This window comes from Pseudoalteromonas sp. SR43-3 (assembly GCF_014163875.1).
Classification (GTDB): Bacteria; Pseudomonadota; Gammaproteobacteria; order Enterobacterales; family Alteromonadaceae; genus Pseudoalteromonas; species Pseudoalteromonas distincta.
Genome location: NZ_JACJEC010000025.1, coordinates 1 through 48,167 on the forward strand (window position 1 = coordinate 1; position 48,167 = coordinate 48,167).

Annotated in this window: 41 protein-coding genes and 8 tRNA genes; 28 read left to right on the top strand and 21 right to left on the bottom strand. The window is 40.0% G+C overall.

The window, feature by feature from the left end; translation table 11 throughout:
- Nucleotides 1-716 precede the first annotated feature (716 nt).
- Entirely contained in the window at nt 717-3,173 is a 2,457-nt protein-coding gene (fadE, locus tag H5088_RS18375; protein WP_182754082.1) for an acyl-CoA dehydrogenase FadE, read from the bottom strand.
- A 323-nt stretch (nt 3,174-3,496) separates the two neighbouring features.
- On the opposite strand from fadE, the gene H5088_RS18380 reads away from it, so the two are divergent.
- Nucleotides 3,497-4,261 carry a class II glutamine amidotransferase gene (locus tag H5088_RS18380; protein WP_182754084.1) on the top strand — a complete coding sequence of 255 codons (765 nt, stop codon included), beginning with the start codon at nt 3,497-3,499 and terminating at the stop codon, nt 4,259-4,261.
- A gap of 53 nt (nt 4,262-4,314) precedes the next feature.
- Here H5088_RS18380 and H5088_RS18385 read toward each other — a convergent pair whose 3' ends face one another.
- The 5 genes from H5088_RS18385 to cmoA form a co-directional block, all read right to left on the bottom strand.
- Nucleotides 4,315-5,049 carry a DUF3108 domain-containing protein gene (locus H5088_RS18385; protein ID WP_002959996.1) on the bottom strand — a complete coding sequence of 245 codons (735 nt, stop codon included), beginning with the start codon at nt 5,047-5,049 and terminating at the stop codon, nt 4,315-4,317.
- Between the two features lie 16 nt (nt 5,050-5,065).
- Nucleotides 5,066-5,713 (bottom strand): phosphoribosylglycinamide formyltransferase, encoded by a 648-nt coding sequence (purN, locus tag H5088_RS18390; RefSeq protein WP_002959994.1) that lies wholly within the window; start codon nt 5,711-5,713, stop codon nt 5,066-5,068.
- Nucleotides 5,713-6,765 (bottom strand): phosphoribosylformylglycinamidine cyclo-ligase, encoded by a 1,053-nt coding sequence (gene purM / locus H5088_RS18395; RefSeq protein WP_002959993.1) that lies wholly within the window; start codon nt 6,763-6,765, stop codon nt 5,713-5,715. Before purM ends, purN begins: the two co-directional genes overlap by 1 nt.
- A 190-nt stretch (nt 6,766-6,955) precedes the next feature.
- Nucleotides 6,956-7,924 carry a tRNA 5-methoxyuridine(34)/uridine 5-oxyacetic acid(34) synthase CmoB gene (gene cmoB, locus H5088_RS18400; protein ID WP_138488804.1) on the bottom strand — a complete coding sequence of 323 codons (969 nt, stop codon included), beginning with the start codon at nt 7,922-7,924 and terminating at the stop codon, nt 6,956-6,958.
- 12 nt (nt 7,925-7,936) lie between these two features.
- A complete protein-coding gene (gene cmoA, locus H5088_RS18405; RefSeq protein ID WP_007378000.1) occupies nt 7,937-8,662 on the bottom strand; it encodes a carboxy-S-adenosyl-L-methionine synthase CmoA in 726 nt (241 codons plus the stop codon).
- A gap of 116 nt (nt 8,663-8,778) precedes the next feature.
- Here cmoA and H5088_RS18410 point away from each other — a divergent pair, with 116 nt between their 5' ends.
- Complete coding sequence (locus tag H5088_RS18410; RefSeq protein ID WP_002959987.1) at nt 8,779-9,465, top strand: DUF3334 family protein; 687 nt, start codon at nt 8,779-8,781, stop codon at nt 9,463-9,465.
- Nucleotides 9,466-9,617: 152 nt separating this feature from the next.
- Here the strand turns inward: H5088_RS18410 and H5088_RS18415 are convergent, their stop codons facing one another.
- The 6 genes from H5088_RS18415 to H5088_RS18440 form a co-directional block, all read right to left on the bottom strand.
- A complete protein-coding gene (locus H5088_RS18415) occupies nt 9,618-10,295 on the bottom strand; it encodes a response regulator (RefSeq protein WP_165724199.1) in 678 nt (225 codons plus the stop codon).
- 4 nt (nt 10,296-10,299) lie between these two features.
- Nucleotides 10,300-11,658 carry an ATP-binding protein gene (locus H5088_RS18420; RefSeq protein WP_259398144.1) on the bottom strand — a complete coding sequence of 453 codons (1,359 nt, stop codon included), beginning with the start codon at nt 11,656-11,658 and terminating at the stop codon, nt 10,300-10,302.
- A 222-nt stretch (nt 11,659-11,880) separates the two neighbouring features.
- A complete protein-coding gene (locus H5088_RS18425) occupies nt 11,881-12,390 on the bottom strand; it encodes a hypothetical protein (protein WP_182754088.1) in 510 nt (169 codons plus the stop codon).
- A 12-nt stretch (nt 12,391-12,402) separates the two neighbouring features.
- On the bottom strand, nt 12,403-14,586 hold the full coding sequence (locus tag H5088_RS18430; RefSeq protein WP_182754090.1) for a YHYH protein: 2,184 nt from the start codon (nt 14,584-14,586) through the stop codon (nt 12,403-12,405).
- Nucleotides 14,587-14,784: 198 nt separating this feature from the next.
- The gene (locus H5088_RS18435; protein WP_007586965.1) at nt 14,785-15,285 is read right to left on the bottom strand and encodes a M48 family metallopeptidase; all 501 of its coding nucleotides are present in this window, start codon (nt 15,283-15,285) and stop codon (nt 14,785-14,787) included.
- 24 nt (nt 15,286-15,309) lie between these two features.
- A complete protein-coding gene (locus tag H5088_RS18440; RefSeq protein WP_182754092.1) occupies nt 15,310-16,158 on the bottom strand; it encodes a DUF72 domain-containing protein in 849 nt (282 codons plus the stop codon).
- A gap of 247 nt (nt 16,159-16,405) precedes the next feature.
- Here H5088_RS18440 and aspS point away from each other — a divergent pair, with 247 nt between their 5' ends.
- From aspS to H5088_RS18455, 3 genes are all read left to right on the top strand, one after another.
- On the top strand, nt 16,406-18,184 hold the full coding sequence (gene aspS / locus H5088_RS18445) for an aspartate--tRNA ligase (RefSeq protein WP_182675658.1): 1,779 nt from the start codon (nt 16,406-16,408) through the stop codon (nt 18,182-18,184).
- Nucleotides 18,185-18,303: 119 nt separating this feature from the next.
- The gene (locus H5088_RS18450; protein WP_182716719.1) at nt 18,304-18,534 is read left to right on the top strand and encodes a hypothetical protein; all 231 of its coding nucleotides are present in this window, start codon (nt 18,304-18,306) and stop codon (nt 18,532-18,534) included.
- Between the two features lie 14 nt (nt 18,535-18,548).
- Nucleotides 18,549-19,145 (top strand): pentapeptide repeat-containing protein, encoded by a 597-nt coding sequence (locus tag H5088_RS18455; protein ID WP_182754094.1) that lies wholly within the window; start codon nt 18,549-18,551, stop codon nt 19,143-19,145.
- A 71-nt stretch (nt 19,146-19,216) separates the two neighbouring features.
- Here the strand turns inward: H5088_RS18455 and H5088_RS18460 are convergent, their stop codons facing one another.
- A complete protein-coding gene (locus H5088_RS18460; RefSeq protein WP_002959968.1) occupies nt 19,217-19,540 on the bottom strand; it encodes a hypothetical protein in 324 nt (107 codons plus the stop codon).
- Between the two features lie 129 nt (nt 19,541-19,669).
- Here H5088_RS18460 and H5088_RS18465 point away from each other — a divergent pair, with 129 nt between their 5' ends.
- Nucleotides 19,670-20,437 carry an alpha/beta hydrolase gene (locus H5088_RS18465; RefSeq protein WP_182754096.1) on the top strand — a complete coding sequence of 256 codons (768 nt, stop codon included), beginning with the start codon at nt 19,670-19,672 and terminating at the stop codon, nt 20,435-20,437.
- A gap of 58 nt (nt 20,438-20,495) precedes the next feature.
- Here the strand turns inward: H5088_RS18465 and H5088_RS18470 are convergent, their stop codons facing one another.
- The gene (locus tag H5088_RS18470; RefSeq protein WP_182754098.1) at nt 20,496-21,698 is read right to left on the bottom strand and encodes a bifunctional alpha/beta hydrolase/OsmC family protein; all 1,203 of its coding nucleotides are present in this window, start codon (nt 21,696-21,698) and stop codon (nt 20,496-20,498) included.
- A gap of 267 nt (nt 21,699-21,965) precedes the next feature.
- On the opposite strand from H5088_RS18470, the gene H5088_RS18475 reads away from it, so the two are divergent.
- Both H5088_RS18475 and H5088_RS18480 read left to right on the top strand, forming a co-directional pair.
- Nucleotides 21,966-22,805: an isopenicillin N synthase family oxygenase gene (locus H5088_RS18475; RefSeq protein WP_008172584.1), complete on the top strand. Its 840-nt coding sequence runs from the start codon at nt 21,966-21,968 to the stop codon at nt 22,803-22,805.
- 200 nt (nt 22,806-23,005) lie between these two features.
- Nucleotides 23,006-24,400, top strand: coding sequence for a DEAD/DEAH box helicase (locus H5088_RS18480; protein WP_182754100.1), 1,395 nt, complete (start codon nt 23,006-23,008; stop codon nt 24,398-24,400).
- A gap of 124 nt (nt 24,401-24,524) precedes the next feature.
- Here H5088_RS18480 and H5088_RS18485 read toward each other — a convergent pair whose 3' ends face one another.
- Both H5088_RS18485 and H5088_RS18490 read right to left on the bottom strand, forming a co-directional pair.
- Nucleotides 24,525-25,280 (bottom strand): DUF3307 domain-containing protein, encoded by a 756-nt coding sequence (locus tag H5088_RS18485; RefSeq protein WP_182754102.1) that lies wholly within the window; start codon nt 25,278-25,280, stop codon nt 24,525-24,527.
- Nucleotides 25,280-25,903, bottom strand: coding sequence for a hypothetical protein (locus H5088_RS18490; RefSeq protein WP_007586990.1), 624 nt, complete (start codon nt 25,901-25,903; stop codon nt 25,280-25,282). The genes H5088_RS18485 and H5088_RS18490 overlap by 1 nt, the downstream gene beginning before the upstream one ends.
- A 150-nt stretch (nt 25,904-26,053) precedes the next feature.
- Between H5088_RS18490 and H5088_RS18495 the strand changes: the two genes are divergently transcribed.
- The 7 genes from H5088_RS18495 (at nt 26,054) to H5088_RS18525 (ending at nt 32,086) form a co-directional block, all read left to right on the top strand.
- On the top strand, nt 26,054-26,557 hold the full coding sequence (locus tag H5088_RS18495; RefSeq protein ID WP_182696255.1) for an NYN domain-containing protein: 504 nt from the start codon (nt 26,054-26,056) through the stop codon (nt 26,555-26,557).
- A 174-nt stretch (nt 26,558-26,731) separates the two neighbouring features.
- A complete protein-coding gene (gene nudC / locus H5088_RS18500; RefSeq protein WP_138490003.1) occupies nt 26,732-27,652 on the top strand; it encodes an NAD(+) diphosphatase in 921 nt (306 codons plus the stop codon).
- A 9-nt stretch (nt 27,653-27,661) separates the two neighbouring features.
- The gene (locus H5088_RS18505) at nt 27,662-28,843 is read left to right on the top strand and encodes a cystathionine beta-lyase (RefSeq protein WP_182754104.1); all 1,182 of its coding nucleotides are present in this window, start codon (nt 27,662-27,664) and stop codon (nt 28,841-28,843) included.
- A gap of 142 nt (nt 28,844-28,985) precedes the next feature.
- On the top strand, nt 28,986-29,813 hold the full coding sequence (locus H5088_RS18510) for an ABC transporter permease (RefSeq protein ID WP_182754106.1): 828 nt from the start codon (nt 28,986-28,988) through the stop codon (nt 29,811-29,813).
- A complete protein-coding gene (locus H5088_RS18515) occupies nt 29,810-30,718 on the top strand; it encodes an ABC transporter ATP-binding protein (protein ID WP_182754108.1) in 909 nt (302 codons plus the stop codon). Before H5088_RS18510 ends, H5088_RS18515 begins: the two co-directional genes overlap by 4 nt.
- Nucleotides 30,718-31,092, top strand: coding sequence for a PH domain-containing protein (locus H5088_RS18520; RefSeq protein ID WP_007377979.1), 375 nt, complete (start codon nt 30,718-30,720; stop codon nt 31,090-31,092). Before H5088_RS18515 ends, H5088_RS18520 begins: the two co-directional genes overlap by 1 nt.
- A gap of 199 nt (nt 31,093-31,291) precedes the next feature.
- A complete protein-coding gene (locus tag H5088_RS18525) occupies nt 31,292-32,086 on the top strand; it encodes a putative porin (RefSeq protein ID WP_002962833.1) in 795 nt (264 codons plus the stop codon).
- 77 nt (nt 32,087-32,163) lie between these two features.
- On the opposite strand, the gene H5088_RS18530 is transcribed toward H5088_RS18525, so the two are convergent.
- On the bottom strand, nt 32,164-34,011 hold the full coding sequence (locus H5088_RS18530; RefSeq protein ID WP_182754110.1) for a M2 family metallopeptidase: 1,848 nt from the start codon (nt 34,009-34,011) through the stop codon (nt 32,164-32,166).
- Nucleotides 34,012-34,178: 167 nt separating this feature from the next.
- On the opposite strand from H5088_RS18530, the gene H5088_RS18535 reads away from it, so the two are divergent.
- Nucleotides 34,179-36,455 (top strand): acyl-CoA dehydrogenase, encoded by a 2,277-nt coding sequence (locus H5088_RS18535; protein WP_182754113.1) that lies wholly within the window; start codon nt 34,179-34,181, stop codon nt 36,453-36,455.
- 342 nt (nt 36,456-36,797) lie between these two features.
- Here the strand turns inward: H5088_RS18535 and H5088_RS18540 are convergent, their stop codons facing one another.
- Both H5088_RS18540 and cysK read right to left on the bottom strand, forming a co-directional pair.
- The gene (locus H5088_RS18540; protein ID WP_002963139.1) at nt 36,798-37,232 is read right to left on the bottom strand and encodes a hypothetical protein; all 435 of its coding nucleotides are present in this window, start codon (nt 37,230-37,232) and stop codon (nt 36,798-36,800) included.
- A gap of 142 nt (nt 37,233-37,374) precedes the next feature.
- Entirely contained in the window at nt 37,375-38,343 is a 969-nt protein-coding gene (gene cysK / locus H5088_RS18545) for a cysteine synthase A (RefSeq protein ID WP_002963138.1), read from the bottom strand.
- A gap of 362 nt (nt 38,344-38,705) precedes the next feature.
- Here cysK and H5088_RS18550 point away from each other — a divergent pair, with 362 nt between their 5' ends.
- From H5088_RS18550 to H5088_RS18605, 12 genes are all read left to right on the top strand, one after another.
- Nucleotides 38,706-39,857 carry a dicarboxylate/amino acid:cation symporter gene (locus H5088_RS18550; RefSeq protein ID WP_182696260.1) on the top strand — a complete coding sequence of 384 codons (1,152 nt, stop codon included), beginning with the start codon at nt 38,706-38,708 and terminating at the stop codon, nt 39,855-39,857.
- A 108-nt stretch (nt 39,858-39,965) separates the two neighbouring features.
- Nucleotides 39,966-40,616, top strand: a complete 651-nt coding sequence (gene uvrY / locus H5088_RS18555) for a UvrY/SirA/GacA family response regulator transcription factor (RefSeq protein ID WP_002963136.1) — start codon at nt 39,966-39,968, stop codon at nt 40,614-40,616.
- A gap of 9 nt (nt 40,617-40,625) precedes the next feature.
- A complete protein-coding gene (gene uvrC, locus H5088_RS18560) occupies nt 40,626-42,449 on the top strand; it encodes an excinuclease ABC subunit UvrC (protein WP_039488521.1) in 1,824 nt (607 codons plus the stop codon).
- A gap of 42 nt (nt 42,450-42,491) precedes the next feature.
- Nucleotides 42,492-43,037 carry a CDP-diacylglycerol--glycerol-3-phosphate 3-phosphatidyltransferase gene (gene pgsA / locus H5088_RS18565; RefSeq protein ID WP_032827134.1) on the top strand — a complete coding sequence of 182 codons (546 nt, stop codon included), beginning with the start codon at nt 42,492-42,494 and terminating at the stop codon, nt 43,035-43,037.
- A gap of 212 nt (nt 43,038-43,249) precedes the next feature.
- A tRNA-Gly gene (locus H5088_RS18570) sits at nt 43,250-43,325 on the top strand.
- Nucleotides 43,326-43,356: 31 nt separating this feature from the next.
- Nucleotides 43,357-43,430 (top strand) — tRNA-Cys (locus H5088_RS18575).
- Between the two features lie 37 nt (nt 43,431-43,467).
- A tRNA-Leu gene (locus H5088_RS18580) sits at nt 43,468-43,554 on the top strand.
- Nucleotides 43,555-43,618: 64 nt separating this feature from the next.
- Nucleotides 43,619-43,694 (top strand) — tRNA-Gly (locus H5088_RS18585).
- A 39-nt stretch (nt 43,695-43,733) separates the two neighbouring features.
- Nucleotides 43,734-43,820, top strand: a tRNA-Leu gene (locus H5088_RS18590).
- A gap of 49 nt (nt 43,821-43,869) precedes the next feature.
- A tRNA-Gly gene (locus H5088_RS18595) sits at nt 43,870-43,945 on the top strand.
- A 19-nt stretch (nt 43,946-43,964) separates the two neighbouring features.
- Nucleotides 43,965-44,038 (top strand) — tRNA-Cys (locus H5088_RS18600).
- Between the two features lie 38 nt (nt 44,039-44,076).
- Nucleotides 44,077-44,163: transfer RNA gene (locus tag H5088_RS18605), tRNA-Leu, on the top strand.
- 427 nt (nt 44,164-44,590) lie between these two features.
- Here the strand turns inward: H5088_RS18605 and H5088_RS18610 are convergent.
- Both H5088_RS18610 and H5088_RS18615 read right to left on the bottom strand, forming a co-directional pair.
- Nucleotides 44,591-46,189 carry a BCCT family transporter gene (locus H5088_RS18610; RefSeq protein ID WP_182696262.1) on the bottom strand — a complete coding sequence of 533 codons (1,599 nt, stop codon included), beginning with the start codon at nt 46,187-46,189 and terminating at the stop codon, nt 44,591-44,593.
- A gap of 163 nt (nt 46,190-46,352) precedes the next feature.
- Nucleotides 46,353-47,768: a sodium:alanine symporter family protein gene (locus H5088_RS18615; protein WP_039488519.1), complete on the bottom strand. Its 1,416-nt coding sequence runs from the start codon at nt 47,766-47,768 to the stop codon at nt 46,353-46,355.
- Between the last annotated feature and the right edge of the window lie 399 nt (nt 47,769-48,167).

Genomic DNA, 48,167 nt, shown 5'->3' on the forward strand with positions numbered 1-48,167 from the left:
CACTTCTAGCTGTTGCTCTAACATATTGTTGTGGTTAAGCACGAGTTGGTAATCGCTGGTTTTTTCTTTCATAACCGTAATTGCACGCTCTTGCTCTGCAATTTTGTTATCAGCTACTTTTGAATGCTTATATTCCTTATTATCCGTATCAATACCTATATCAATCTGCCGATGCTCTGGTTAAGTGCTTGTGCATTGCGCTGTATCCCTTCTTTCGTAACTTTGAAACTTTTACCGTAGTTAACTTAACGCCAGGTTTAACCCCAATTCGCTTAATTAAGTAATCTATTTTGATGTAAGAAAAGCATGTCGATAATAAGGAATAATTCGTTATTCAGTTGTTTTCGGCAAATGATCCTGCATTGATCTATCTCCTGCATCTATGCAGTCGTATATCAGAGATTTTTAACACTGCTAGGCAGGCTCTAAGTATTATTGCTAATTGGTATAGTCATTAACTTTATAGTGTTGTACTTGTAGAGCTCTTGAGAGGGTTTAAGTTTTTACAGGAGTATAGAGGTGAATTAGGGGTATTTAATCAATACAGAGCTTTTAGGGTTGGTTAGATGTTAGAGCTGCCTGTTATACCAAGCTGTATAATTATTTAAACAATCTAACGAATTAAACTACTCCATCACGTTGTTAAAACTTTTTATTGTGCACAAAAAAGCCAGCACGTTATATGCTGGCTTTTGGTCTGTAAATGCTTAGCTTAGTTAAGCAGCAGCAGCTTCTTTTTTAACGCTATTACGTGCTGCTTTGCCTGCAAGTAAATCAGCTGGGTCAAAGTCATCAACGTTAATAACATCTAAACGAGATTGCTCAACAGCAGCTAGTTTATCAGCCTCTGCTTGGCTTAAAATGCCTGCTTCAAGCCCCATTTGCGCTACTTTATCAAGCTGAAAGAATGGCAGTTTAAGGCCTTTTTCTTTACATACTCTTTCAAATAATGGCTCAACATCAAGGACGTCTTTAAGCGTTTGCTCTTGACGACCCACAAGGTTAAGCGGCTCATTTGTTAGGTATACGTAGCTTGCTAAACGGTTACGCGTTTCGCTAGGTACTTGTAGTAGTTGTGCTAGTTTATGCTCAAGTTGGTCAGTTGGTTTACGAACAGGGCGACCAAACGGGAATAACAATACTTTTAACACGGCACGTAGTGGAGCCGAAGGCATGTTATTAATTAAATCAGCAAGTGCGCGTTGGCAATGATAAAGGTGATCTTGGCAACTCCATTTTACTAGAGCAAAATCTTCTTTTTTACGGCCTTCATCGTTGTAACGCTTAAGCGTTGCAGACACTAAGTATAAGTAACTAAGTAAGTCACCTAAACGTGCTGAAATACGTTCTTTACGTTTTAGTGAGCCACCAAATACTGCCATGCTAATGTCAGACATAAGTGCAAGTGATGCACTAAAGCGTGACGCTATACGGTAAAATTCAGCGGTTTCGTCGTTGTACGGCACACTTGTAAAACGAGCGCCGGTAAGAGCAAGCCATTTAGTACGTACAAGGTTCGACATAGTAAAACCAATGTGACCCATTAGCGCTTTATCAAATACGTTAAGCGCTTCTTCGCGGTCTTCAATTTCGCACGCACCTAGTTCGGTAAGTACAAATGGATGACAGCGAATTGCACCTTGACCATAAATAATCATATTACGGGTCAAGATGTTTGCACCTTCAACGGTAATGGCAATAGGTGCACCTTGGTAGCCACGACCTAAATAGTTATTTGGCCCAAGCATGATGCCCTTACCGCCAAGTACATCCATTGCATGAATAGTTGCATCACGCATTTGCTCTGTCAGGTGGTATTTAATAATGGCAGAAACTACCGATGGCTTTTCGCCTAAATCAACCGCACCCGTAGACATACTAACCGCAGCATCAGAGCTGTAAGCGTAACCAGCAAGTTTTGCTAGTGACTCTTCAACACCTTCCATTTTACCAATAGGTAAACGGAACTGACGACGAATGCGGCTATACGCACCCGTTGCAACGGCAATCATTTTAATGCCACCGGCAGAATTTGACGGCAATGTAATTGCACGACCAACCGATAAACACTCAACCAGCATGCGCCAGCCTTGACCAGCCATATCTGGACCACCAATAATATAATCAAGTGGTACGAAAATATCTTTACCGCGAGTAGGACCATTTTGAAATGGTACGTTAAGCGGGAAATGTCGACGACCAATTTCAACTCCAGGAGTGTCCGTTGGAATAAGTGCACAGGTAATGCCTGGCTCTTTATTGTCGCCAATTAGCCCATCTGGATCTTGTAACTTAAACGCAAGACCAAGTACGGTAGCCACTGGGGCAAGTGTAATGTAACGCTTATTCCACGTTAAACTAACACCCACAACTTCCTCACCATTCCATTGCCCTTTACATACCACACCGTAGTCTGGAATTGAGCTTGCATCAGAACCCGCTTCTGGCGAAGTTAATGCAAAACATGGAATTTCTTGACCGCTCGCTAGGCGCGGTAAGTAATGATCTTTTTGCTCTTTTGTACCATAGTGTTGTAATAATTCACCTGGGCCTAAAGAGTTTGGTACACCAACAATTGACGAAAGTAATGTTGATTTACTTGTTAGTTTTTGAAGTACACAAGACTGTGCAAATGCAGAAAACTCTAAACCGCCGTATTCTTTTTTGATGATCATGGCAAAGAATTTATTATCTTTTAGATATTGCCATACATCTTGAGGAAGGTCGGTTAGTTCGTGCGTTGCTTCCCAATCGTCCAACATGCTACATACTACTTCAACAGGGCCATCAACAAAGGCTTGCTCTTCAATAGTAAGTTTAGGAACTGGGTATTGGTGAAGTTTTTTCCAATCTGGGTTACCGCAAAATAAGTCAGCTTCCCACCACGTCGTACCGGCATCAATAGCTGATTTTTCAGTATCAGACATGCTTGGCGTTACTTTTTTAAACGTAGCAAAAATAGGCTTGATGATATATTGCTGACGAAGGCCAGTAACAGAAAGAGGAACCGCGATGATCAAAAAGATCAACCAGCTAATTAAACCAAAAGCACCCGCAAAGGTACCAATTAATAAAGTTATAGCCGAAACACCAAGTGCTGTGTTCCAACTTGCTCTGTGGTAAACCGCAGTGCAAAGCAACGCGATTAGAACCAGTGTAAATATGAGTGTCATTTTTATTCCTTAATAGAGGTCAGACCACCTCGCTTAGAGTAGCGCTAGTAACAGTAATTTTCAAGTACATAACGATGTTAAATTGTAGTAGAAAGTAACTTAAATACGATATTTAATTACCCGACAGAGGAACGCTCAATAACTATCGTATAGTCAAAGCATTAGCCGTAAGTAGTGTTAACGTAAAAATAAATAAATCTAATAGCAAAATGACACTTTTTAAGTAAGTATAGCCGTTATAGCGGGCTGCAATTTAGTGTACGCTTAATACAAAAATATTCGCTATTTATTTTAATGTATGGTTTTTAAGGGTTATTTTATTAATGTGTGAATTACTTGGCATGTCAGCCAATGTGCCTACCGATATTTGTTTTAGTTTTTCAGGCCTTTTAGAGCGTGGTGGTAATACAGGTCCTCATAAAGACGGGTGGGGCATTACGTTTTACGAAGGTAAAGGTTGTAGAACCTTTAAAGATCCGCAGCCGAGTTATCAATCTGAAATTGCAAAGCTCGTTAAAGCATACCCCATTAAAAGTGTCTCGGTTATTAGCCATATTCGTCAAGGTAATCGCGGGCGAGTATGCCTTGAAAATACTCATCCTTTTACGCGAGAGTTATGGGGGCGTGAAATTACTTACGCTCATAACGGGCAGCTATCTAATTATCATGATTTAAAACCGCAGTACTATCGCCCAGTGGGTAACACCGATAGCGAACTCGCTTTTTGTTGGTTGCTTGATAAAATTCGCGAAAAATACCCAAAGCGTCCAAGTAATATGGCGTCGGTTTTTAGATACGCGGCTAAGCTTGCGCATACCCTGCGTGAAAAAGGGGTGTTTAATATGTTATTGACCGATGGGGTGTTTGTTTTAGCGTATTGCACTAATAACTTACATTACATAACGCGCCGTGCGCCATTTGGTAAAGCAACGTTGATTGATGCCGACATGGTGGTTGATTTTCAACAAGAGACCACACCAAACGATGTAGTAACAGTTATAGCTACAAGGCCTTTGACGAATGATGAGCGCTGGCAAAAAATGGAGCCTGGGGAATTTGCATTGTTTAAAATGGGTGAGCTAATTTAGCCCACCTATTTTAAATACTAACTTAACTTAACTTAACTTTGGTTTAATTAAATTTAGTTAGCTTCTTGAGGTTGTTGTGCTGTAGCAGGCGCAACAGCTGTAGGCGCAGTAACAGTAAATGAATTCATTTGAACTTCAAACTGCTCCATACCTTTTTCGCCTTTCCACATACGTACCAGCATGTAATCCATTTCTGGCGCGAACCATGCAATTGCTTGGCGTTTATCGTTATCGTATAAACGCTTCACTTTAATGGCTTCTACATTACCGATAGGTAAGGAGATCATCTCTTTTTCAACAACTTCAAAGTTGTAGTCGCGGCGGTTACCTTTTTTATCTATAAGGGGGAATGAAAAGCTTGTTTCGCCTTTTTTCAATCCTTCGCGCACTTGCACTTGGTACGAAATAGCATCCTGAAATTCATCAGTCCATTCGCATTTAAGTGGGTATTCACTAGCGCTGCTAGTCACTACTTTGTTTGTTGTATCAAAATCAATTTTGTAATCTTTATCTGGGCCTGTCCCTGTACGAATCATGTTGTAATGATGCGGGGTAACCTTGCCATCTTTAAAGGTAAACTTTGATGTTTCTTCACGAGAGTCAGAGAAAATCATCCACTCAATATTGCTGTGGTATGTAAGTTCATAAGTATCGTCGCCCGTTTTTTTGAGCTCACGAACAGCCTCACCATGATTTTTACCTTTGCGTAAAATATCGTAATTAGCTTGATACTGGGTCAATTCGCCTGCAATTAGGCTAGTTGGAAGTAAAGCGCCCGCACATAACAACAGGGCACTTATTTTTTTATTGTGGGTAGTGCGCGCCGTGTGCAGGAAGTTGTTTTTTGTCAAGAACTGCATAATCTGCTTCCATAGTAAGTCTGTGTTCACTGAACCACTTGACCACCAAAGGATAAATTATATGCTCTTGCTCATGCACGCGTTTTGCTAATGTTTCTGCTGTATCATCCTTGAGTACAGGTATTTGCGCCTGAAGAATAACGGGACCGCCGTCTAATTCTTCAGTAACAAAGTGAACACTTACGCCATGAACATCGTCTTTTGCATCAATTGCTCTTTGGTGGGTATTCAGCCCCTGATACTTAGGCAACAAAGATGGATGAATGTTCAACATTTTTCCAACATATTTTTGCACTAAGCCAGGAGTAAGAATACGCATAAACCCAGCTAATACAACTAGATTTGGCATAAAAGAGTCGATAACGTTCATTAATTGCGCATCGTACGCTTCGCGCGAGTCAAAATCTTTATGACTGAGCACTTTTGTAGCAATACCTGCTTGTTTTGCACGCTCTAGGCCATAAGCGTCAGCTTTATTACTAATAACAGCCGCTATATGTCCGTTTATCTCGCCACGTTCGCAGGCATCTATGATGGCTTGTAAATTAGAGCCACTACCTGAGATTAAAACTACCAGACGAGTCGGTGCCATTACTTAGCACCACCTACAATTTCAACTTGCTCTTCGCCAGCTGCTGCATCTTGAATTTCACCAAGGTGCCATGCATTTTCGCCCAAGTCTTTTAGCATTGTTAAGCTTTGCTCAAGTTTGTCTGCAGGGACTACTAAAACCATACCTACACCACAGTTAAATGTACGGTACATTTCGTGTGTAGTAATGTTGCCGTTTTCTTGTAACCAGTTAAAAATAGGTGGCCACTGCCAGCTATCACCTTTAACTACAGCTTTTGCTGAAGCGGGTAATACGCGTGGAATGTTTTCCCAAAAACCGCCGCCAGTAATATGCGAAAGAGCATGTACGTCAACGTTTTTGAATAACTCAAGTAAAGGTTTTACGTAAATACGCGTAGGCTCAAGTAGAGTTTCGCCTAATGTTTTACCTTCAAAGTCAGCGCTGGTATCAGCTTTTGACACTTCAAGTACTTTACGAATTAAAGAGAAGCCATTTGAATGAGGACCGCTTGAAGCAAGTGCAATAAGCTGATCGCCTGCTGCTACTTTTGTGCCATCAATAATTTTTGATTTTTCTACAACGCCTGTACAAAAGCCTGCCATGTCGTAGTCTTCACCATCATACATACCTGGCATTTCAGCTGTTTCGCCACCAATTAGGGCACAACCTGAAATTTCACAACCTTTGCCAATACCTGTCACTACGTCAGCTGCTGTGTCTACATCTAGTTTACCAGTTGCATAGTAATCTAGAAAAAACAGGGGTTCAGCACCTTGAACAATTAAGTCGTTTACACACATTGCAACTAAATCAATACCAACCGTATCGTGTTTTTTTAAGTCGATTGCTAAACGTAGTTTAGTACCAACACCATCTGTGCCTGCAACTAATACTGGTTGCTTGTAGCCTTCAGGAATTTCGCAAAGTGCGCCAAAACCACCAATTCCGCCCATTACTTCAGGACGACGAGTTTTTTTAACTACGCCTTTAATACGCTCAACAAGTGCATTACCAGCGTCGATATCTACGCCCGCGTCTTTATAGCTTAGAGACTGTTTTTGTTCGCTCACAGGTTTTCCTCAAAATAGTTGTTTTGGGTTGCTTAGAAACGCGCGTATTTTACAACAATTGCAAGGTCGCGGCTAGCGTAAATGTAATTTTGAAATAATTAACAAGGACACTTGTCCGCTGTTTGTTGTTTAAATAAACAAAAAAACGCCCGTAGGCGTTTTTTTAGTATTAAAGGCGTTAAATTAACAGCTATGCTTTTGCGGTTAATATGGCTCGAAGTGGAGCGGGGTAGCCTTCAATTGTTTTACTTGTATCGTTTGGATCTAAAAAATCGATTAACGATTCGTTTTCCATCCAGTCGGTTTTACGTTGCTCTTCAAGCGTGGTAATAGCGCAATCTTTTATTTGCACATCTTTAAAGCCAACGCGCTCCATCCACAGCTTTAATGCTGCAGTACTTGGAATAAACCAAACGTTGCGCATTTTAGCGTAGCGGTCGGTTGGGACTAATACCGTGTTTTCGTCGCCTTCAATTACTAGGGTTTCAAGTACGAGTTCGCCGCCTGGGCGAAGCTGCGCTTTTAACTGCGCTAAAAAGTCGATAGGTGAGCGACGATGATAAAGTACACCCATAGAAAAAACAGTATCAAACGCTTTAAGCTCGGGTAATGCTTCTACGCCTAGTGGCAGTAAATGTACGTTTTCATCTGGGTTGTAGTGTTTAATTGCCTGAAACTGACATAAAAATAAATCAGATGGATCAATACCCACGACAAACTCTGCGCCTTCACCGCGCATACGCCATAAATGATACCCTGAGCCACAACCAATATCTAAAACAGTGCGGCCTTTTAATGGCTCAATATGAGGAAGCAGGCGGTCCCACTTCCAATCACTGCGCCACTCTGTATCTATTTCAATACCGTGCACACTAAATGGGCCTTTGCGCCATGGCATCATGCGTTTTAATAAATGCATGGCTTGCTTTTGCTCGCCATCACTCATCTCTCCTGGCGCGCCAATTTCTACCTTTGTAGAAATATCAACATGGGAAGTTGCCACCTCAGGCAAGTTTTTAAGTACTTTTTGCCATTTAGGCAAATCACCATGGCTAGCCTCGTTTTGCCAATGTTTTAATTGAGCAGGGAGGGTTTCTAGCCAGTGACTAAGTGGGCTTTGTGCGATAGATGCGTAAAATTGGTTAAACCATTGAGACATGGATGACTCTCTTTATTTAATTGCTACCATTGAGCAAAAATTAAAACATTGATACCACACTTGAGTTTGGCTAAAACCAATATCTTGTAAGCGAGTAAAGTGAGCGCTTAGCGTATCTGGGCGCATAACGTTTTCGATGGCGGTACGTTTTTGGCTTATTTCAAGCTCTGAGTAGCCATTGTGACGTTTAAAGTCGTGGTGCAAATCAATTAATAGGTTATCGCATTGCTCGTTTTCGGCTTTAATTTTTTCGCTTAGCAGCAATACACCACCAGGCTTTAAATTAGCGTATATTTTTTCAAGCACGGCTTGGCGTTGCGCATGTGGAATAAATTGCAGTGTAAAGTTCATTGCTACTACTGAGGCGTTTTGAATCTCAAGCTCGTTAATATCGCCCAAAGTAACAGTAACCGGCACATCCGATTTAAAACCTTGTAAGTGCACCTTACAACGCTCAACCATAGCTTGAGAGTTATCTACCGCTATTATATGGCAGTTATCGGTGCGAATATTACGGCGCATGCTAAGCGTGACTGCGCCCAGTGAGCAGCCTAAATCATAAAGATTTGAGTTACTTTGTGCGTATTCACCCGCAAGTTTACCCATAGTGCTTACAATGGTGGCATACCCAGGTACAGAGCGCTGGATCATATCTGGAAAAACTTCGACTACATTTTGGTCAAAGCTAAAATCTTTTACTTGTTGCTCAGAGGCATAAATACTGTCTTTTATGGTCATGAAGGCAGTCTCTTTGTAAATAATGGCGCTATTTTAACATTTTATACTGGATAGTCAGTGATAAATTCAGTAGCTTGACTAGAATTATGAATAATAAGTACAAAAGTGAAGATTAAATGAGCAAAAGTAAGGTCATCAGCACAGACGATATATTAGCAACCCTTTGTCATTCAGTGACAGGTGTACTCACATCAGCCAGCGGCAATGGTATTAGCTACTCAGCCATGGTGCAAAAAATAACACGTACATGTATGCGACCAGATATTGGTTGTTTTGTTTTATTTGACGGCGGTTTTACAGGGCTCGTAATTACCAACTTTACCTCGCAAGCGGCGATGGAAATTTATGGCGATTACATGCGCAATATGGGAATGCCAGAAGATGAAATAGCGCATAGCCATTTATCAGACGACGTATCAAACGTACTAGGCGAGTTGATGAATCAAATTGTTGGCGACTTTACGTCTAAAGTGCGTGAGCAATTACATACGTCTATTACGCAAAACCAGCCAAAAATGATGGCAATAAACAAGCAAGTGCAAATATCGGTAGATACCACGATGGATCGCCCGCAAGCCCGCCGCGTAACATTCACGACAAGTAAGCAAAATATTTTTTACTTGGAATTAGCGATGGATAAAACAGAGTTCATTAAATTACACGACTTTGATATTGCAGAAGCACTCGACCCAGACGACATAATTGAAAACGAAGCACGAAAAAAAGCGGACAAAGAAAAATCATCTAAAGCAGTAGAACAAGATGATGGTGATGATGATTTTATGGCAGGCCTAGGGCTTTAAGTCTATTTACGTAGGTTGGGTTGAGAGAAACGAAACCCAACGACTGCTCAGCTATTAATCTTTAGTTATGAGTGTTCAGGTTAGTGATTAAAATAAAAGCGCGATTTATATCGCGCTTTTGCGTCATGTTAGCTTTATTTGAATAAGTAAACCTACTCTTTAAATTTATAGCCCACACTATAAACCGCTGCTATTGGGTTTAGCCCTGCTTGAATGTCGTTAATCTTTTTTCGTATATTTTTAATATGTGTATCTATGTTGCGATCGGATATGTCGGTTGTGTCGCTGTATACGTTATTAATAATATCTTCGCGGGTAAAAACACGCCCTACGTGGCTTATAAATAATAAAAATATTTTAAACTCGACGGCGGTAAAGCCAATACTTTTGTCGTTTAGGCGTGCTTCGTAATCGTCTTTGTGTAATTGGAAATTATTATGATTGATGATGTTGGTTTTAGGCTGGCTGGTCCTTCTTAGTACGGCTTTTATGCGTGCTACAACTTCTTTGGGGCTGAAGGGTTTGCATATGTAGTCATCGGCGCCGATCTCTAAACCCTGCAAGCGGTCTATTTCCTCACTTTTTGCGGTAAGCATAATAATAGGCAGACTTGAAAAGGCTCTTATTTGCTTACATAGCTCTATGCCATCAACATCTGGCAGCATTAAATCAAGAAGTATTAAATCTACTGCGTTTTGTTTTACAAAACTAACTACACCTTTGCCACTATTAAAGTGCTCAGTTTCGTAATTTTGTTGCTTAGCGTAGGCAATAAGTACCTCGGCAATGTTTTCTTCGTCTTCAACGATAAGTATTTTTTGTGATGCCATTATTTTAACCTAAAAGTGTCAGCGTTATTTTTACCTCAAGCCCACCGAGTGGTGAGTTGTGCAACGATATTTGACCGCCATGTGCCTCTACTATTTGTTTGCAAAGTGCAAGTCCTAAGCCCGAGCCGCCGTGCTCTCGGCTTCGAGATTTTTCAACGCGATAAAAACGCTCAAACAATTTTTGTAAGTCGTTTGGTAAAACACTTGGGGCTGAGTCTTGTAAAATAAGCTCAATGTTATTGTGCGTTTTGTTGGCAAGTATTATTACTTGCCCACTTTTATGCGTGTATCTGCAGGTATTTTCTAACAGGTTTGAAAATAATTGTATAAGGCGTTCTTTATCACCATTTATTATACATTTACCGGCTTTGGCTAAGCTTTTGCTGTCTACATTTAATTGACGCTCTTTAAAGCGAGCGGTGTAGTTTTCAATTGATTGCTCAAAAATGCTTATTAAATCAGTGCGCGCATTGTTATAGGTTAAATTAACACTATCTGTTTGTGCTAGTTGGGCTAGGTCGTCAACAATGTGACTTAAGTTATCTACTTGGTTTATGAGTAAATTAATGCGCTTTGTGTCGGCTGTAAATACGCCATCTTGTACAGCTAACAAATGCGAGCGTAGTACGGTAAGTGGGGTTCTTAATTCGTGGGATGTGTCTGACACCCATTGAAATCGCATTTGTTGGTTTTGCTCAAGCGTGTGGGCTAAGGCATTAAAGTTGTTGGATAGGGTACCTAGCTCATCTTTACTAGAGGGAATTATTCTGCTGGCAAAATTTCCTTTTGTTAACTCATCTGTGCCAGTCACTATTTGCTTTATTGGTCTTATTAAATGGCGAGATAACACAATAGCCATAATAAATGCGAGCGCAATAACGAGTAACGTGATCATAAAATAGTTATGAAATTGCGCTGCTAAAAACGCTTTAGCTGGGCTACTTTGTACAAGTTTTGAAGGGACTAAACCTATCCAGCCTATAACGTTATTGTTTAATAAAATAGGCTCTATATGTGGGTTGTCGTTTAAATTAGCTCTACCGACAACAACCTTTTTATTTTGATCATACAAACTTATACGTTGCCCTGTTTTAAGGGAACCTGCAGGTAAGTGTACCCACAATAAAGAGGGCGTTGCATTGCTGCTATTTGGTTTGGGTGGGGGGCTTGTGTGGTTATTCGTTTTAGGCTCGCCTGGCTTTTTTTGTGGCTCTACAATAGAGCGCCATAATTGCGTGTTTTGCGTAATGGGTTGCCAACTGCCTAATTCGCTATAAAGCTCAATAAGTTGATGCTTAACCATTGCGACATGCTTTGTTTCTTCTTGTTCAACAAAGTCGTTAAAACCTGACGAAAAGGTCATGTATATAAACACAAACATAAGTCCAACAAGGGCGATATTAGTGATAAAAAAAGCTAAAAAGAATTTATGTATTAATTTCACTGATTGGCAAATAGTAAAAATCATGACGTTAACGTACCAAGCAGTATTGCATATTGATTATGTGCCTACAATTAGCGTATTTAGGGAGTTGCTTACTAAAATCCTTTTTAAGTAAGCTTTTTAGGTATGTTGATATTTGGACTAGAACTTTATTTTTGCGGTATCGCCAGCCCCCTGTAACTTATATTGTGGTTTTACAAAGCTTGCGTGAACTGCACCTAAACTTTTAGGGAACGATATGGCAAGCTCATCTACTGTTGTAAATGTGTGCTTCGCTTGAAAAACAATTTCTAGGTCGTGCGCTTCGTTGTTGTTGCTGGTGGTAAAAGTGACGCGTTCAAACACGATAACTTGCTGATTTACACGTAAGCTCGTTTTTTGTTTAAGTGCATTTTTTGCAAACTCTTCTTGTTGCTCTGCACTTAAGTTTGTAGGCATAAGCTTATCAATATCGCCCATAAGCCATGCTTGCTCGCTTTGCAGCGCTGAAATTAAGTGCTCAGCATTAGTTAATACTTTAACCTCAACTTGCCCGTCTCTTAAAATTACTTGGGCTGTTGTGTTTTTTAATACATGGGCGCTCACTTGAGCGCTCATACTTGTTAAAATACACGCGAGCATTAGCCATTTTAATTTTTTTAAAAAATACATAATTACTACCTTTTATTGAGGTTGCTCAATAATTGCTTTACAAATAAGGGTGTTGTCGGTTTCTAAGTCTTCGCCCCATATGAATTTTGCATTTTCATCCCAGTTAATATCGTCGTAACCGTCTTTTGGTCCTACATCGGCAAAGTTGTGCTCTACTGCATTAGCCCAGTTTGCGTTATTAAAGTTACTTTGCAGCCAGTTAGTTGGTGCTTCTTTTGACATAAACGTACAAACGCCTTCGCCCGCGACAGGGTTTGATTCGCTTTCGCATAATTTGTTGAGCGGCGCTTTGTGCAGTATTTCGCATTTAAAGCTTTTATCGCTTACGGCAACTACTTTATTTGTATCGGTGTCGGTAAGTTGCATAATAAAACCGCCATCACCCATTTGCTGATTTTTAGCGCCGATGTATTCAAGCCCAGTGTCGTTTTGCTTAAAGTCTTTAATTATTAAATTAAGCTCAATAGGGTAGTTTGCAGAAAACGTAATACTTTCGGCATTAAATGAACGCTCTGTAGTTATAGGCACAGAATCTTCAACAAGTAACTGCTCGCCTATGTAGGCTGTAAACCAGTTATCAGCCCATGCTTCTAGCTTTAAGTTATGCTTGCCTGTAATGGCAGGATTTGTATTTTGCTTAGTGACTGTTGGAGTAAGGTGATTTGGTTGCGGACCTCTACAAAATGTACCTGTTTGAACTTTGCCACCATTACTGATGGTTTTTTGTTTAAAGCTATAGCAGTCTTTTCCCTGTGATGCAGGGCTGTAGGTAGTAAAGTAGTTCTCGCCTTTGTATGAGTAGCTCATTGTACGGCTGCCGTTTTCAGAGATTGTGTGCGTTAGGTTTTCAACGCCTCCTTGTGGCGGGCGCAAGTCGGCTCTTATACCTTGAGTATCGCCACTAAGTGGTGACACTCTTGGTAATTTTGCGGTATCTACTTCACCAACTAAGCACTGAATAATATACGGCGGCGTAGCTGATGTTTGGTAGCGATAGCCAAATGTGTCGTCGGTTTGTCCGTTACATACATCAAGGTCACCTCTGGCAATTGCACTGCCGTCTGGGTTTTTACTGCCATACAGCGGGTAACCATCGTAAGCCCAACCAATAATGGCATCGCTTGTTTGGTTTTTCATTGTGTCAATCATACACGTTGGCGATACATGATAATGGTAGTCATCACCTCGCCCTGCGTGTCCGCCACATATATCTAACTGTCCGAGTGCTAACGTGTCGTGTTTTTCATCGTAGCTATTTACGTCCAGTTCACCTTGCGAAGAATAGTCGTATATTGGTACGCCGTTAACGGCAACACCTACGGCTGCATCAATTGTTGTTATTGTTTTTGCTTTTTTAGGATTTAGCTTTATAGGTGCTACGTAGTCTTTTGCTGGAACGGGTATTTGCTCGTTAGTACCTGTAATACCAGTCATTACTTCATGATCAGGATAAGTAGATGAGACAATATAAGCATATTGTTCATCGCACGTAACAGATACGCTTTTATCAAACCCTGCATTACTCACTGATTGTTTAATAGCATCGCAACGAGGTGATTTTACGTTAGCGGTTAAATATGATTTATCAGGCTTTGGTTGCTCATTTGGTTTTGGTCTTGTATTAGGTTTGTGCTCGGCGCTACTGGCGCTTCGCGAGTATTTAACCGTCATACTTGCAGTATCGAGCGTAATATCTTTTACAGCAGCGAGTAATGCTGAGCGATCTACTTTTGTATCGCTATTAAAGGTAACCGGTGCAGATAACGCGTATACAGTATAAGTATAGCTTTTTTCACCCGGACCTTTAGAGCAAGGCGGCGCGTATTGGTTTAAATCGTTTACGCTATTAGAGCCTACTTCACCGAGGGTTTCGCCCGCTTTAATTTGTGTTTTATCGGCGGCAATATTGTACATGGTCCAATACCAATGCATTCCCTCTGACGCTTTATGATCCATAATTAATGCATAATATTTGGTTGCCTTAGGTGCACCACTCCAGTTAAGTGGGGGGCTAATGCTTTGCCCATCGCACGTATAAGTAATAGGCAAATTACCGCCATCACTTACTTTTGAGCTGGTTAGAGTAAAATCATTGAGGTTTGATTGTTCAAGTGATTGGCTGTTTTGCTCGTTGCAGGCACTTAAGGTTAAGCAGCACAGTGCACTGAGTAAAATGGCATGGGTATTTTTCATCATTTAAAAACTCCAAAGATTAAATTAACTTTTAAGAGTGTAGTTCTCAAATGTAGGGCAATTATGTAGTTTTAAACTTTTTTTTATTAAGGGCTGGCGTTAAGTTGTGAGCTGCTTACGGAGATAAAAGACTGAGTATGGAAGGAAACATAAACTTAAGCATGAGCTTTATTTTCACTCAGTTAAATAACGCTAAAATCCTTATTTTAAATAAGGATTTTCTCCCATTGCGACTACCACACAAAAAATTCTTAAATCTAACTCTAGCTGGTGGTAACTCGGCTCCATATGGCAGCAAAGTTGATAAAAACCTTTGTTGTGGTCTTTTTCTTTAAAGTGGGCGAGCTCATGTACCACTAACGCTTTTAATAACGGCTCGGGAGCGCGGAGCAAGTCGCTGTTTATCGCTAAATCGTGTTTACGGGTTTTACCTTGCATTCGATACGTATGTGTACCGAGTGCATTGGTCACCATGTCGCCTTGTTTTTTAAACGCCGCACGACCAAATGGTGGCGCATTTTTTAAATATTGTTTTTTAAGCTCGGTTGCATAGCTATAAAGTAGTTTATCGCTGGTAATAGTGTGTGCTTGCGGATACTTTTTAAGTAAGTAGTCACATACCTTTTTGTTATTTATAAGGCTTAATACTTGCTCAACGATGTTAGCTGGGTAGCCGGTAAAGTAACGTGCGTATTCACTCATTATTGTTTCTCTGTCGTTTTACTTTTAAAAAAGTGCTTGCTGGTGGGCTTCTTTTTCGCCAGTAAATGGGTTTAATGCTTTGTGATCATAACCAAGGTCTTTGCAAAACTGCCTTGCTAATAATGGCGCTTCTCGGTTATCTGCCGTATGAAAAAACACATAAGGGATTTTTCCTTCATCAAGCCATTGTTTTACTTTACTTAGCCACGGTTTATAAAAGGGTTTATAGTCGTTTTGTAAATCGGCTATTACAAAGCGCGCCATGGGTTGCGTGCTTGTAGCTATTGCATGTACCGGTAAGTGGGGCTTTTTTTGCTGTGCATCTATTAGCGCTTCGGTTGTTGGTTTTACCGCAAATAGGGCGCGAGTATCCATCGATATACGATTTATGTTATTTGCCATTAATAATTGGTTAAGCGCAATTTCGGCTTCACCCTTTTGAAAAAACGCAGTATGACGTACCTCTACACCGTAATTAACCTCTTTTGGTAACAGGCTAATAAATTGGGCTAGCTTGGGTAAGTCACCAGGGCCAAATGCTTTAGGTAATTGCAGCATGATTTGCCCGGTTTTTTCTAAAATAGGGGAGAACAAGTTAAGCCAATCAGTGAGCTCGGTTTGAACATTAGTTAGGTGCAGCTCGTGGCTAAAGCGACGATTAAACTTAAACGTAAATTTAAAATCATCGGGTACGCTGTTTGCCCAGCGCAATACGGTACTTGGCGATGGGTCAGCGTAAAAGCTGGTATTACCTTCAACAGAGTTAAAGTGTTGGGCGTATTGGCTAAGCATATCGGCGTTTTTACATTGGCTTGAAAATAAATTGCCTTTCCATGCATTACTCGACCACTGCGGGCATCCAATATATAACATACAAACTAGCGCCTTATTATAAAGTGGCGATAGTGTAGCAAATAACAAAACGAGCTGCTGTAAATTCAGGGGCAAAAGCGGCACACGCCCTAGCATCTTAATGTTAGTTGAGTATAATGCAGGGCTTAATTTGATTATTTTTAGATTGCTAGCGGCTTTATTTGTATTGTGGTGACCTGTTTTTTAAATCACACGCCTTAAAACAAATAACTTTAACCGTTTAAGCCTTTTATCTGACAGGAAAACTATGCGCTCTATATATTGCGGACAGCTAAATAAAACTCACGTAGATCAAGAAGTAGAACTATGTGGCTGGATCAACAAACGACGTGACCTTGGTGGACTTATCTTTGTCGATTTACGCGATAGAGAAGGTTTAGTACAAGTTGTATTCGACTCTGACATTGAAGAGTTAATGAGTTCGGCTAACACACTTCGCCAAGAATTTTGTGTTCAGTTAAAAGGTACTGTACGTGCACGCCCTGATAGCCAAGTAAATAAAGATATGGCAACAGGTGAAATTGAAGTTTTAGGTACTGAGCTTACAATTATTAACCGCTCTGAACCGCTTCCACTTGATTTTAACCAAGTAAACTCAGAAGAGCGTCGTTTAAAATACCGTTACTTAGACCTACGTCGTCTAGAAATGAGTGACCGTATTAAATTACGTGCTAAAGCAAGCAGCTTTGTTCGTCGCTTTTTAGATGAAAACGGCTTTTTAGATATCGAAACACCTGTACTTACTAAAGCAACGCCAGAAGGCGCACGCGATTACTTAGTGCCAAGCCGCGTTCATAAAGGTAGTTTTTACGCTTTACCACAGTCTCCACAGTTATTTAAGCAATTGTTGATGATGTCGGGTTTTGACCGTTACTACCAAATTGTTAAATGTTTCCGTGATGAAGATTTACGTGCCGATCGTCAACCAGAATTTACCCAAATAGATATAGAAACCTCGTTCATGAGTTCTGATCAAGTACGTGGTATGACTGAAAAAATGATCCGCGAGATGTGGCAAACATTGTTAAACGTTGATTTAGGCGATTTTCCAATCATGCCTTACAGCGAGGCAATGAGCCTTTACGGTTCTGATAAGCCTGATTTACGTAACCCAATGAAGTTAGTTGATGTTGCAGATTTAGTTAAAGATGTAGAGTTTAATGTTTTCTCAGGTCCAGCTAACGACGAAAAAGGTCGTGTTGCTGTATTAACTGTACCGGGTGGCGCTAAGCTTTCTCGTAAACAGCTTGACGATTACACTAAGTTTATTGGTATTTACGGCGCTAAAGGCATGGCGTGGATGAAAGTAAATGACCACACTGCAGGCGCTGAGGGTGTTCAATCACCAGTGGCTAAGTTTTTAAGCGAAGACGTAATCACAAAATTACTTGAGCGTACTAATGCACAGTCTGGCGATATTATTTTATTCGGTGCCGATAAGCGCAATACAGTAAATGAAGCAATGGGCGCACTGCGCGTTAAGATTGGTGTTGACTTAGAAATCACTAACCTTAATAGTTGGGCACCACTTTGGGTTGTAGACTTCCCAATGTTTGAAGAAGATGACGAAGGCACATTACATGCTGTGCATCATCCATTCACTGCACCAAAAGATATTACTGCAAGTGAGCTTGAAGCAAATCCAGCTGCGGCTATTTCAGATGCCTACGACATGGTATTAAACGGCTACGAAGTGGGTGGCGGTTCGGTACGTATTCATAATGCAGATATGCAAGAAACTGCATTTAGAATTTTAGGTATTAACGAGCAAGAGCAACAAGACAAGTTTGGCTTTTTACTTGATGCACTTAAATACGGCACACCACCACATGCTGGTTTAGCATTTGGTCTTGACCGTTTAGCAATGCTTTTATGTGGTACCGATAACATTCGTGACGTTATTGCTTTCCCTAAAACAACACAAGCGTCGTGTTTATTAACTAACGCGCCTAGTAAGCCTAATATGGATTCGTTAGCTGAGCTTGCAATCAGTGTTGTTGAAAAAGCGATACCTAGCGAAGAGTAATTTTTGTTTAGCTTATTGAGCTAAATTTAAAAACCCTTAAGTTATATGCTTAAGGGTTTTTTTGTGGTTAAATTTACAGCAACATGTATTTTAATCGAATAGACGAAAAAGGAATTATTATGTCGATCAATGCCACCTTATTTGGTGAATTTTTAGTTTTTTTTATTGTGCTGAGTATTCCTATTTTTGCTGTAATTAGCTACAAAATAGGTAAGCGTAAAAGTACTATGCCTGGAGTTTTAGCTTTTGTGGGTGGTTGTTTAGCGCTATTTCCACTATTTGCTTTGATTTTTATTGCAGTGCTTGCGCTTAAAAAAGATTTACCTAAAAATAACGTCTACGCCCAATAAAAACTAGGTTAATAGTGTCAATTTCAAATAATAATCACTACTTCGACGAGCAATTTAATGCTTTGCAGCGCGAAGAGCAACTAACTGAAAATTCTGAGTTTGAAGAGTGCACATTTACCGATTGCGACTTTTCAGGCGGGCAGTTTAAAAATTGCCGATTTATACAGTGCAACTTTAAAAACTGTAATTTATCGTCACTAAAATGGAACTACAGCTCGCTTGAAGATGTAAGTTTTAGCCACTGTAAATTAAATAGTCTGCAATGGACTGACGTGGATTGGCCAGCGCTTAGTATTAACGCACCGGTGAGCTTTAATTATTGCGAGCTCAGTAATAGTTCTTTTTTTGAATTAACCCTCAAAGCCCTCAAACTAACACACTGCTTTGCCAAAAATGTTGATTTTAGACATGCTGATTTAAGCGGTAGTGAATTTACAGGAACAGATTTTCGCGATAGTGAGTTTTTTCAAACTAACCTAACAAAATGTGATTTTGTAGGTGCGACAGCATTTAATATAGATTTGAATAATAATATGTTAGCGAATGCTAAGTTTGATCGCTTCGAAGCACTTAATTTGCTTACCAGCCTTAATATAGAGCTTTGTGATTAATTTAGTTTAATATGATTACTAACTAGAAGCGACAGCTTAGCTGGGCTTCTAGATACTGCGTAACTGCGTAATTAACGGCTAGGGCCATTTTTATTACGTGCACTGGCAAGCTGTCTTGCGATTTCTAATAACGCTGGTGAAATATCTTCAGCGCCATCTTTAATTAGTTTTGTAACGTCTCCTGATGAAAACAAACCGTCACGTGGTGATTTAATACCTAACTCACGAACAAAATCCTTCGTTTTACCTGTGCTGCCTGTTTCAATAAACTTAAAAATAATACGTTCATTGTTGTTTTTAGCAGGGGTTTTTAGTGTTTCGATTTCGTCATGTATTGCCGTTAGTTTGTCTTCTAAAATTTCTATACGTTCTTGAATGCTATTGTATGATTTCATTTATTGGATCTTTTACTAAATATATTTAAACAATGGCGGCTATTATCGCATAGTTTGTCAATAGAGAATGCAAACCTATAAAGTAAAAGTTATTTTTAATTAAAAACAATAATTTATATAAGTTTAAATATGCAAAAAACACTTAAAAAGCTTTTTATGTTAAGCGCACTAGCTCTAAGTGCATCAGATATAAGCACATCAGCAATAAGCGCGACAAGCTATGCAAACGATGGCGTTATGACTGATGAAAGCCGCAATCGCACTATTCCTATCAATATTACATTGCCAAGTAACAATGCTAAGTGTACAGCGCAAGTAAAATGCCCTGTAGCGTTTATTAACGCAGGTTACGGGATTAGCCATAACGGGTATACGTTTGCCAGTAATGCGTTTAATCAGCGTGGATATTTAACAATAGCCGTTGCACATGAGCTAAAAAGTGACCCTTACTTAAACCGTGAGCAGCCTTACTTAACAACTCGCATGGAAAACTGGCATCGTGGCGTAGTAACGCTTAAGTTTTTAGTTAATGAGCTATCGAGTAAATACCCAGCGTACGACTTTACAAAACTCACCTTATTTGGGCACTCAAACGGCGGGGATATTTCCGCATTATATGGCTCTATTTATCCAAACGAAGTTAGCACTATTATTACGCTCGATCATCGCCGCATGTTGATCCCGCGCAATAAAAACATTCACGTACTTACTCTACGCGGTAGTGATTACCCAGCTGATGCGAATGTGCTGTTAAACGATTCAGAGCTGAATAAGTTTCCTGTTACGCAAATAATGATAGAAAAATCGCGTCATAACGATATGTACGATGGCGGGCCAAAATGGCTGGTGGATAGAATGAGTAAAGAAGTAGAGGGATTTTTAGATAGTAAAAATTAGGTTTATAAAAGTTAAATCACAGCGCAGTGTTACCTGCGCTATATTAATTTCACGGCAGTTATTCTACCAGTTCACTTACAATAACTGGGTTATTGTGTAGTGTTTTATGCACTGGGCATTTGTCGGCTATTTCGAGTAAACGCTGACGCTCAGGCTCTGTTAAGTCGCCACGTAAGGTGATTTTACGGGTAATGGCTTCAAGGTTACCGGTTTGCTCACAATCGTCGCAATCTTTGTTGTAATCGCGAGTGTGATCAAGTTCTACTTTAACATGCTCTAGCGCTAAGTTTTTACGTGTAGCGTACATGCGCAGTGTCATTGTCGTACAGGCACCAAGCCCCGCTAATAAGTGATGATACGGATCGGGGCCTAAGTTTTTACCGCCTACCTTTATTGGCTCATCGGCAAGCCAAGTATGATCTTTGGTGCTTACGTGCTGAGTAAATACATGATCTTTTTCTTCAACAAGTACATTGCCACCCGTTAGGCTTGCGGCGTATTTTGTTTTGTCATATTTAACGTAGCGATTAGCCCACGTTGCAATAATTTCTGCAGCGTAGTCGGCATCGTTTTTATTAGTAAGTAAGTGATCGGCGTTATCTAGGCTAATAAAACTTTTAGGATGCTTAGCTGATGCGTAAATTTTTTCGGCTTCGCTAATATTTACAGTTGCATCAATAGGGGAGTGCATTACTAATAATGCGCGCTTAAGCTTACTAATGTGGCTTTTATCGTACTTGGCTATATCGTCAATAAATTGCTTTTTAATGGTAAATTCACGACCAGCTAAGTTTACTTTAGCTTCACCTGCTGCGTTAATTTCATCAAGATGTGCTTCAAAGTTATGCGCTACGTGCTGCGCATCTGACGGTGCACCAATAGTTGTAATGGCCGATACTTCAGGAATGTGCTCAGCAGCAGCCAGTACCGCAGCGCCGCCTAAACTGTGGCCAATTAGTAATTGCGGCGCTGCAAAGTGCTCACGCAGATGATCAGCCGCTGAAACTAAATCTTGAATGTTCGATGAAAAGTTACTGTTAGCAAAGTCGCCATCGCTATTGCCTAAACCGGTAAAGTCAAAACGCAGTACAGCTATGCCTTGTTGCGTAAGTGCACGGCTTATACGTGTAGCTGCTGCTATGTCTTTTCCGCATGTGAAGCAGTGTGCAAATAGCGCGTAAAACTTAACGTCACCAGAGGGAAGTTCAAGTTGGCCGGCAAGTTCTAAATCGCCGCTTTTAAAAGATACTTTTTGTCGCATGGGGAGCCTTATTTACACAAATAAAATATATTCTAATAATAAACCAGAGATAGTTACTAAACCTTGCAAATTCAACGTTTTTTTATTAGTTGATCTTGATCAAACAAAGTGACAGTGACTATGCCTTGCGGACATATGTCCTTATGTTTTTGAGGTCATTTGTCTATCCTCGCATAGCGCTATAATGAAGGCTTTGCTACTTTATATAAGTAATTTAGCACTATTAAAAGCAACTCACTTCACACAACCTATTCACTGGAACGTACAATGCAATTACCTACTGTTGATTATAAAGCTCCCGATGCGGCTGCACAATTTGTTGAATCGTTAAGAAATACTGGATTTGGCGTTTTAAAAAACCACCCAATCCCACAGTCTTTAGTTGAGTCTATTTACAAAAATTGGCAAGACTTTTTTAACTCAGAGCAAAAGCACGACTTTTTATTCTCTAAAGAAACTCAAGACGGTTACTTTCCGCCTTCAGTATCAGAAGTAGCGAAAGGCTTTACAATAAAAGACATTAAAGAGTACTTTCATGTGTACCCTAAAGGTCGCGTTCCTGCCCAGCTTGAAGCTGATGTACGTGAATACTACCGTTTAGCAAGTGAATTTGCTGGCACATTATTAAGCTGGGTTCAGGCTGAAGCACCAGCTGATGTGCGTGCTAAGTTTTCAATTGATTTAAAAGACATGATTGCCGATTCTGAGCAAACATTGTTACGTATCCTACATTATCCACCAATGACGGGTGATGAAGAGCCTGGTGCTATTCGCGCAGCAGCCCATGGCGATATTAATTTATTGACTGTATTACCAGCTTCTAATGAGCCAGGTTTACAAGTTCAAAAAACAGATGGCGGTTGGTTAGACGTGCCATGTGATTTTGGCAGCTTAATTATTAATATCGGCGACATGCTACAAGAAGCGTCGGGCGGGTATTTCCCATCGACAATTCACCGTGTAATTAACCCAACGGGTAAAGCATCTACTAAATCGCGTATTTCATTACCGTTATTTTTACACCCGCATCCAGATGTTGTGCTTTCAGAGCGCTACACGGCAGATAGCTACTTGCAAGAACGTTTGCGTGAGTTAGGTGTTAAGTAACTCTAATACTTAGGGTAATTAAGTATAAACAAAAAACGGCTTATGGCCGTTTTTTGCATTTTTGAGCAACTTAATCACAGGTTTAACTTTAATAAACTATGCTCAATTGCCTGCAACGTAAATAATGGCATGCATTCTTAGCTACTACAGGTATAATGCGCGCAACTGGCTAATGTAGCCTTATTTAAAAGAGAGTTTATATGAGTTTTGAAGGTTTAGGTTTATCACAGTCTTTGGTTAATGCGGTTTTAGAAAAGGGCTATGAAACGCCAACGCCGATTCAGGCTCAAGCAATTCCTGCAATTATTGAACGCCGTGATGTTATGGCAGCAGCGCAAACAGGTACAGGTAAAACAGCAGGTTTTACATTACCACTTATTGAGCGCTTGTCGTCGGGCCCTAAAGCTAAAAGTAACCACGTACGTGCGCTTATTTTAACGCCTACACGTGAACTTGCTTTGCAAGTAAGTGAAAACGTTGAAGAGTACGCTAAGCATTCTGATGTGAGCTCATTCGTAGTTTACGGTGGCGTTAAAATTAACCCACAAATGCAGCGTCTTCGTAAAGGTGTTGATATTTTAGTAGCAACGCCGGGTCGTTTAATCGACTTACATAATCAAAATGCAGTTAAATTTGATAGCGTTGAAGTGCTTGTACTCGATGAAGCTGACCGCATGTTAGACATGGGCTTTATTCACGACATTAAACGCTTAATTGCTAAAATGCCTGCTAAACGTCAAAACTTGATGTTTTCGGCTACATTTTCAGATGAAATTCGAGCATTAGCTAAAGGGTTAATTAATGACCCAGTTGAAATTTCAGTTGCAGCAAAAAATACCACTGCAAAAAGTGTTACTCAGTGCGTTTACGCGGTAGATAAAACACGTAAAACAGCATTGCTAAGCCACTTAATTCGCACTAACGATTGGCAACAAGTATTAGTGTTTAGCCGTACAAAGCACGGTGCTAACCGCTTAGTTAAACAACTTGAACGCGATGACATTGTAGCCGCGGCTATCCATGGTAATAAATCACAAGGCGCACGTGTTAAAGCACTTGATGGTTTTAAAAGTGGTGAAGTACGCGTATTAGTAGCAACAGACATTGTTGCACGTGGTTTAGACATTGTTGAATTACCGCATGTTGTTAACTACGACTTACCAAACGTATATGAAGATTATGTTCATCGTATTGGCCGTACAGGCCGTGCTGGTGCGTCGGGTCATGCGATTTCGTTTGTAACGGTTGATGATGCTGTTGATTTATACGGTATTGAACGCTTTATTGGTGAGCTTATTCCACGTGCTGAAGAAGACGGTTTTGAGCCTATTAATCCAGTAGCTGAACGCGCATTAGATGCTCGCCCACTGCCGGCTAAAAAGCCTAAGAAAAAGCAGCCTTTTAATAAGCCTAAATCTGATAGCAGCAAGCCTAACAGCAAAAAGCCGAACAATGGTGGTAATGGTACCGGCCCACGCCGTGGTGGTTCTAAAAAGCCAGCTGCTAAAACAGATGACAGCGCGCAAAACCCATGGGCAAAGCGTGAATCTGTTGGCGGTAATGGCCAACGCCGTCGTCGCACAAATAATGATTAATCATTATTAGTGATTGCACTAGTGTTTAATTAATTTAGAATTTAGTTAAAGGCAGATACAAAAAACGCGCTCCCTTCTTTAATTAAATAGAAGCAGCGCGTTTTTTATTGTCTGTAATTTGTACTTACTGTATTGCCTGCCTGATTAAATAGTTAATACCTAAACCTACAAATACAGTAACACTTACGCTAAGTAATGTGCCGAGCATAACGTACTCGGTAAGTTTTTTATCTTTGCTTGCACTTAAATCGCCAAACCTAAATACCGACTTTGCCGCAAGTAAAAAGCCAAGCCCTGCAAATTGGTCAAGCAATATAAAGCTCAGCATAAGTACGCGCTCAAGCATACCTATGCTTTGCCCTGCAAGCGGTAAGCTACCAGTACTTGAAAAGTTACTTGTTAAACGCTCTAACATCATTCTTATAAATACGGCGCTGGGACTCAAAATAATTAAATAACCGCATACCACCCACAGTATTTTGGGATCAGTGAGCATATTTTTAATTGCAGCCATAAAGCTACTGTTATCTGTTAACCAAATACTGAGCGCAATAATAACGAGTATGTGCGCTATTTGATCTAGTAAAAAAGGCACCACGCCTTTATTAGAATACGATTTAGCTATATCAATAAAGTAATGGCTCAACATAATGCTCGCCGTGGCAATTAAAACACTGCTTAGTTGCTGCCACCCGAATATGTATTCCCACACGGTAATAATGAGTGCACTTGTTACACCATGCACTAGTACATGAAAATAAAGCTTACTGGCTTTATAGTGACGGGTATTTCTGTCGTTTACCCAACTCATAGGTTGCCAGTAAAAATCAGCGAGTAAGTGGCCAATAATAAGCGCGACCAGTAAAAGTGAAAACGCCATTATTCACCTCCTTTAATTATATTTTTTATAACGTGTTGTGTGTGTTTAATAAAGCGTTCTATAAGTTGGTAGTGCGCTAAATTTAGTAGTTTGGTTACGTTTTCGCGACTTGTTTTAAGCTCTTTAGCCAGTGCCGCGTGGCTGTTGTCTGGTGATGTTAAATAGACATACAGGGCATTTGCTTGTTTTTGTGTGATTTTAGTGAGCAATACGTCGGCAAAGGCTAAATTAAGATTTAAGCTTTCATCGAGCTGCTGCTCGTTAATATTAAAAACAAAGCGTTGATTGCCTATTTTATCAAGGCCTTGTCCCGAAAGAGTGAAAGCAGAACCGGTTGCTGTTTTTATATCGCTGCGTGGGTTATCTATTTGCCCAAGCGCCAAGCTTTGTCGTAGTTCATAACCTGACGATTTAAGGTGTAAATATACAAGTATGGCATTTTTAAAAAGGAGCTCAGGATTGTTAACTTGTAACTGAAAGGCATCGCCTCGGTATATATTCCAAAGGGTTTGCTCACCCGAAATATTTCGCAAACTTTGCTCTAGTTGGTAAAGCATGGCATCGTATTGCTGCTTAGGGATTGTTTGCGATTTAATAATATCGCCGCTGATCACACCAATCATAAAAATCTCAAAATGGTTACTTTTTAGCATGTAACCAATATTGGTTACATAAGGGTATGTAACTAATTTAGGTTACTTAAATATAAATTGCAAGGTACACTTATTTTATAACGTTACTTTTATTGCTATTAATCCTCACTAGGACACTAAATGACTTTACAAAACGAGCAGCAAAGCACGAAACCACGGGTCGGTATTTTTGTTGATGTGCAAAATATTTATTACACGTGCCGCGAAAGCTACGGAAAAAATTTTGACTACAATGCGTTTTGGCGAATGATGGAGGCGCAATACAATATTGAGTGTGCTTTTGCGTATGCAATTTATCGAGGAGATGAAAAGCAAAATCAGTTTCAAAATATTTTGCGTGCGATTGGTTTTGAGGTAAAGCTAAAGCCATTTATTCAACGCCGTGATGGCAGTGCAAAAGGTGACTGGGATGTAGGCATAACAATAGACATGTTAGAGCAGGGTAAAAGCCTTGATAAGGTTATTTTGCTCTCTGGCGATGGTGACTTTGCTTTGTTACTTGGGCATTTAAAAAATCAATATAATGTACCGTGCGATGTATACGGTGCTGACAGGTTAACTGCTGAGGTATTAAAACAAAGCGCAGAGCAATTTCATTTAATTGATAATACTTTGCTACTTTAACAGTAAAAAATAGTTAAAAAAGTGCAAGCTAAGTGCCTGCAACATGAGAGATTTTAATACAAAGCCGTAATAGATGAATTAAGCCTTATATAGGCTTTTTTTATTACTGTAATCAATTGGGTTTGCTAAATGATTATGGTAATTTTAAAGCATAACGAGTTACCAAGGACTTACATGCTTCATTACAGCAACATGCCACTAGACAGAGGCTCAAATTTTCGTAAAGACCCATCGTGGCTTAAAGCGCAAATGTCGGCGCAAAGTAAATGGGTTTTAGTTAAAAATAATCAAACCCTATTTATTAAAGATACCCCTAAAGTAAGCTATTTAACGTATCAACAAGTGGCACATTTAGATTTAACGAGTGCTATTTTTGTTGGTTTAAACAATGCTAAACATGGTGTGTTTGCATTGGATGTCTCTGATCTGGATGAAAGCGTACTTTCGCCTTTAATAGAGGGCGCTCAGTTTTTTGATATTCGCCAATATGGGCCTCAAGTAACCATTAAATATGCCTCAATAGCAGCCCTTGCGAGAGGGCTATGTTATTGGCATGCCACGCACCGTTTTTGTGGGCGCTGCGGTAGTAAAAACCGTTCAGTGGAAGCCGGGCATTCTCGTGTATGTGAAAACGAAAACTGTAAGCATCCTACATTCCCGCGCACCGATCCTGCGGTAATTATGGTCGTTACTAAAGTCTTTGCTGACGGAGTAGAACGCTGTTTATTAGGTCGCCAAGCTGCGTGGCCCACAGGTATGTATTCGTCGCTTGCTGGATTTGTAGACCCAGGGGAGACACTGGAACAAGCTGTTGCGCGTGAAGTTAAAGAAGAGGCAGGCATAGAAGTTGATAACGTACGTTATGTTGCATCTCAGCCATGGCCGTTCCCATCGTCAATTATGCTTGGCTTTTTTGCAGAGGCGACATCTGAGCAAATTAACGTAGATAAAGAAGAGCTAGACGATGCAAAATGGTTTAGTCGTGAAGACTTAGAGCAATTTGGTAATTGGCACGAAGAAGGCGAGCATTTAAAGCTGCCTAGAACCGATTCTATCTCTCGTTATTTAATTGAGCATTGGCGCACAAACCCTTAAGGATTAACAATGTCGAGTAAAAGTAATAAAAACACTCAGCTGGTATCATCAGGGCGAAAAAAAGCCTATACACATGGCGTAGTAAACCCTGTTGTACAGCGTGCATCTACCATTGTATTTGATACTGTAGCCGATTTAAAAGAAGCAGCTAAAACCCGTGGCGATAAAACGTTATTTTATGGGCGCCGAGGAACAACAACACACTTTGCGCTGCAAGAAGCGATTACAGAACTTGAAGGCGGCGAAGGGTGTGCATTGTACCCTTGTGGCGCTGCGTCGATCAGCCAAGTATTTTTATCGTTTTTAAAAACCGGTGATCATATTTTAATGGTTGATAACGTGTACGAACCAACTCGCGACTTTTGCGATAAAATTTTAGCGGGACTGGGCATTACAACAACCTATTACCCGCCAACCATTGGCGCAGGTATTAAAGATTACATTCAGCCAAATACTAAAGTGTTGTTTTTAGAATCCCCTGGTTCTATTACGATGGAAGTGCAAGATGTGCCCGCTATGGTAAAAGTAGCCAATGAGCACAACGTAATGACCATGCTTGATAATACCTACGGTAACGGCTTGCATTATCGCCCGTTAGAGCACGGTGTTGATATTAGTATTCAAGCTGCAACAAAGTATATTGTTGGCCATTCAGACGTGATGATGGGGGTGGCTGTTGCTAATAAAAAGTATTGGCCAACCTTGCGAGAAAACTCATACTTACTAGGGCAATGTACCAGTGCCGATGATGCGTATTTAGCGCTTAGAGGCCTGCGTACAATGGGTGTGCGTTTAAATCAACATGAAAAAGCAGCAATAGAAGTAGCTAAATGGCTTGAGCAACATGAGCTTGTTGATCATATTCGACACCCTGCATTTGAAAGCTGCCCAGGGCATGAGTTCTTTAAACGTGACTTTGATGGCAGTAATGGGTTGTTTTCATTTGTGATGAAAACCGGCAATCAAAAAGCGATTGATGCATTTTTAGATAGCCTTGAGCATATCAAAATGGGCTTTTCGTGGGGCGGTTTTGAAAGTTTGGTAACGGCTAATTTAACCATGAAAGGGTTGCGCTCAAATACAGGTTGGGATTTAGGGCCGGTTATTCGTTTGCACATAGGCCTTGAAGATGTTGAAGATTTAATTAGCGATTTAAGCCAAGCACTTGAGGTTTATAAGCAGTATTTATAATTTATATCGCAATTTATACTGTTACATTTAAATGTATTGTTACAAAGCTCACCACAGGTGAGCTTTTTTTGCTGGTAATTCAAGGTGTTTACACTTAGTGTGGATAAATACACAGAAAATAAAAAGTCATTAAGGATAGTCAATGGCAACACCATTACCGATAAACGTAGGGCGATTAACGCAAATAGCGGGATTTGAGCTTGTACGTATGTTTTTAACTAAACGTGGACTTATTGCATTAGCTGTCTTTGCATTGGTGTGGCTAATAATACTGCGCTACCCAATAGGGCAGGCAGTAGGCATTGTAAGTGCCCCCGATTTTGAGCAAATAGCCCGTGATATATCAGGTTCTATTGGTTTAAGTAAATTATTGGATTGGCCTGAGGCCGAATTTGCTATGTACTGGTTAATAGCCCTTTATAGCTTTCCCGTTTTTGGTTTATTTATTTGTAGCGACCAAACGGTAGGCGACAGAGAGCGCGGCACACTAAGGTTTTTATCACTGCGCTCCACTCGCTTTGAAATACTGTTTGGCCGTTTTTTAGGGCAGCTAGGAGTATTAGCCTGCTTAGTGGGTATAACGCTTGTGGCTACACTCGCTGTATTGGGTTTTAGAGAGCCAAGTTTACTGGCTGGTGGTTTTGCCCGTGCGCTTTCTATATTTTTAATATTAGTGATTACTCTGAGCCCATTTGTAGCACTAATGACGTTAATTAATACCTTTGCTCGCTCATCGCGTTTATCTATTGTATTGGCAATTTTATATTTTGCAGCAGGCGGTATTGTAGTTGGTATATTGCAATGGCAAATACCTGCATTAGGCTTGCTTGATTATTTATTTCCGGGTGTGCAAATAGAGCTATTAGCGGGGCAAAATTTACCATTATTGAGCGCTGTGGCTATTCCCCTTGTGCAAACTGCGGTATTACTAAGCGTTGCTCAACGTATTTTTGCAAGGAGCTCACTATGAGACCATTAATTACAGCTAGCGGTTTGAGTAAATCGTATGGAGCAAAACTTGCGCTTAATAATGTGGACTTTGAAATTAACAAAGGCGCGCCAGTGGCACTTGTTGGACCAAATGGTGCGGGTAAAACTACCTTATTTAGTTTGTTGTGCGGCTATATAGCGCCAAGTAAAGGCAGCCTTGAAATATTAGGGCACAAACCTGGTAGTGCTGCTTTATTTAATAAAGTAAGCGCATTACCGCAAGACGCACAACTTGACCCTCGTTTTAATATAGATAAGCAACTCGCCTTTTATGCAAAGCTACAAGGTATGGGTGCTAAGCATAGCCAAACTGAGGCGCTACGTGTACTTGATTTGGTTGGCTTAAAAGAAATTGCAAAGCAGCGTTCAGGGGACTTATCGCACGGTATGCGCAAGCGCGTTACGATAGCGCAAGCACTTATTGGCGCGCCACAAATTGTAATGCTTGATGAAGCAACCGCAGGCCTTGATCCGATTCATGCCAGAGAAGTACGTGAGCTGGTATCAGAATTAAGTGAACAGGCTACATTTATTTTAAGCTCTCACGATTTAACTGAGCTTGAGCGACTATGCTCACAGGTACTTCATTTAGATAAAGGCGTACTAAGCGAGCATCAAACAAAAACTAATAATACCGATAAACACTTTTATACATTAATGCTAAGCGAGGCTTATCAAAATGTTGAGCAACAGCTTCAAGCAATTGCAGGTGTGAGTCGTGTGTATATGAGCCAACATAAAGAATATGTAGTTGAGTATCAGCCAACGAGCGATCCACTTGATATTGCACTACTGAATTTTTGTCATCAACAACACTGGCAGTACCGGCAGTTAGTTAATGGTCATACATTAGAGAATCAAATATTTAAACAGGAGAAAGTATAATGGGTTTACTTAGCGGACTTATGGGTAATGCAAGCGAAGTTGACGATTCTGATTTAGAAAAAATCCTCGCCAATACATTAATTGACGGCGAGCAAGTAGAAAAAGCATATAAAGTAGTACGTGATATGTTTATTTTTACTAATAAGCGCTTAATCTTAATTGATAAGCAAGGTATGACCGGTTCTAAAATGGAAATGGTGAGTATTGCTTACTCTAAAATTACCAAGTTTAGTAAAGAAAGTGCAGGCCATTTTGACTTAGATGCCGAGCTAAAAATATGGGTTGGCTCAGATCCAACACCAATTAGTAAAGAGTTTAAGTCTGGCGATAATATTAACGATGTTTACCGAATTATTAGCCAACACGCGCTTTAATACAGTACATGTTTTAAGTAGTTGTTGACTAGATGTTGCAACTACTTTAATTTTACAGTTTACAACACTTCCTTACAATTAACTTAATAAATACAACTGGTTAGTTAAGTTTTCATTCAGTTTCCTAACGTTAGCATGTGCCTCGACTTTAGCAATACAGCTAGAGCATAAAAAGCAATGTACATAGGGAAGTCTTACAATGAAAAAATTAGCAGTTATTATTTCGAGCATTTTATTATCTAGCACTGCGGCTGCTGCAGACAGCTATAATTCAATTAGTAACCTAAGCTACAAAAATAGCGATAACAACGACACCGTTGCTGTAGATTCTATTTACTACTTATCTCCTAAAAAAACTTTAGGTCCGTACGATCAGTTTGAATACATCAATAAACAAACTAACGTATATGGTGGCTATGCTGATGACGACTTTGGCGATTTAACATCAGTTGGTGGTGAATACTTCATTAATGAATTTGTTGTTGGCGCATCTTACGAAAACCTAGACCCAGATTCAGGTTCTAACAGTGAGCTTTATAAACTGACGGGTGGTTACTTTTTCAACCCTGATTTACTTGCAAAAGTAACACTAGTTGAAAACAAAGACGGCGACGATTACGCATTATTTGATTTAGCTTACAACTACATGCTAAACAGCACAGATTACGTAGGTGTTACACTTACATCAGACGACGATTTTGATTACCGTGCAGTTGCTGCTAAATACTTTATTGATTTACAGCAAGGTAACTACCTAACTTTTGAAGGTAAATACGAAAGCATTGATGACGCAGAAAACCAATGGGTAGCAGAAACTAACTACTACTTTTCAAAAGCAACATCTGTATTTGCTAACTACAACAAGCAAGACACTTACAGCTTTGGTGCTCAGCACTTCATCAATAAAAATATTGGTGTAAAGGTGGGTTACGAAAACAACGCTGATGATTCTGACAACGATGCGTACTTTGCTAACATGCGTTTTCAGTTTTAATTAAGTCCCGTACTTAGTTAATACAAAAGTAATATCAAAAGCCCGCTAAATTTAGCGGGCTTTTTGTTCAGCGCTATTTACCAGCCGCAGTTGCGGCCTTCGTTTTGTTTATCTAAATATGTTTGTAATGGTGCAAAGTAATCGAGCATTGCTGTTGCATCCATTTGCGGCTTACCTGTTACAGTTTCAAGCGCTTCTTGCCAAGGGCGAGATGAACCCATTTCAAGCATAGCGTTTAGCCTATCCCCTGCTTCTTTTGAATTATAAATAGAGCAGCGATGAATGGCTTTATCGTTACCGGCAATTTCACATAAGCTGCGATGAAACTCAAATTGTAAAATATGCGCTAAAAAGTAACGTGTATAAGGCGTGTTACCCGGAACGTGGTACTTAGCACCCGGATCAAAGTCGTTTTCGCTACGTGCGATAGGCGCTTGCACTCCTTGGTATTTTTCACGTAATTCCCACCAAGCTTTATTGTAGTTCTCTGGGGTTACTTCACCTGAAAATACCTGCCAACGCCACTGATCAACCATTAAGCTAAACGGTACAAAGGCTACTTTATCAAGTGCCATTTTCATCAACAAACCGATATCTTTAGATTCGTCAGGTACTTGTTCAAGTAAGCCGATTTCTTTTAAGTAACCCGGTGTAACCGATAAGGCAATGGTGTCTCCAATGGCTTCATGAAAACCATCGTTTGCACTTTCTTGATAAAATAAAGGCTGTTTATTATAAGCGCGTTGATAAAAGTTATGACCTAATTCATGATGAATAACTGAAAACTCTTCGCCTGTGCGCTGAATACACATTTTAATGCGTAAATCGTCTTTGCTATCGATATTCCATGCTGATGCATGACACTGCACATCTCTGTCTTTTGGTTTTACAAACAGTGAACGCTCGTAAAATGTCTCTGGTAGTGCATCAAAACCCATTGAGGTAAAAAAGTTTTCAGCCCCTTTGACCATTTTAAGTTCGTCGTAATTATTTTGAGCTAATAACTCGGTTACGTCGTAACCCGGATCGGCGTTTTCTGGTGCAACTACATCGTAAATATTACCCCATGCTTGCGCCCACATATTACCAAGTAAGTGCGCTGGTATTGGCTGATCTTGAGGTACTTTGTCGGTGCCGTACTTTTCACCTAACTTTGCGCGAACATGGCAATGTAGCGAGTTATAAAGTGGTTTAACTTGGCCCCAAATACGGTCAAGCTCAGTGGTAAAGTCATCAGCAGGCATATCGTATTTACTGCGCCACATAGCGCCCGTATCGGCATAACCAAGCTCCTTTGCACCTTCGTTGGTAAGTGCCACTTGTTGCTCGTAAAGTGGGCGCATGGGTTTTGATATTTCACGCCAGCCTTGCCATAAATCAAGTAGTTCGTTGTAATCTCGGCTGGTGGCCATTTTTGAAGTCATGTCGCCAAGGCTTAAACAGGTGCCGCCTTCTTTACAGTATTTACCTTTACCATATAGCCCGCCAAGCTCTGCGACAATTTGTGAAAGCTTCGCTGTTTTATCAGCGTCTTGTGGGGCTGGAAGTGTAAGTGCTAGTTTTAGTTTATCAAGCTTACGGCGAGCATCGTAATCAAGCTCTAGTTCGTCGTATTTTGCAGCTTCATTTGCTAAACGCACGACTGTTTCGGTCATTTTACGGTTAACTTCAGCCGATAGAGCAGATGTATCGTGAGTAATAAAGTTTGCGTAAATCCACTCTGCACGGCTCGATTCTAAATAAAGTGCACTCAGTTCTTTTTCTGTGTTTGTTATAAATGTATTTGCATCTTTAGCTGTTACAGCTTTTTTAGTGTGTGGTGAATCGGTAGTGTCGATAGATACTTGCGCATCGCAGGCCGTTAAAGCAAGAGTACTTGCTACCATTAAGGCGCTCATACTTAGTTTAAATCTAAAAGGGGTCATGCTATTCCTTTAATTTATTGTTATTAAAACGTTGATAATAGCAGTGATGTTTAAAACAATAAAATGAATGCGTTAAGGCTCACGACTCGTCGTGCAATGATTGTATTTAAATTAAGATGGGTCATAATTAAGTTACTATTTTCATTCGATGTGTAAGGAATGTGCGCATGTTAATATTTATAATATTGCTGGTCGTGGTGGTGGTTATTTTTGCGGTTAAAGATATTCGCCTAAACTTGATTAGTCGTCCTACGTTTAAAATGTTCAAAAAGGTGCTTCCGCCATTATCGCAAACAGAGCGAGAGGCAATGGAGGCAGGTGATGTTTGGTGGGATGGTGAGTTATTTAGTGGTAACCCAGACTGGCAAAAACTGCACCACTTTCCAAAACCAGAGCTTAGCGATAAAGAAAACGCATTTATGGCTAACCAAGTAGAAACCTTATTGGCGATGCTTGATGATTATCAAATTGTACAAAAAGACAAAGACTTACCAAAAGAAGTGTGGGATTACCTAAAAACAGAAGGTTTTTTTGCGCTGATCATTCCTGAAAAATTTGGCGGTCGTGAGTTCTCGGCAATTGCTAATTCGACGATAGTGTCAAAAATTTCGACTAAAAGCTTAACAGCCGCAGTCACTGTTATGGTGCCTAATAGCTTAGGTCCGGGCGAGTTACTTCTTCACTATGGCACTAAAGAGCAGCAAGATCGTTGGCTGCCAAGTTTAGCTAATGGTACAGATGTTCCTTGTTTTGCATTAACGGGGCCAGAGGCGGGCTCTGATGCTGGCAGCATTCCTGATTCAGGCGTTGTGTGTATGGGTGAGCACAATGGCGAGCAAGTAATGGGCCTGCGTTTAAATTGGTCAAAACGTTACATTACGCTTGCACCAGTGGCTACTGTACTCGGCTTAGCATTTAAAATGTATGATCCAGACGCTTTATTAGGTGATAAAAAAGAGCTAGGTATAACGTGTGCGCTTATACCAACCGATCATCCGGGTGTTGAAACGGGTGAGCGTCATTATCCCCTTAATATGGCCTTTATGAATGGTACCACTTACGGTAAAGATGTATTTATACCACTGGACTGGATCATTGGTGGTCAAGAGTGTGCAGGGCGTGGCTGGAGAATGCTTGTTGAGTGTTTAAGTGCAGGGCGTGGAATATCACTACCAGCATTAAGTGCAGCAACTGGGCATTTAGCTTCAAAAATGACATCGGCATATGCCATGGTACGCCAGCAGTTTGGTGTATCTATAGGGCAATTTGAAGGCGTGCAAGAGGCACTTGCGCGTATTGGTGGTTTAACTTACACACTTGAGTCGTGCAGATTAATGACCGCAGGTGCGATTGATTTAAAATTAAGCCCATCGGTTGTAACAGCGATTGCTAAATACCATATGACTGAAATGGGTCGTACGGTAATGAATGATGCAATGGATATTCATTCAGGTAAAGGAATTCAAGTAGGGCCTAATAACTATTTGGCGCATGGCTATATGGGGATTCCAGTATCAATTACAGTAGAAGGCGCGAATATTCTAACGCGTAATTTAATGATATTTGGTCAAGGTGCAACGCGCTGCCACCCATTTGTTTTAAAAGAAATGGAAGCCGCTGCAATGGAAGATGACGACGCAGCACTTGAACAATTTGATGGTTTATTAATGAACCATATATTATTTGCAGCAAGTAATGCAGGCATGGCATTTGTGCATGGCTTAACACGTAGCTACTTTGCTAAAGCGCCTGTAGGTGGTGAAACGGCTATTTATTATAAACAACTGAGTAGAATGAGCCGAGGCTTAGCTATTTGTACAGACGTTGCAATGTTAATGCTTGGCGGTGAGCTCAAACGTAAAGAAATGATATCAGCGCGTTTGGGTGATGTATTAAGTCATTTGTACTTAGCATCAACTGTTTTAAAACGTTATGAAGATGAAGGGCGCCAACAAGCTGATTTACCATTTGTAAAATATGCAATTGAGAACTCATTATTTGAAATTGGCCAAGCGTTTAATGGCTTCTTTAAAAACTTTTCAAATCCGGTTGTGAATTTTATCCTTAAACGTATCGTGTTCCCGCTTGGAAACCATTACCACAGACCAAGTGATGAAATAGCACAAAGTATTTGCGAGCGTATGACTCAACCTGGTGTATTTAGAAACCGCTTAACGCATTTATGTTATGTAGATGAAAATGCAGGTACAGGGGTCATGGAAAGCGCATTTTTAGCTATGCATGATATGCAAGCGCAGTTTAAAGACTTAAAACAATGGCAGCGCAAGGGCAGTGTGCCAACAACGCTTGATATTGAAGGCGCTATTAACTATGCACTTGAAAATAAGTTGTTAGAGCAAACGGATGCTGATGCAATGCATCACGCTAATAAGTTACGAAAGAAAGCCATTGCAGTTGATAATTTTCAACCAGGTGAGCTGTAGCGCACTACTTTAAATACTAGGGCGTGTTGACCTTTCGTGGTTGAATTTGCAGCAGGCTGTTTGGTTTTTAGGCAAGGCAGAGCCTATGTAGTGTGGTTATTCCCCATAAATAGGCGATAACGCAGCATAAATGCCAAACATGCGCTGCCCTTTGGGTTCTTTCTAGGGACGATTAACTCTTTGTTGCTCGGTTTTTACTTAGCCCACTAGGTTACAAACCTCGCGCCGCGATTAAATCGCCCCTAGATTGAACAAATTCCAATCCACAAAGATCAACACGCCCTGCTAAAGCGAAAAAGGCCTTACGAATGTAAGGCCTTTTTATGTTTAATTCATTTATTTTTAACGAGCGTAAGGGTCGGCAACAATTTTATCTATGTACCATTTTCCCTTTTTACGAAGCATTTTTACACTGCGCATTTCGTCAATTTTATCACCATTTAAATAGCCGGTAAAAATAAGGTTTATTTTAGCGTTATCGCCGTATTGTTCACGGACGCTCATATTGGTCATATCAACTTCAATGGTGACTTCATCGTATTGCATATTTACTAAGTTACGGGAAAACTGTTTAGCGGTGCCGTAGGATTTCATTATACGTGTAAGGTTGGGGGTTGCCATGGTGCTGGCTTTTTGAAGGTCTTGCTGGTTATAAAGCGCATCAAAATAAGCGGTTGCTGTATCGCCAGGAGTGTCGCCAAGTGTTTTGGTATCGTCACCACAGGCTGATAAAAATAAACAGATGACCAAACTTAATAAACTCGTGATTTTTTTCATATTAATTATTATTAATTAGTTTTTTTAAAGTGTGTGGTTTATCTATGCAGATGTAAAGGTATGGCAGGCAATAAATAGAAAATTGGATAATAAATAATAAAAAAGGATGCCTAAAGCATCCTTCTAAAAATCTTAAAATTACTTATTGTACTAGTTCTTGTTCACTAAACTCTTCATCAAACATTGGGCTTGATAAGTAGCGCTCAGTTGCACTAGGTAGGATAACAACAATATTTTTATCTGCGTTTTCAGGCTTTTCAGCAATTCGCTTAGCTGCAACAACCGCTGCACCTGACGAAATACCTACTAAAATACCTTCTTTTTTCATTAACTGATGCGCCATTGCAATTGCGTCTTCGTTAGATACAAGCTCTGCGCCATCAATTAAGTCCATATCTAAGTTGCCAGGAATGAAGCCAGCACCAATACCTTGGATTTTATGAGGACCTGGTTTAATTTCTTCACCGGCAAGCGTTTGGCTAATAACTGGAGAGTTAGTTGGCTCAACAGCAATAGACTTAACGTTTAGACCTTTTTCTGTTTTAAGGTAGCGGCTAACACCTGTAATAGTACCACCAGTACCAACACCGGCTACAAAAAAGTCTACTTTGCCATCAAGCGCATCATAAATTTCAGGGCCTGTTGTTTCAAAGTGAATTTTTGGGTTTGCAGGGTTTTCGAATTGTTGTAATAAAATATACTTATCAGGTGCTGTTGCTTGAATTTCTTTTGCTTTTTCAATTGCGCCATTCATACCTTTTGCACCGTCGGTAAGTACTAGATTTGCACCTAATGCTTTTAATAGCTTGCGACGTTCTAGGCTCATGGTGTTTGGCATAGTAAGCGTTAACTTGTAACCACGTGCTGCTGCAACAAATGCAAGTGCAATACCGGTGTTCCCAGATGTTGGTTCAATAAGTTCTTTACCTTCAACAAGCTGACCTGACTTTTCAGCTTCCCAAATCATCGATGCACCAATGCGGCATTTGATACTAAAGCTTGGATTACGAGATTCAACTTTAGCGTATACATTCCCACCTGTAACACGGTTAAGTTTTACCAGCGGTGTATTACCGATGCTTAGTGAGTTATCTTCAAAAATAGTAGACATAATGTTCCTTAGGATGCAATCTGATCAACGTGTTAATAGCCTTTGCTACTAACTATATAAACACACTTTACTGTGAGTTTAAAAAAACTAAAGTAAAGTTTGGCTATAACATATATCTATTGGGCTTATAACCAGTCGAAATAAAAATCAATTATTAGCGGTGCTTTAGTTATTATAGGTGCGGGCTTAATTTAAAATTTAAAGAGTAAAACTTCGTTTAGTTAAAAAATGTTCAAAAGAGTATTGAATTAAGCTGTGTTTGTTCAATATTTGTGCATATGAATGTAACTTGAATAGTTTTATCACACAATGCGTCTAAAACATGATAAAAACACGTATCTAAATTCAATTAAGCAATCACAATGAAATTAATCTTAAAATTAATTGCCGGTATTGTGGCCGGTATCCTAGTTGGACTATATGTACCTATAACTGGTGTTGAACTTTTATTCACAGTAAAAGAGCTGATTGGTCAAATTATCTCCTTTACCATTCCACTTATTATATTATTTTTTATTGCATCAGGTATTGCAGGCCTACCAAAAGGGTCTGGTCACTTACTTGGTAAAACAGTCGGGTTTGCTTATAGCTCTACAATTATTGCAGGTACGCTTGCATTTTTATTAGTAAGTGCTGTTATCCCTTTTTTAAGTGGTGGTATTACATTCGAGGCAGAAGTTGCTACAGAAATTGGCAGCTTTATTGATTTAGAAATTCCACCTTTGATGGGGGTAATGACCGCATTAGTAACTGCTTTTGTATTTGGTATAGGCATGAGCCAATTAGAGCTTGATACGCTTAAAAAGGTGTCTGATCAGGGCCGTGATGTGATTGACGGATTATTATCAAAAGTAATTATCCCTGCTTTACCATTTTACATTGCAGGTGTATTTGCCGAAATGACGGTAGCGGGTACTGTGGTAGATACACTGCGAACATTTGGCGTAGTACTAATTGCAGCGCTTGTTATGCACTGGTTATGGTTAAGCGTTTTATATATAGCGACAGGTGTACTATTAAAACGTAATCCAATCGAATTAGTTAAAAATATGCTACCAGCTTACTTTACAGCGTTAGGTACTATGTCAAGTGCAGCAACGATTCCAGTATCGCTTCAATCAAGTAAAGCAAATAACGTTAAAGAAGATGTAGCAAACTTTACCGTACCACTTTGCGCGACTATTCACTTATCTGGCTCAACTATCACTATAGTAACCTGTGCAATGGCTGTTATGTTTTTATCGCCAAGCATGGAAGTCCCTTCATTAATGGGTATGCTACCGTTTATTATGATGTTAGGTGTAGTAATGATTGCAGCACCAGGTGCTCCAGGTGGCGCAGTTATGTCGGCGCTTGGTCTATTAACAAGCATGCTTGGGTTTAATGAAGGCGCGGTTGCATTAATGATTGCACTTTATTTGGCACAAGATAGCTTTGGTACTGCGTGTAATGTAACGGGTGATGGTATCATTGCGTTATGGGTTGACAGATTTAGCGAAAAATCGTCATCTTAAACTATTAGGGCGAGGCAATAATATTAGTTATTGTTTCGCTTTATGTATGTTACTGTGGCAAATTAATTTAATTAAATTGCATGTTGTTAGGTAAGTGAGGATGTTCCATTGATTAATGTACTTTTAGTTGATGACCATGAACTTGTACGAACAGGAATAAAGCGTATTCTTGATGATGTACGAGGGTTTAAAGTAATTGGTGAAGCTAAAACTGGCGAAGAGGCTGTACAGTTTTGTCGTCAGCATGCGCCAAACATAGTATTAATGGATATGAATATGCCAGGCATGGGCGGATTAGAAGCGACTAAAAAGATTTGTCGTTACTGCCCTGATGTAAAAATTATTGTGCTTACCGTTAACTGTGAAGACCCGTTTCCGAGTAAAGTAATGCAAATTGGTGCACATGGCTTTTTAACTAAAGGTGCTGGCTCTGACGAAATGGTGCGTGCCATTCGTTGTGTTCATGCCGGTCAGCGTTATATTGCTCCTGAAATTGCACAGCAAATAGCACTTGCGCAAGTGACAGGTCGCACAGACGAAAATCCTTTTCAGAGCTTATCTGAACGCGAACTGCAAATTATGCTTATGATCACTAAAGGTGAAAAAGCACAAAATATAGCTGAGCGTTTAAACCTAAGTTCAAAAACAGTAAATAGCTATCGCTATCGTATGTTTGAAAAGCTAAATGTAGGTGGTGATGTTGAGCTTACCCATTTAGCAATTCGTCATAAAATGATTGATATAGACGTTTCGTACTAACTATAATTTATGTCTGAATTTGATCACGTACATTTTCTCAAAACGCTATCAAGTGAGCCGGGTGTATACCGCATGCTTGATAGTGACAACCAAGTTATTTATGTTGGTAAAGCTAAGCATTTAAAAAAGCGTGTGAGCAGTTACTTTAGAAGTAACATTACCGATAGCAAAACACGCGTTTTAGTGAGTAATATTTGTGACATCGAAGTCACACTCACTAATACTGAAACAGAAGCGCTGCTGCTTGAAAATAATCTAATAAAAAAATACCAGCCTCGCTACAACATATTATTACGCGACGATAAGTCGTATCCCTATATTTTATTAACTAGCCATAAACACCCTCGTTTAGCGTTTCATCGTGGCAGTCGTAAAATTAAAGGTGAGTACTTTGGGCCTTTCCCGAGCGCGGGAGCGGTATCTGAAAGCTTGCGGTTAATGCAAAAAATATTTCCTGTTCGTCAATGTGAAGATGCCTATTACCGCGCAAGAAGTCGTCCGTGTCTGCAATATCAGCTTAAGCGTTGCTCAGCTCCGTGTGTGAATAAAGTCACGGATGATGATTACAGCGAGCAAGTTGACTATGTCCGTAAGTTTTTAACGGGTAAATCTCACGAAGTTATTGCTGATTTAATAAAAAAAATGGAAGCAGCCAGCCTACAATTAAATTTTGAACTGGCGGCAAAAGTTCGCGACCAAATAATGCTACTTCGTAAAATGCAGGAGCAACAGTCTATATCAGGTAATTTTGCTGAAATGGACGTAGTTGGTTTTGCTCATTTAAATGGTTTAAATGGTATTCATTTATTAATGATCCGCGATCACAAAGTATTGGGTAGTAAAACGTATTTTCCAAAAGTACCTAAAGATTCGAGTGAACAAGAAATATTAACTTCATTTTTAGGACAGTACTATTTAGCGCCAGGAGCAACAGGGCGTATTGCAAAAGAAATCATATTACCGTTTGAAATAGAAGAGAGCGGGGCACTCGGTGAAGCACTCACACAAATAAGTGAGCGCAAAGTAACGCTTAAAGTAGTTACCCGTGGTGAGCGTGCTCAATACTTACAACTGGCTAATAAAAATGCATTAAACAGTATTGCAGTTAAGCAAAGTACCCAAGACTCTATTAATAAACGTTATGCACAATTAAAAGCAACATTGCGACTTGATGATATTACCCGAATGGAGTGTTTTGATATAAGCCACACTATGGGGGAGAACACTGTTGCAAGTTGTGTTGTATTTGATTCTCAAGGCCCAAATACAAAAGAGTATAGGCGCTATAATGTAACGGGTATAACCGGTGGTGATGATTATGCTGCAATGGAGTTTGCACTTAATAAGCGTTACAACAAATTAGTAGATGAAGACAAAATTCCAGACGTTATCTTTATTGATGGTGGTAAGGGGCAACTGGGGCGCGCGGAGCAGTACTTTTCTAACTGGCCACATACAAAAATGCCTTTGTTAGTAGGTGTTGCTAAAGGTACTAGCCGTAAGCCTGGCCTTGAAACACTATTGATTGACGGTGGTCGAAAAACCATACCTATGGATTCAGATGCACCTGCGCTACATTTAATACAGCATATACGTGATGAATCTCATCGTTTTGCAATTGCAGGGCATCGTAATAAACGCCAAAAACAACGTACGCAATCACTACTAGAAGAAATAAATGGAGTCGGCTCTAAGCGTCGGCAAACATTATTAAAATATTTAGGGGGCATGCAGGGAGTAAAAGCTGCTAATATAGAACAGTTAAAGAAAGTTCCTGGGATCAGCCCTGACATGGCTGAGAAGATATTTAACCATTTGCATGACAAGGGCTAGCCCTACATGCGAATATAGCAAAAAAGACATATCCAAGTAGTTATGTGGAATATTCCAAACACACTCACAACATTTAGACTTTTTCTTATCCCCGTTTTTTTGGTGATATTTTATTTGCCTTATAGCTGGGCTTTTTTTGCTGCCGCCTTTATTTTTTGGCTTGCATCAATCACCGATATACTAGACGGTTATTTAGCAAGAAAGCTTGAGCAATCAACCCCTTTTGGTGCTTTTTTAGATCCTGTTGCTGATAAAGTAATGGTATGTGCCGCACTGGTAGCGTTATCTGATCAGTACCAGTCAATGTACATGACTATACCTGCTCTTATTATAATAAGCCGTGAAATTATCATATCTGCACTTCGTGAATGGATGGCAGAGCAGGGTAAGCGTGGTAATGTCGCTGTATCAAACATGGGTAAAATTAAGACGGCTGCACAAATGTTAGCCATTATCGGTTTGATTTGGCAATATGATACATGGATGAACTATTTAAGTTTTGGACTACTGTACATTGCGACCTTTTTAACCTTGAGTTCTATGATGCAATATTTACGTGCAGCATGGGGTGAATTGACTAAAAATTAACTCTAAATGTATAATAACGCACCGTTTTAGATAAAAAACAAGCAAACAGTTCAAAACTAGCATTTTTTGTATTGACGCGTTTAATAATCTCTGTAGAATGCGTCCGTGTTGAGAGGGCATAGCCCCCGAGATAAACGAAACGGTAATTAATCAGTTACCTGAATGTTCACATAAATCATCATGTGCTAATTCAAATAACTGATAAATAAAATGCGGTACTAGCTCAGTTGGTAGAGCGCGACCTTGCCAAGGTCGAGGTCACGAGTTCGAGCCTCGTGTACCGCTCCAAGTTTATCTTAAGGTTAATACCCCGTACTGGGGCGGAATGGCAGAGTGGCCATGCACCGGATTGCAAATCCGTCTACCTCGGTTCGACTCCGGGTTCCGCCTCCATTTCAACACTCCACACGCTTTAATTAGCAAACTCGATGCCCGAGTGGTGGAATTGGTAGACACAAGGGATTTAAAATCCCTCGACTAACAAGTCGTGCCGGTTCAAGTCCGGCCTCGGGCACCACTTTGTGGTTTAATTGCATTACCAAGTGTAATTTATAAAATGGTTAATTTAGAATTAATATGATGCGGTACTAGCTCAGTTGGTAGAGCGCGACCTTGCCAAGGTCGAGGTCACGAGTTCGAGCCTCGTGTACCGCTCCATATTAGTTTTATCCACTTGCTTTAAATAGCAAACTCGATGCCCGAGTGGTGGAATTGGTAGACACAAGGGATTTAAAATCCCTCGACTAACAAGTCGTGCCGGTTCAAGTCCGGCCTCGGGCACCACTTTAAATTGTTTAACCAAGATAATTTAAAGTTGATAAAATAGTATTTTGCGGTACTAGCTCAGTTGGTAGAGCGCGACCTTGCCAAGGTCGAGGTCACGAGTTCGAGCCTCGTGTACCGCTCCAAATTATTTGGAAACATTTAGGCGGAATGGCAGAGTGGCCATGCACCGGATTGCAAATCCGTTTACCCCGGTTCGACTCCGGGTTCCGCCTCCATATAATTTACTCCACACGCTTTAATTAGCAAACTCGATGCCCGAGTGGTGGAATTGGTAGACACAAGGGATTTAAAATCCCTCGACTAACAAGTCGTGCCGGTTCAAGTCCGGCCTCGGGCACCATCTTTACTAAAATCCTCAGATAAAATTCACTTAAATTCTAAATTGCTTCTAATTTTAAAAAATTCAAAAATTATTCTTACTTAAATTCTCTAATCTTATTTTTAATACCTACTTACCTTTAAAATCTATTTCTTTTTAATATCTTAGAGTTTCACCATCCTCAAAATAGATCACTTAATTAACTGAATTGGTATAAGAGCACCTGTTTATAACAGAGCAAAAAATCAGAACGCTGGTTATTTAATTTTCTTGGCAATTACTCCTGCACCTAAGTTTTAACGAGGGGTGGCATTAATGAATGTAATAGAAGTGCGGTGTCTAAAATAAATTTAAGGTAGGAGTATAGGGAATGTGTTAAGCACTTAGTTATACGAATTGCGAAGATTTTATAAGCGACCCTTGAGGATCGCTTATAAAAGATAAATTGTTATTGCAGTTTACTCTGAGCTTTGTAAATTGGATACTCGCTCAACAAGCCTTGAATAAGCGCAACACACATTAAAATAAGTACTATTGAAAACGGCAAAGCTGTAGTAACTACGCCCGACTGAAGCGCTTGCAATGCTTGCGAGCCACCAACCCAGAGCAATACCGCTGCAATCACGCCTTCGACTGTAGCCCAAAATATACGTTGTGGCACTGGTGCATCTATTTTACCGCCCGCAGTTATACCATCTATTACAAGCGATCCTGAATCAGACGACGTTATAAAAAACACCAAAACGAGTGCTATAGAAATAATAGAAATAAAACTAGAAAGAGGTAACTGCTCGTATACTTGAAATAAAGTCACTGAGATATCAGTTAAACCATTTTGTCCAAGTGGGCCAACTTTATCTATAACTTGTGTAATTGCCATATTTCCGAACACGCCCATCCAAACCAAACTAAGAAGCGTTGGTAGGCCAATGACGACGAGTAAAAACTCGCGTACAGTGCGTCCCTTTGAAACTCGAGCAATAAACATCCCAACAAACGGCGACCATGATATCCACCATGCCCAATAAAACACAGTCCAAGAGTGCATCCAATCTTCATCGGGTCTATTGAATGGATTACTCAAAGGTACAAAGTGCTCTACGTACGCCCCAAGGGTAAACCAAATAGCAGTAATTGCATCAGAGAAAGTAAGGGCAATAACAGCTAATAATAAAATAAATGCACAAATTAAATTAACATTGCTCAGTACTTTAACACCCCCCTCAATACCTCTAATAACTGAGAAAATTGCAATGCACGTTACTAAACCAATAACAGATATTTGAAAAGCGGTCCCGTAATCAGTGCCTAGCAGGTAATTTATCCCGCTGGTAGCTTGTTGAGCGCCAAGGCCTAGCGATGTAGCTAAACCAAATAAAGTAGACAGTACAGCGAGTATATCTATGATATGACCAAGCCACCCCCAGGCGCGATCACCAAATAATGGATAAAAAACCGAACGTATAGATAAAGGAAGGCCTTTATTAAATGCAAAAAAAGCCAAGCTTAATCCAACAACTGCGTAAATCGCCCATCCATGTAAACCCCAGTGGTACATGGTTGCACCCAAAGCTAATGAGTGTGCTTGCGGTGAATTTGGCTCAACGCCCATAGGCATATGATACCAACCAGTATAATATGCAGTTGGCTCAGCAACTCCCCAAAACAGTAAGCCAATCCCCATGCCTGCTGCAAAGAGCATTGAAAGCCATGACATGTAACCATGTTCTGGACGAGCTTTTACGCCACCCAACCGAATTTTACCTAAAGGAGAAAATGCTAAAATAACGCAAAAGATCACAAAGGCATTGGCTAGTAACATAAAGTAACTATCAAATTGATTAATTATTGCGTCTTTAGTCGAGGTTAGTGCATCACGGGTAACGGTAGGGTCAAAAACTAGGGTAAGTATTACAAATAAAACAACTAAGAAGGCGCTTATACCAAATACTGGGTTATGGATATCAAATCCCCACTTTTGTACATTATCTTGCCCAACTTGGTAATCAGTAGTGTCTATACTGTATTTTTTTGTCATGTCATCCATCGGATCTCCTTTTTATAGATAACTTAATTCATATATCCTACGTAATTAAATATAAAATAGTTTTAAAATTAATATAACTTTTATTTATAAGCAATGAGATGATTAAGCGTAGTATTTGTTATTTTAGAACTAAAAAAGCGAGCCGTAGCTCGCTGATTATTTTCTATTCCCAGGCCGCTGGGTCAACCTCTTTAGCAAGTTTAGGATGCTTACTTTTGTCAAAGGTGGGTATTAAGCCCTTTTTGCGTTGTTCGTTATAGTCTTTTGAAAGCCATACAACAACACCTGAAAGCATAAATAGCGCTATAACGTTTACAATGGCCATTAAACCCATTGATATATCTGCCAGCGTCCAAATTAAACCAAGCTCACCAACAGCACCAAACATCACCATACCTAAAACAACAAGTCTAAAGATAAACATACCTTTATTAGAGTTGTGCTCTAAAAACATTAAATTTGTTTCAGCGTAAGAGTAATTAGCCACAATAGAAGTAAAAGCAAAAAACAATATAGCAATAGCAATAAAGTAAGTACCCCAGTCGCCGACATGTTCTTGTAATGCTGCTTGTGTAAGTTCAATCCCCATAACACCAGATTCAGGTACTAATTGCTGCGATAGTAAAATAAGAGAAGCAGTCGCTGTACAAATAACAATAGTATCAATAAATACGCCTAACATTTGCACATAACCTTGTGATGCTGGGTGAGGAGGGTAAGGTGTCGCAGTAGCCGCGGCATTAGCTGCACTACCCATACCAGCTTCGTTTGAGAATAAACCACGCTTTATACCTTGGATCATCGCTTGTGTAACACCATAACCAATAGCACCAGCACCAGCTTGTTCAATACCAAAAGCACTTTTTATAATAAGCACTAGCACATCTGGTAGTGCAGTAAAGTTAATGGCGCATACATAAAGTGCAACCAGCAGGTAAGCTAATGCCATAAATGGCACAACCATTTCAGCAAAGCGAGAAATTGTTTTTAGGCCACCAAAAATAATGATGCCAGAACCAATAACCAAGCAAATGCCTACTATATACTTAGGTACATCAAACGCTACTTCAAATGCTGCAGCAATAGAGTTTGACTGTACTGCGTTAAATACTAAACCAAAGGCTAAAATTAAACATAACGAGAATAAAGTTCCCATCCAACGTTTGCCTAGACCGTTTTGCATATAATAAGCAGGGCCACCTCTAAAATTACCATCTGCATCTTTTGTTTTATAAGCCTGAGCTAGAGTACTCTCGGCAAAACTTGTAGCCATACCTATTAATGCAATAAGCCACATCCAGAAAATAGCACCTGGGCCACCTAGGTATAAGGCGACAGCAACACCTGCCATATTGCCAGTACCGACACGAGCTGCTAATGAAGTACAAAAAGCCTGAAAGGATGAAATTTCGTTATCGGCACATTTACGAGAACCAAACATAACTTTGAACATATGTGGGAATTGCACAAATTGAATAAAGCCTAGTCGAAAAGTAAAGAAGAGGCCCGCTGCTATTAATAAGTAGACGAGAACTTGCCCCCATAGAAGGGCACTTATACTATTTATTATGTCTGTCATGGATACTGCCTAAATACATGAGTTAAAAAAAGTGACCGCAACTTATCACATCAGGATAAAAGTGTTTAGTTTTAAAGTTCAAAAACAGAGTTATCAACAGGGTTTTGTGGGTAACTTGTGTCTATCGTGTGCGCTTGCTTGGGGCTTAATTTTAATTACTGTTTTATGCAAATAACGCTTGCGTAAAATCCGCCGCTCCCTATAATGCGACCCCACTGAGACGGGATATGGCGACGCGCAGCGGACAACGCATAGCGAGGCACGAACTACTCAGAGAGTTAAATAAAACTTCGGTTTTAAATCTTCTAAAAAGAAAGTTTAAAACAAAGTGTTGACTCGAAAAATAAAGGGTGTATTATTCGCATCCCTTGAGACGCTAAAGCGACTCAAAACGTTCTT

Excerpts from the sequence above, each read along its gene's own strand:
- fadE (WP_182754082.1), bottom strand. The coding sequence starts at position 3,173 with ATGACACTCATATTTACACTGGTTCTAATCGCGTTGCTTTGCACTGCG.
- H5088_RS18380 (WP_182754084.1), top strand. The coding sequence starts at position 3,497 with ATGTGTGAATTACTTGGCATGTCAGCCAATGTGCCTACCGATATTTGT.
- purN (WP_002959994.1), bottom strand. The coding sequence starts at position 5,713 with ATGGCACCGACTCGTCTGGTAGTTTTAATCTCAGGTAGTGGCTCTAAT.
- cmoB (WP_138488804.1), bottom strand. The coding sequence starts at position 7,924 with ATGTCTCAATGGTTTAACCAATTTTACGCATCTATCGCACAAAGCCCA.
- cmoA (WP_007378000.1), bottom strand. The coding sequence starts at position 8,662 with ATGACCATAAAAGACAGTATTTATGCCTCTGAGCAACAAGTAAAAGAT.
- H5088_RS18410 (WP_002959987.1), top strand. The coding sequence starts at position 8,779 with ATGAGCAAAAGTAAGGTCATCAGCACAGACGATATATTAGCAACCCTT.
- H5088_RS18415 (WP_165724199.1), bottom strand. The coding sequence starts at position 10,295 with ATGGCATCACAAAAAATACTTATCGTTGAAGACGAAGAAAACATTGCC.
- H5088_RS18420 (WP_259398144.1), bottom strand. The coding sequence starts at position 11,658 with ATGACCTTTTCGTCAGGTTTTAACGACTTTGTTGAACAAGAAGAAACA.
- H5088_RS18425 (WP_182754088.1), bottom strand. The coding sequence starts at position 12,390 with ATGTATTTTTTAAAAAAATTAAAATGGCTAATGCTCGCGTGTATTTTA.
- H5088_RS18430 (WP_182754090.1), bottom strand. The coding sequence starts at position 14,586 with ATGATGAAAAATACCCATGCCATTTTACTCAGTGCACTGTGCTGCTTA.
- H5088_RS18435 (WP_007586965.1), bottom strand. The coding sequence starts at position 15,285 with ATGAGTGAATACGCACGTTACTTTACCGGCTACCCAGCTAACATCGTT.
- H5088_RS18440 (WP_182754092.1), bottom strand. The coding sequence starts at position 16,158 with ATGTTATATATTGGATGCCCGCAGTGGTCGAGTAATGCATGGAAAGGC.
- aspS (WP_182675658.1), top strand. The coding sequence starts at position 16,406 with ATGCGCTCTATATATTGCGGACAGCTAAATAAAACTCACGTAGATCAA.
- H5088_RS18450 (WP_182716719.1), top strand. The coding sequence starts at position 18,304 with ATGTCGATCAATGCCACCTTATTTGGTGAATTTTTAGTTTTTTTTATT.
- H5088_RS18460 (WP_002959968.1), bottom strand. The coding sequence starts at position 19,540 with ATGAAATCATACAATAGCATTCAAGAACGTATAGAAATTTTAGAAGAC.
- H5088_RS18465 (WP_182754096.1), top strand. The coding sequence starts at position 19,670 with ATGCAAAAAACACTTAAAAAGCTTTTTATGTTAAGCGCACTAGCTCTA.
- H5088_RS18470 (WP_182754098.1), bottom strand. The coding sequence starts at position 21,698 with ATGCGACAAAAAGTATCTTTTAAAAGCGGCGATTTAGAACTTGCCGGC.
- H5088_RS18475 (WP_008172584.1), top strand. The coding sequence starts at position 21,966 with ATGCAATTACCTACTGTTGATTATAAAGCTCCCGATGCGGCTGCACAA.
- H5088_RS18480 (WP_182754100.1), top strand. The coding sequence starts at position 23,006 with ATGAGTTTTGAAGGTTTAGGTTTATCACAGTCTTTGGTTAATGCGGTT.
- H5088_RS18485 (WP_182754102.1), bottom strand. The coding sequence starts at position 25,280 with ATGGCGTTTTCACTTTTACTGGTCGCGCTTATTATTGGCCACTTACTC.
- H5088_RS18490 (WP_007586990.1), bottom strand. The coding sequence starts at position 25,903 with ATGATTGGTGTGATCAGCGGCGATATTATTAAATCGCAAACAATCCCT.
- H5088_RS18495 (WP_182696255.1), top strand. The coding sequence starts at position 26,054 with ATGACTTTACAAAACGAGCAGCAAAGCACGAAACCACGGGTCGGTATT.
- nudC (WP_138490003.1), top strand. The coding sequence starts at position 26,732 with ATGCTTCATTACAGCAACATGCCACTAGACAGAGGCTCAAATTTTCGT.
- H5088_RS18505 (WP_182754104.1), top strand. The coding sequence starts at position 27,662 with ATGTCGAGTAAAAGTAATAAAAACACTCAGCTGGTATCATCAGGGCGA.
- H5088_RS18510 (WP_182754106.1), top strand. The coding sequence starts at position 28,986 with ATGGCAACACCATTACCGATAAACGTAGGGCGATTAACGCAAATAGCG.
- H5088_RS18515 (WP_182754108.1), top strand. The coding sequence starts at position 29,810 with ATGAGACCATTAATTACAGCTAGCGGTTTGAGTAAATCGTATGGAGCA.
- H5088_RS18520 (WP_007377979.1), top strand. The coding sequence starts at position 30,718 with ATGGGTTTACTTAGCGGACTTATGGGTAATGCAAGCGAAGTTGACGAT.
- H5088_RS18525 (WP_002962833.1), top strand. The coding sequence starts at position 31,292 with ATGAAAAAATTAGCAGTTATTATTTCGAGCATTTTATTATCTAGCACT.
- H5088_RS18530 (WP_182754110.1), bottom strand. The coding sequence starts at position 34,011 with ATGACCCCTTTTAGATTTAAACTAAGTATGAGCGCCTTAATGGTAGCA.
- H5088_RS18535 (WP_182754113.1), top strand. The coding sequence starts at position 34,179 with ATGTTAATATTTATAATATTGCTGGTCGTGGTGGTGGTTATTTTTGCG.
- H5088_RS18540 (WP_002963139.1), bottom strand. The coding sequence starts at position 37,232 with ATGAAAAAAATCACGAGTTTATTAAGTTTGGTCATCTGTTTATTTTTA.
- cysK (WP_002963138.1), bottom strand. The coding sequence starts at position 38,343 with ATGTCTACTATTTTTGAAGATAACTCACTAAGCATCGGTAATACACCG.
- H5088_RS18550 (WP_182696260.1), top strand. The coding sequence starts at position 38,706 with ATGAAATTAATCTTAAAATTAATTGCCGGTATTGTGGCCGGTATCCTA.
- uvrC (WP_039488521.1), top strand. The coding sequence starts at position 40,626 with ATGTCTGAATTTGATCACGTACATTTTCTCAAAACGCTATCAAGTGAG.
- pgsA (WP_032827134.1), top strand. The coding sequence starts at position 42,492 with ATGTGGAATATTCCAAACACACTCACAACATTTAGACTTTTTCTTATC.
- H5088_RS18610 (WP_182696262.1), bottom strand. The coding sequence starts at position 46,189 with ATGGATGACATGACAAAAAAATACAGTATAGACACTACTGATTACCAA.
- H5088_RS18615 (WP_039488519.1), bottom strand. The coding sequence starts at position 47,768 with ATGACAGACATAATAAATAGTATAAGTGCCCTTCTATGGGGGCAAGTT.